The sequence below is a fragment of the Rhodoferax sp. OV413 genome, assembly GCF_900104385.1.
In the GTDB taxonomy this organism is placed as follows: domain Bacteria; phylum Pseudomonadota; class Gammaproteobacteria; order Burkholderiales; family Burkholderiaceae_C; genus Rhodoferax_B.
In genome coordinates, this window is record NZ_FNJA01000002.1 from 167,793 (window position 1) to 224,602 (window position 56,810).

50 protein-coding genes (1 of these 50 only partly in view) are annotated in these 56,810 nt (G+C 65.0%); 25 read left to right on the plus strand and 25 right to left on the minus strand.

Features of this window, described 5'->3' with window-relative positions; translation table 11 throughout:
- Positions 1–163: 163 nt before the first annotated feature.
- Genes BLT66_RS08210 through BLT66_RS08220 form a run of 3 tightly spaced genes read right to left on the minus strand, consistent with a single transcriptional unit; the run spans position 164 to position 1,867 of the window.
- Entirely contained in the window at positions 164–385 is a 222-nt protein-coding gene (locus tag BLT66_RS08210; protein ID WP_255406834.1) for a zf-HC2 domain-containing protein, read from the minus strand.
- Entirely contained in the window at positions 382–945 is a 564-nt protein-coding gene (locus BLT66_RS08215; RefSeq protein ID WP_092757206.1) for a sigma-70 family RNA polymerase sigma factor, read from the minus strand. Before BLT66_RS08215 ends, BLT66_RS08210 begins: the two co-directional genes overlap by 4 nt.
- Positions 935–1,867, minus strand: a complete 933-nt coding sequence (locus BLT66_RS08220; protein ID WP_092757207.1) for a LysR family transcriptional regulator — start codon at positions 1,865–1,867, stop codon at positions 935–937. The genes BLT66_RS08215 and BLT66_RS08220 overlap by 11 nt, the downstream gene beginning before the upstream one ends.
- A 140-nt stretch (positions 1,868–2,007) precedes the next feature.
- Between BLT66_RS08220 and BLT66_RS08225 the strand changes: the two genes are divergently transcribed.
- From BLT66_RS08225 to BLT66_RS08240, 4 genes are read left to right on the plus strand one after another with little or no spacing between them, the layout of a single operon-like run.
- Positions 2,008–2,940, plus strand: coding sequence for a dihydrodipicolinate synthase family protein (locus tag BLT66_RS08225; protein WP_092757208.1), 933 nt, complete (start codon positions 2,008–2,010; stop codon positions 2,938–2,940).
- A 25-nt stretch (positions 2,941–2,965) separates the two neighbouring features.
- Entirely contained in the window at positions 2,966–3,943 is a 978-nt protein-coding gene (locus BLT66_RS08230) for a Bug family tripartite tricarboxylate transporter substrate binding protein (RefSeq protein WP_092757209.1), read from the plus strand.
- The gene (locus BLT66_RS08235) at positions 3,930–4,625 is read left to right on the plus strand and encodes an SDR family NAD(P)-dependent oxidoreductase (RefSeq protein WP_092757210.1); all 696 of its coding nucleotides are present in this window, start codon (positions 3,930–3,932) and stop codon (positions 4,623–4,625) included. Before BLT66_RS08230 ends, BLT66_RS08235 begins: the two co-directional genes overlap by 14 nt.
- A gap of 28 nt (positions 4,626–4,653) precedes the next feature.
- Positions 4,654–5,820 carry a mandelate racemase/muconate lactonizing enzyme family protein gene (locus BLT66_RS08240; protein WP_092757211.1) on the plus strand — a complete coding sequence of 389 codons (1,167 nt, stop codon included), beginning with the start codon at positions 4,654–4,656 and terminating at the stop codon, positions 5,818–5,820.
- A gap of 131 nt (positions 5,821–5,951) precedes the next feature.
- Here the strand turns inward: BLT66_RS08240 and BLT66_RS08245 are convergent, their stop codons facing one another.
- The 5 genes from BLT66_RS08245 to BLT66_RS08265 all read right to left on the minus strand — a co-directional run bounded on the left by BLT66_RS08245 (position 5,952) and on the right by BLT66_RS08265 (position 12,637).
- Entirely contained in the window at positions 5,952–8,777 is a 2,826-nt protein-coding gene (locus BLT66_RS08245) for an ATP-binding protein (RefSeq protein WP_092757212.1), read from the minus strand.
- A gap of 4 nt (positions 8,778–8,781) precedes the next feature.
- On the minus strand, positions 8,782–9,438 hold the full coding sequence (locus BLT66_RS08250; RefSeq protein ID WP_092757213.1) for a hypothetical protein: 657 nt from the start codon (positions 9,436–9,438) through the stop codon (positions 8,782–8,784).
- Between the two features lie 3 nt (positions 9,439–9,441).
- The gene (locus BLT66_RS08255; RefSeq protein WP_092757214.1) at positions 9,442–10,761 is read right to left on the minus strand and encodes an efflux RND transporter periplasmic adaptor subunit; all 1,320 of its coding nucleotides are present in this window, start codon (positions 10,759–10,761) and stop codon (positions 9,442–9,444) included.
- Between the two features lie 2 nt (positions 10,762–10,763).
- Complete coding sequence (locus BLT66_RS08260; protein WP_092757215.1) at positions 10,764–11,471, minus strand: 16S rRNA (uracil(1498)-N(3))-methyltransferase; 708 nt, start codon at positions 11,469–11,471, stop codon at positions 10,764–10,766.
- A gap of 77 nt (positions 11,472–11,548) precedes the next feature.
- On the minus strand, positions 11,549–12,637 hold the full coding sequence (locus tag BLT66_RS08265) for an aminoglycoside phosphotransferase family protein (protein ID WP_092757216.1): 1,089 nt from the start codon (positions 12,635–12,637) through the stop codon (positions 11,549–11,551).
- 87 nt (positions 12,638–12,724) lie between these two features.
- Here BLT66_RS08265 and BLT66_RS08270 point away from each other — a divergent pair, with 87 nt between their 5' ends.
- The 3 genes from BLT66_RS08270 to rsmA are packed head-to-tail and all read left to right on the plus strand — an operon-like array spanning position 12,725 to position 17,290.
- Positions 12,725–15,082: an LPS-assembly protein LptD gene (locus BLT66_RS08270; RefSeq protein WP_092757217.1), complete on the plus strand. Its 2,358-nt coding sequence runs from the start codon at positions 12,725–12,727 to the stop codon at positions 15,080–15,082.
- Positions 15,083–15,116: 34 nt separating this feature from the next.
- Entirely contained in the window at positions 15,117–16,487 is a 1,371-nt protein-coding gene (locus BLT66_RS08275; RefSeq protein WP_092757218.1) for a peptidylprolyl isomerase, read from the plus strand.
- Positions 16,484–17,290 carry a 16S rRNA (adenine(1518)-N(6)/adenine(1519)-N(6))-dimethyltransferase RsmA gene (gene rsmA, locus BLT66_RS08280; protein ID WP_092757219.1) on the plus strand — a complete coding sequence of 269 codons (807 nt, stop codon included), beginning with the start codon at positions 16,484–16,486 and terminating at the stop codon, positions 17,288–17,290. Before BLT66_RS08275 ends, rsmA begins: the two co-directional genes overlap by 4 nt.
- 45 nt (positions 17,291–17,335) lie before the next feature.
- Here rsmA and BLT66_RS26415 read toward each other — a convergent pair whose 3' ends face one another.
- The 9 genes from BLT66_RS26415 to BLT66_RS08320 form a co-directional block, all read right to left on the minus strand.
- Positions 17,336–17,536: a hypothetical protein gene (locus BLT66_RS26415; protein ID WP_143029168.1), complete on the minus strand. Its 201-nt coding sequence runs from the start codon at positions 17,534–17,536 to the stop codon at positions 17,336–17,338.
- The gene (locus BLT66_RS08285; RefSeq protein WP_369821586.1) at positions 17,515–17,910 is read right to left on the minus strand and encodes a barstar family protein; all 396 of its coding nucleotides are present in this window, start codon (positions 17,908–17,910) and stop codon (positions 17,515–17,517) included. Before BLT66_RS08285 ends, BLT66_RS26415 begins: the two co-directional genes overlap by 22 nt.
- Before the next feature lie 74 nt (positions 17,911–17,984).
- Entirely contained in the window at positions 17,985–18,389 is a 405-nt protein-coding gene (locus BLT66_RS08290) for a guanyl-specific ribonuclease (RefSeq protein WP_092757221.1), read from the minus strand.
- 156 nt (positions 18,390–18,545) lie between these two features.
- The gene (locus BLT66_RS08295) at positions 18,546–20,879 is read right to left on the minus strand and encodes an NADP-dependent malic enzyme (protein WP_092757222.1); all 2,334 of its coding nucleotides are present in this window, start codon (positions 20,877–20,879) and stop codon (positions 18,546–18,548) included.
- Between the two features lie 123 nt (positions 20,880–21,002).
- The gene (infA, locus tag BLT66_RS08300; protein WP_092757223.1) at positions 21,003–21,254 is read right to left on the minus strand and encodes a translation initiation factor IF-1; all 252 of its coding nucleotides are present in this window, start codon (positions 21,252–21,254) and stop codon (positions 21,003–21,005) included.
- 50 nt (positions 21,255–21,304) lie between these two features.
- Positions 21,305–21,592 carry a hypothetical protein gene (locus BLT66_RS08305; RefSeq protein WP_255406835.1) on the minus strand — a complete coding sequence of 96 codons (288 nt, stop codon included), beginning with the start codon at positions 21,590–21,592 and terminating at the stop codon, positions 21,305–21,307.
- A gap of 246 nt (positions 21,593–21,838) precedes the next feature.
- A complete protein-coding gene (locus BLT66_RS08310) occupies positions 21,839–23,221 on the minus strand; it encodes an aminopeptidase P N-terminal domain-containing protein (RefSeq protein WP_092757225.1) in 1,383 nt (460 codons plus the stop codon).
- Between the two features lie 11 nt (positions 23,222–23,232).
- Positions 23,233–23,937, minus strand: coding sequence for an N-acetylmuramate alpha-1-phosphate uridylyltransferase MurU (gene murU / locus BLT66_RS08315; RefSeq protein ID WP_092757226.1), 705 nt, complete (start codon positions 23,935–23,937; stop codon positions 23,233–23,235).
- A gap of 94 nt (positions 23,938–24,031) precedes the next feature.
- Positions 24,032–24,406, minus strand: a complete 375-nt coding sequence (locus BLT66_RS08320) for a tautomerase family protein (RefSeq protein WP_092757227.1) — start codon at positions 24,404–24,406, stop codon at positions 24,032–24,034.
- Positions 24,407–24,649: 243 nt separating this feature from the next.
- Between BLT66_RS08320 and tkt the strand changes: the two genes are divergently transcribed.
- Positions 24,650–26,653 carry a transketolase gene (gene tkt / locus BLT66_RS08325; protein WP_092757835.1) on the plus strand — a complete coding sequence of 668 codons (2,004 nt, stop codon included), beginning with the start codon at positions 24,650–24,652 and terminating at the stop codon, positions 26,651–26,653.
- A gap of 64 nt (positions 26,654–26,717) precedes the next feature.
- Positions 26,718–27,716, plus strand: coding sequence for a type I glyceraldehyde-3-phosphate dehydrogenase (gap, locus tag BLT66_RS08330; protein ID WP_092757228.1), 999 nt, complete (start codon positions 26,718–26,720; stop codon positions 27,714–27,716).
- 56 nt (positions 27,717–27,772) lie between these two features.
- Here the strand turns inward: gap and BLT66_RS08335 are convergent, their stop codons facing one another.
- Positions 27,773–28,477, minus strand: coding sequence for a Crp/Fnr family transcriptional regulator (locus tag BLT66_RS08335; RefSeq protein WP_092757229.1), 705 nt, complete (start codon positions 28,475–28,477; stop codon positions 27,773–27,775).
- 106 nt (positions 28,478–28,583) lie between these two features.
- Here BLT66_RS08335 and BLT66_RS08340 point away from each other — a divergent pair, with 106 nt between their 5' ends.
- From BLT66_RS08340 to BLT66_RS08370, 7 genes are all read left to right on the plus strand, one after another.
- Entirely contained in the window at positions 28,584–29,108 is a 525-nt protein-coding gene (locus tag BLT66_RS08340; RefSeq protein ID WP_092757230.1) for an Mpo1 family 2-hydroxy fatty acid dioxygenase, read from the plus strand.
- Positions 29,109–29,185: 77 nt separating this feature from the next.
- Positions 29,186–30,082 (plus strand): EamA family transporter RarD, encoded by an 897-nt coding sequence (gene rarD / locus BLT66_RS08345; RefSeq protein WP_092757231.1) that lies wholly within the window; start codon positions 29,186–29,188, stop codon positions 30,080–30,082.
- A 139-nt stretch (positions 30,083–30,221) separates the two neighbouring features.
- A complete protein-coding gene (locus BLT66_RS08350) occupies positions 30,222–30,584 on the plus strand; it encodes an HPF/RaiA family ribosome-associated protein (RefSeq protein WP_092757232.1) in 363 nt (120 codons plus the stop codon).
- Between the two features lie 34 nt (positions 30,585–30,618).
- On the plus strand, positions 30,619–31,581 hold the full coding sequence (locus BLT66_RS08355; RefSeq protein ID WP_092757233.1) for a TerC family protein: 963 nt from the start codon (positions 30,619–30,621) through the stop codon (positions 31,579–31,581).
- A complete protein-coding gene (locus BLT66_RS08360) occupies positions 31,581–32,150 on the plus strand; it encodes a DUF2062 domain-containing protein (protein WP_092757234.1) in 570 nt (189 codons plus the stop codon). The genes BLT66_RS08355 and BLT66_RS08360 overlap by 1 nt, the downstream gene beginning before the upstream one ends.
- Positions 32,151–32,242: 92 nt before the next feature.
- On the plus strand, positions 32,243–33,547 hold the full coding sequence (gene yjjJ / locus BLT66_RS08365; protein WP_092757235.1) for a type II toxin-antitoxin system HipA family toxin YjjJ: 1,305 nt from the start codon (positions 32,243–32,245) through the stop codon (positions 33,545–33,547).
- 272 nt (positions 33,548–33,819) lie between these two features.
- Entirely contained in the window at positions 33,820–35,208 is a 1,389-nt protein-coding gene (locus tag BLT66_RS08370; RefSeq protein WP_092757236.1) for a reverse transcriptase family protein, read from the plus strand.
- A gap of 50 nt (positions 35,209–35,258) precedes the next feature.
- Here the strand turns inward: BLT66_RS08370 and BLT66_RS08375 are convergent, their stop codons facing one another.
- The 3 genes from BLT66_RS08375 to BLT66_RS08385 form a co-directional block, all read right to left on the minus strand.
- Positions 35,259–36,215, minus strand: a complete 957-nt coding sequence (locus BLT66_RS08375) for an SRPBCC family protein (protein WP_092757237.1) — start codon at positions 36,213–36,215, stop codon at positions 35,259–35,261.
- A gap of 100 nt (positions 36,216–36,315) precedes the next feature.
- Positions 36,316–39,159 carry a bifunctional diguanylate cyclase/phosphodiesterase gene (locus BLT66_RS08380; protein WP_176955015.1) on the minus strand — a complete coding sequence of 948 codons (2,844 nt, stop codon included), beginning with the start codon at positions 39,157–39,159 and terminating at the stop codon, positions 36,316–36,318.
- Complete coding sequence (locus tag BLT66_RS08385; RefSeq protein ID WP_092757239.1) at positions 39,146–40,165, minus strand: acrylyl-CoA reductase (NADPH); 1,020 nt, start codon at positions 40,163–40,165, stop codon at positions 39,146–39,148. The genes BLT66_RS08380 and BLT66_RS08385 overlap by 14 nt, the downstream gene beginning before the upstream one ends.
- 161 nt (positions 40,166–40,326) lie before the next feature.
- Between BLT66_RS08385 and BLT66_RS08390 the strand changes: the two genes are divergently transcribed.
- On the plus strand, positions 40,327–41,703 hold the full coding sequence (locus BLT66_RS08390; protein ID WP_092757240.1) for a tetratricopeptide repeat protein: 1,377 nt from the start codon (positions 40,327–40,329) through the stop codon (positions 41,701–41,703).
- 34 nt (positions 41,704–41,737) lie between these two features.
- On the opposite strand, the gene BLT66_RS08395 is transcribed toward BLT66_RS08390, so the two are convergent.
- Together BLT66_RS08395 and BLT66_RS08400 are read right to left on the minus strand one after the other, a co-directional pair.
- On the minus strand, positions 41,738–42,472 hold the full coding sequence (locus BLT66_RS08395) for a phosphonate utilization associated transcriptional regulator (protein ID WP_092757241.1): 735 nt from the start codon (positions 42,470–42,472) through the stop codon (positions 41,738–41,740).
- A 36-nt stretch (positions 42,473–42,508) separates the two neighbouring features.
- The gene (locus BLT66_RS08400) at positions 42,509–43,987 is read right to left on the minus strand and encodes an amino acid permease (RefSeq protein WP_092757242.1); all 1,479 of its coding nucleotides are present in this window, start codon (positions 43,985–43,987) and stop codon (positions 42,509–42,511) included.
- Between the two features lie 347 nt (positions 43,988–44,334).
- Between BLT66_RS08400 and BLT66_RS08405 the strand changes: the two genes are divergently transcribed.
- The 8 genes from BLT66_RS08405 to BLT66_RS08440 all read left to right on the plus strand — a co-directional run bounded on the left by BLT66_RS08405 (position 44,335) and on the right by BLT66_RS08440 (position 53,704).
- The gene (locus BLT66_RS08405; protein WP_092757243.1) at positions 44,335–45,720 is read left to right on the plus strand and encodes a glutamine synthetase family protein; all 1,386 of its coding nucleotides are present in this window, start codon (positions 44,335–44,337) and stop codon (positions 45,718–45,720) included.
- On the plus strand, positions 45,720–47,363 hold the full coding sequence (locus tag BLT66_RS08410; protein ID WP_176955016.1) for an iron-containing alcohol dehydrogenase: 1,644 nt from the start codon (positions 45,720–45,722) through the stop codon (positions 47,361–47,363). Before BLT66_RS08405 ends, BLT66_RS08410 begins: the two co-directional genes overlap by 1 nt.
- Positions 47,363–48,154 carry a gamma-glutamyl-gamma-aminobutyrate hydrolase family protein gene (locus tag BLT66_RS08415; RefSeq protein WP_092757245.1) on the plus strand — a complete coding sequence of 264 codons (792 nt, stop codon included), beginning with the start codon at positions 47,363–47,365 and terminating at the stop codon, positions 48,152–48,154. Before BLT66_RS08410 ends, BLT66_RS08415 begins: the two co-directional genes overlap by 1 nt.
- The gene (locus BLT66_RS08420) at positions 48,151–49,518 is read left to right on the plus strand and encodes an aldehyde dehydrogenase family protein (protein ID WP_092757246.1); all 1,368 of its coding nucleotides are present in this window, start codon (positions 48,151–48,153) and stop codon (positions 49,516–49,518) included. Before BLT66_RS08415 ends, BLT66_RS08420 begins: the two co-directional genes overlap by 4 nt.
- A gap of 198 nt (positions 49,519–49,716) precedes the next feature.
- Positions 49,717–51,090: an ethanolamine permease gene (gene eat, locus BLT66_RS08425; protein WP_092757247.1), complete on the plus strand. Its 1,374-nt coding sequence runs from the start codon at positions 49,717–49,719 to the stop codon at positions 51,088–51,090.
- Between the two features lie 18 nt (positions 51,091–51,108).
- The gene (locus BLT66_RS08430; protein WP_092757248.1) at positions 51,109–52,500 is read left to right on the plus strand and encodes an ethanolamine ammonia-lyase subunit EutB; all 1,392 of its coding nucleotides are present in this window, start codon (positions 51,109–51,111) and stop codon (positions 52,498–52,500) included.
- The gene (gene eutC / locus BLT66_RS08435; protein ID WP_092757249.1) at positions 52,497–53,294 is read left to right on the plus strand and encodes an ethanolamine ammonia-lyase subunit EutC; all 798 of its coding nucleotides are present in this window, start codon (positions 52,497–52,499) and stop codon (positions 53,292–53,294) included. The genes BLT66_RS08430 and eutC overlap by 4 nt, the downstream gene beginning before the upstream one ends.
- Positions 53,295–53,347: 53 nt before the next feature.
- Entirely contained in the window at positions 53,348–53,704 is a 357-nt protein-coding gene (locus tag BLT66_RS08440; protein ID WP_092757250.1) for a RidA family protein, read from the plus strand.
- 68 nt (positions 53,705–53,772) lie between these two features.
- Here BLT66_RS08440 and BLT66_RS08445 read toward each other — a convergent pair whose 3' ends face one another.
- Complete coding sequence (locus tag BLT66_RS08445) at positions 53,773–54,321, minus strand: hypothetical protein (protein ID WP_092757251.1); 549 nt, start codon at positions 54,319–54,321, stop codon at positions 53,773–53,775.
- 86 nt (positions 54,322–54,407) lie between these two features.
- Positions 54,408–56,810: the 3' portion of a DNA topoisomerase III gene (locus BLT66_RS08450; RefSeq protein WP_092757252.1), read on the minus strand. The gene runs 531 nt beyond the window's last position; the window shows 2,403 of its 2,934 coding nt (coding positions 532–2,934); the start codon falls outside the window, past its right edge; it ends in the stop codon at positions 54,408–54,410.

Below are 56,810 nucleotides of genomic sequence, written 5' to 3' on the forward strand. Positions count from 1 at the left end.
GATAACCGCAATCAACAAACCATTGAAGACTAAAGCAGACGCGAAACTGACCAATCACCGCAAACTAGCACTGCCATTGGATGACAGTACTTCGTGATTATGCTACATCTGGCCCGAAACCACAAAAAAGTTGTGCAGATGTTGCCTAGGGATGAACCCGCACCTAGCTTTGCTGTGGCCTCTCCGGCTCTTCATCATTGCGGTAATTGCGCCACTGCTGCATGGCGTTGCGCATGGTCAGCAGCTGGCGCTCGAAGCGCGGGCAGGCCTTGCAAGCCAACAAATGCAGGCGCAGCGCGACCGCATCCGACAGCGCGATGCGGCGGTCTTCTCGCGCAATCAGCAGTGCCGCGGCTTGTTTACAAGTGCGCCTGAGTGGGGTCACGAAGCCTCCTTGGCATGGCCAAACCAGTTGAGTTCCAGGCATTCGCGCAGCCGTAAACGGGCGCGGTGCAACTGGACGTAAAGATTGGTCGGCGTCAGTCCCAGTTCCTTACAAATATCTTCGCTGGACAGCTCCAGCCATTCGCGCATCAGGAACACCCGCCCCAGCATGGCGGGTAGTTTCTCGGTGCAGGCCTCCATGATCTGGAAGAACTGGCGCGAGTTCAAATCCTGCTCCGGATTGCCCCAGTCCGCCGGAGTTTGGGCGAAGTGGCCGTCGGCTTTGAACACCAGATTGTCCAGCTCGTCTGCCGATGCATCGTCGTTGTCCAGGCAGACCTCGCGGGCGTGGTGCCGGAACAGGTCCAGCACCTTGTGCTTGAGGATGCCGACCAGCCAGGTCTTGAGCTGCGAGCGGTTGCCAAACGACTGCGGCTTGCTCAGGGCGGCCAGCAGGGTTTCCGACACCGCGTCTTCGGCCCAGGCGTCGTTGCGCAGCTGCAGGCGCGCAAAGCGCAGCAGGTAGTTGCGGTGCCCGGCCAGTTCGTTTTCAAAGTCCATGGTGTACGCCGTTGTTTTTGTGTTGTGCGCCTGAGGCTACACGCCAGAACGCTTCGGCGGCCGCCGGCTCTGCGCTGCTGCGGCGGAACAGGTGGATTTCCACCTCGACCCACCAGCTGCGCTGGCTGGCATGCACCAGCCGACCCTCGCGCAATTCGTCTTCGATCAGGCTGAGCGGCAACCAGGCCACGCCCCGGCCCTCCAGCGCCATGGATTTCAGGAAAGTGGCCAGATGGGCGGTAAATACCGGCTCGGCATGGGCTTTGTCCAGGGCTTCGCCGCGCAAGGCCCGCACGATGCGGCCCAGGCCGGACTCCGCGCTGAAGGCGAGCAAAGGTACCGCGGTCTTGCCGGTGCTGGACAGCAGATAGCGCGGCTTGCCCGCGGCATCGGGTGCGCAGACCGGCAGCAAGGTGTCGGTGCCGACCTGCACCGAAGTGAAGTCTTCCGGGTCAAGTCGGCCAGGTACGTCGGCGTGCGCGTGGCACAGCAGAAACTGCGCACGCCCCTGCTGCATCAGGGCTTCGCAATGCAGCGCCACGTCCGACACCAGCTGTATCGGCCCGATGGGCGCGATTGATTCCAGACTGCGCAGCCAGGTCGGCAAAAACGTCAGTGACAGCGCATGGGTAGCGGCGAAGCGCAGGCTGGCGGCGCTGGCATCGGCGACCGCACGGGCTTCCTCAGGCACTCGGGCCACGCGCTGCAGGATGTCCTGCGCCACGCTGACGAACCACTGGCCGGTTTCCGTCAGGCTCACCGGATGGCCGCTGCGGTCGAACAGGCTGACCCCCAGCCACTCTTCCAGCGCTTTTATGCGGCGCCCGAAGGCCGGCTGCGTCATATGCCGCTGCTCGGCCGCGCGCGAGAAGTTGCCCGATGCGGCCAGGGCCTGGAAGTCTTCGAGCCAGGAGAGGTTCATATCCGCCAAATAAAGCAATGAAGAACAAGCAGTGCTTTGCCGGCACTGCAGAGGAGAAAAACGGCATTGGACAGCCCGGCGCGGCTGTTGGACCATCGCGGCTCTCGCACTCAGATCCACCGCACCCAGGAGACAAACACATGCCAACGATTCAAAACTACAAGGGGATTATTCCCGCGATTGCCTGCCCCTTCACGCCGGACTTCAAGATCGACGAGAAGGCCTTGCGCAGCCACGCGTCCTGGCTGGCCCAGCAGGCTGGCGTGGTCGCCATCATGACCAATGGCCATACCGGCGAAGTGTTTTCGCTGACGGCACGGGAACGCGCCCAGGTCACGCGCATCGTCGCCAGCGAACTCGAAGGCCGGCTGCCGGTGATTTCCTCCATCGTCTGCGAAGGCCTGGCCGAGGCCCGTGAACACGCCGCCATGGCGCGCGACGCTGGCGCCCGCGGGCTCGACGTGATGCCGCCGCACCATTGGCTGCGTTTCGGTTTCCGGCCCGACCACGTGACCCATTACTTCGATGCGATTGCCGAAGTCGGCCTGGACCTGGTAGCCCATGTCTACCCGGCCTGGACCCGGGCTTCGTATTCCTCGGCCACCCTGGCCGAGCTGGCCCGGCTGCCGGCGGTGCAGGCCTTCAAGGTGGGCCAGCGCGACATGAACAAATACGCGGCCGACATTGCCGCCATCCGCAAGGCCGATGCCTCCAAGGCCATCCTCACCTGCCACGACGAATACCTGCTGGCCAGTATGGTGCAGGGCGTGGATGGTGCGCTGGTCGGCTTTGCCACCTTCATCCCCAGCCTGATCAACGACCTGTGGGAGGCAGTGAAAGCCGGCGACCTGAAACGCGCGATGGCCGTGCAGGCCGTGATCACGCCGCTGAAGGACGCGGTGTATGGCGGCGGCGAACCCACGGGTGAAGCCCATGCGCGCATGAAGATGGGTATGTACCTGGCCGGCGTGCTGGACGCGCCCACCGTGCGCCCGCCCACCGAAGCGCCAAACGATGCCGAAATGGCCGCCCTGCGCGCCGCCGTGGCGAATGCCGGCCTGCTGAAGCGCTGATAACGGCACCCACTGGAGACAAGACATGCAACGCAAACAATTCCTCCATGCCGTGCTTGCCACGGCAGCCCTCTGTGGCAGCCTGGGTACGCCCGCCGCCTGGGCCCAGGCTTATCCGAACAAGCCGGTCAAGGTCATCATCCCGTTCCCGCCCGGCGGCACGTTGGACCTGGTCGGCCGCATGCTGGCGCAAAAGCTCAGCGAGCAGACCGGCCAGTCCTTCGTGGTGGACAACCGCGCGGGTGGCGGCGGCATCATCGGCGCGTCGGCCGTGGCCAAGTCGCCGGCCGACGGCTACACCCTGCTGTTCAACGCCTCCACCTTCACCACTACGCCTATGGTGCTGAAGTCGGCCAACTACGACGTGGTCAAGGACTTCACCGCCATCTCGCTGGTGGCCAAGGCCCCGCTGGCGATCGCCGTCAACAAGAACCTGCCGATCACCGATGTCAAAAGCCTGATCACCTACGCCAAGGCCAATCCCGGCAAGATGAGTTTCGCCATCGGCTCTACCGCCTCGGCCGGCCATTTGTCGACCGAACTGCTGAAGCGCGCCAGCGGCATGGAATACCTGGTCGTGCCCTACAAGGGCTCGTCGCCGGCCTACCAGGACCTGATCGGCGGCCAGATCGACGGCTTTATCGACCCGATCCTGGGCTCGTCCTCTTTCAACAAAAGCGGCTTGCTGCGCGTGGTGGCGGTGACTTCCAAGGAGCGGGTCTCCACCCTGCCGAATGTGCAGACCGTGGGCGAGACCGTGCCCGGCTACGAGTTCTACAGCTGGTACGGCCTGTGGGGCCCGGCCCAGTTGCCGGCCGAGGTCACCAAGCGCCTGAACGCCGAAGTCAACAAGGCCCTGGCCACCGACATGCGCGAGAAGCTGATGGAGCAAGGCCTGCTGCTGACCCCCGGCAGCAGCGAGGACTTCGAACACTTCGAGCGCGAGGACATGGCCCGCTCGGCCAAGATCATCAGTGAAGGGAAGATCCGTGCCGAACAATGAACACGCGCTGGTCACCGGTAGCAGCTCCGGCATAGGCAAGACGATTGCCGAATCCCTGCTGGCCCAGGGCTGGCAGGTCACCGGCTTCGACGTGGCCGCGCCCGCCATCGCGCACGCCCACTTCCAGCATGTGCAGGTCGACCTCAGCGACGGCACTGCCACCGAGGCCGCGGCCGAGGCCCTGCCCACGCTGCAAGCCCTGGTGCATGCGGCCGGCGTGCTGCGCGTAGCCCCGCTGGGCAGCCTGCAGCCGGCGGGCGGCGCGCTGATGTGGCAGCTGCATGTGGACGCCGTGACCCGCATCGCCAACAGCGTGCTGCCGCGCATGGCTGCCGCCGGCTGCGGCCGAGTGGTGCTGGTGGGCAGCCGGGTCGCCCAGGGCGTGGCCGGGCGCAGCCAGTACGCGGCCACCAAGGCAGCGTTGGTCGGCCTGGCGCGCAGCTGGGCGGCCGAGGTGGTGGCCCAGGGCGTGACGGTCAATGTGGTGTCGCCCGCCGCCACCCAGACTGCCATGCTGGCCGACCCCGCGCGCCAGACCGTGCCGCCCAAACTGCCGCCCATGGGCCGGTTGATCCAGCCCGAGGAAGTCGCGGCCCTGGTCGGCTACCTGCTGTCGCCGCCGGCGGCAGCGATTACCGGCCAAGAAATCCAGATCTGCGGCGGGTCCTCGCTGGCCCGCTGAACCTCAACCACCCACGTACTTTCTGACCATGAAAATCATCGACATCCGCGAATCCACGCGCCCCATCAAATCGAATATCCGCAACGCCTACATCGACTTCTCGAAGATGACGCTGAGCCTGGTGGCCGTGGTCACCGACGTGGTGCGCAACGGCAAGCCGGTCATAGGCTACGGCTTCAACTCCAACGGCCGCTACGGCCAGGGCGCGCTGATGCGCGAGCGCTTCATCCCGCGCCTGCTGGAGGCCGAGCCCGCCAGCCTGCTGGAAGACGACGGCAGCAACCTGGACCCGCACAAGATCTGGGCCACCATGATGTCCAACGAAAAGCCCGGAGGCCACGGCGAGCGCTCGGTGGCGGTGGGCACCATCGACATGGCGGTCTGGGACGCGGTCGCCAAGATCGCCGACAAGCCGCTGTACCAGCTGCTGGCCGAGCGCTACGGCAACGGCACGGCGAACCGCAAGGTCTTCGTCTACGCGGCCGGCGGCTACTACTGGCCGGGCCAGGGCATCGCCGGCCTGGAGCGCGAAATGCGCAGCTACCTGGACCGCGGCTACTCGGTGGTGAAGAAGAAAATTGGCGGCGCATCCTTGGCCGAAGACTGCCAGCGCATCGAAGCCGTGCTCAAGCTGCTCGGCCCGGGCCAGAAGCTGGCGGTGGACGCCAACGGCCGCTTTGACCTGAAAACCGCCGTCAGTTACGCCAAGGCCTTGTCGCAGTACGAGCTGTTCTGGTACGAGGAAGCCGGCGACCCGCTGGACTACGCCTTGCAGGCCGAGCTGGCCCCGCACTATGCCGGCTCCATGGCCACCGGCGAAAACCTGTTCTCCATGCAGGACGCGCGCAACCTGATCCGCTACGGTGGCATGCGGCCCGACCGCGACTGGCTGCAGTTCGACTGCGCGCTCAGCTACGGCCTGGTTGAATACCTGCGCACCCTGGACATGCTGAAAGAAAACGGCTGGTCGCCATCGCGCTGCATCCCGCACGGCGGCCACCAGATGTCGCTGATGATCGCCGCCGGCCTGGGCCTGGGCGGCAACGAGTCCTACCCCGACCTGTTCCAGCCCTACGGCGGCTTCCCCGACGGCGTGAAGGTCGACAACGGCTATGTGACCCTGCCCGAGCTGCCCGGCATAGGCTTCGAGGGCAAGGCCGACCTGTACCAGGAGATGCAGCAGCTGGCGGGTTGACGCTCACCCCCAGGCTACACACTGCGTGTTTTCGCCACCCCCCTTGCAGGGGGCGATACCGGTGGCCCGGCGGAGCCGGTTCCACGGTATCCCTGGGGCGCGCGTTCCGGCTGCAGAGCGGCGGGGTTAAATCACGCGGCCTTGTCCACCGGAGTGCGGCGCTTGGCCACCGCAATCGGCGGCGCCCAGCGCGCGTTCTTCGGCTTCTTGCTGGTGATCAGGGTGATCTCGGCGGGCTCGAAGACTTCCAGGTTGTGGGTGATCGGCGTGGTCAACACGTACTGGGCTTGGGTGGAACGCAGGAAGTGGCCGACCAGTTGGATGTTACGCACGTCCAGGTGCGCGAAGGGCTCGTCGATGAAGACAAAGCCGCCGGAGGCGGTTTCGTCGTCCTTCAGCAGTGCCACCAGCAGGATCAGCGACTTGATGACCTGCTGGCCGCCCGAGGCCTCGCCGTCGTTCAGGCCGATGCTGCCCTTGCCGTCGAAGTTGAAGTGCACCTTCAGCCCGGCCTGGGCCAGCACGCTGTCTTCGTTCTCCAGCACCGGCAGGTCGGCATTCACGGCCACGCCGGCCAGCTCGCCGAGCTCCTGGATGTTCTTGCGGTAGCGCCGCACCGTGCTGCGCAGCACCTCGATATAGCTTTCGCGGGCGTTGTGCACGGCGATGCCGGCCTGGGCATTCTTGGCCTGGTGGTCGCCCAGGCTGTAGCCCTGCTCGCGCACCAGCACCTCCATGCGGCGGTAGCGTTCTTCCACCGTCGCGTCTTTTTCCCAGGTGTCGAGTTGCAGTTCCTCATGCACCGACTGCAGGCGCAGCCGGGCCTGGGTGTCGTTCTGGTAGGTTTTGACCAGGCTTTGCAGCACCTCGGCCGTGCGCCATTTTTCGGGGATCTGGCGGCGCCGGTGGTTGGATGTGTCGATGTTCGCGGTCTGCTGCTTGCGGGTCTGCAGCAGTTCGGCCACCAGGCGGTCCGCGTCCTGGTTCTTCTGGCGCAAGGTTTGCTCCAGCTGGCGGTACTGGGTGTCTGTCTGCTGGTGCCGGGTCTTGGCGTCGCCATAGGCCTTGTCCAGCGTCTGCCAGTGCTGGGCCGCGGCAACGCGCGCCTGCTTGGCGCCGGGTAGGGCCTGGCGGGCGGCGCTGAATTCGTCGTTGCGGCGCGCCAACTCTTCGGCGGCGCTATGGCCTTCGAGTGATTTTTGGCAGTCCTTGATCTGCCGCTTCAGGGCCAGCAGCTCCTGCGTCAGCGGGCCGAGTTCGGCGTCCAGCTTGCGCAGGTCGCGCTCTACCGCGTCGCGCCGGGCGATCAGGGCAGCGGCGCCGAACTGGTGGTCGCGCGGCTCGACCCAGACCGAGCGCGCGCCGCGCCCATCGAAGCTATAGGCCTGGGGCGTGATCCAGCTGCCGCTGGTCTTGCGGCCTTCGCTCGGGTCGGCCACGCAGCGCAGGTTTTGCAGCTGCTGGATCAGCCAGCGCGGCAGCTTGGCGTCGAAGCGCACCTGGGCCAGCAGCGAGGCGGCATCGGCCTGCGGCACGTTGTCGCCGGGGGCGGTGATGTAGTGGCGGTAGCGGTCGGCCGAGGCGATGCTGTCGGCCTGGGCCACGTCGTCGGCTTTTTCCAGCAGCACCATCCAGCGCAGCGGGCGCAGCACGCCTTCGATGGCGGCGCGCCAATGCTCGTCGCGCACCTCGACCACTTCGGCCAGGAAGCGGTGGCCGATTTTCTGCGCTTGTAGGCGCTGGCGTAGGCGCCGCGCGTCTTCCGGATGCGGTGGAGTGTTTTTGCCCTCTAGCGCAGACAGCGCCTGCGCAGCCAGCTCTCTTTTTTGTAGTGTCGCGCTGTGCCGGGCCTGCAGCCCTTCTTCCTGGGTGTGCAGGGTTTGCAGATGGGCGGTCAGGGCTTCGGCGTCGCTTTCCTTGTCGACCAGGGCCAGCAGCTCGGTTTCGCGCTTGAACAGGTCTTCCAGCGGGCGCTCGAAGTCGCGCGTGCTGTCGCGCTGCACGGCGGCGGCATCGCGCTCCTGCAGCAGCTGGCTGGCGTGGGCATCGGCCTGGCTGCGCACTTCCAGCAGCTCCAGCAGCTGGGCGTTCTGCCGCGCGCGCTCGGCCAGGGCTTGGCGGTGGTGCTGGCGCTGGCGGCGCTGTTCGCGGCTGCGCTCGGTGAGCTTTTGCCGCTGGCCATGCCATTCGAGCACCGGCACCACCTCGGTGGCCAGGCGCTCCTGCTCCTGCACCTTGTGCTGCCAGTTCTGGTAGTTGCTGACCCGGCTTTGCAGCTCGGCCAGCTGGGCCTTGCTGTGGTCGAGCTCGTGCTCGGCCTGGGCCATTTCGCGGCCCAGCTGCTGCTGGTGTTCGCGGGCGGTGTCGTAGTGGTTCAGCACCTCCTGGTCGCCAAACACGTCGAACACCAGGCGCAGCAACTCGCGCGGGCTGAATTCACACAGGCGGTCGGTCTGGCCCTGCTCCAGCGACAGCACCTTGGCGATGGCGGGCGACAGGCCGGCGGCGGACAGCACACGGCCCCAGGCCTCGATGCCCATCAGGCCCAGGTCTTTGTCGGGCGTGGCGCTCAGTTGCTCGATGCTGGCGTCGCCCTCGACCACCATGTAACGGCGCTGCCAGTCGCCGCCGTTGCGTTCGATGCGGCAGGCCAGGGTCACCTGGTCGCTGTACAGCAGGCGCTTGGCGAACGGGCGGCTGCTGGTCTGCCGGGTTTGCGCCTGGTTGTCGACCACCGCGCGCAGCCAGGCGATGTTGGCGCCGGCATGCCGCGCATAGGTCTTGTAGTCGCGCGGGGACGAGCACTTGAGGCCCAGCAGGGTGCGCATCGCGTCCAGCAGCGTGGTCTTGCCCGAGCCGTTGGGGCCGGCGATGGTGATGATGGACGCGTCCAGCGGCAGGCTGACGCGTTGGCAGTAGTCCCAATGGACCAACTCCAGGCTTTGCAGGTGGAACATGGCTTCAGTTTTCGGAAGGTTTTTCGGCCTGGCGGGCGGCTTGCTCGCGCGCCAGCACGTCGGCCAAGGCGCCATCCAGGATGCGCGGGGCCAGGATGTCGTAGTCCAGCAGCACGTCGAGCAGCGGGCCCTCGGCGATGTCGTCCTGTTTGCGCAGGATGAAGCCGTGGCGCTCCAGCAGCTTGAGGTTGCCGTCCAGCCGGGTCTTCTTGCCCAGCTGTGGGCCGTAGTCTTCCAGCAAGGCTTTGTACGACAGCACGGGGCTGACGTCGCGCACCGGCGGCAGCGGCTTGCTGCTGGCGAACATCTCGTTCTGCGGCTCGGCCACCGGGGCACGGCTGGTCTGGCGCTCGCGCTTGGGCAGGATGATCAGCGACCACAGCACCACCAGCAGGGCCACGCCGTCGCGCGGCAGCTCCAGGTTGTTGTTGGCGTTCAGGCCGGCCTCGCCCATCACGCTGGTTTGCGCGGTGGGCAGCAGGGCCAGGCTCACATGCTCGGCATAGATGTTGTCCATCCAGCGCAGGCCGATGTCGGCCAGGCGCTGTTCGGTCTGGGCAAACAATTCGGCATTCACCAGCGCACGCTTCACACGCGGATGGGTGCGCGGCAGGCTGCGGCGGGCTAGCAGCTCGGCGACTAACAGGGCGGCTTCGTCCATGGCTTATTCGCTCTTTTCAGGGGTTGCGGTGGACAGCAGCTGGCCGGCGCTGACGCCGGCCAGGGTCGGGTGGTCGAGTGTCAGGAAGTCGGTGCTCCATTCGACGCGCCAGGGCTGGCGCGCCAGGTCGCCGGTAGCTCCTGGCAGCAGGCAGGCCTGGGCGTCGCCCAAGAGCGGCAGCAGCTGGGCCTTGTAGGCGACCTCGGCATAGGCCGCGTCTTGCGGTACCTCGCCCAGCAGCGCGTCGACCGCGGTACGTGGGCTCGGAGTGTCGGCATGCCAGGCTGCTAGCAGCTCGGACAGGTCGGCCAGCGCCTGCGGCAAGGCCACGGCGCTGAGTTCGCCGACCGGTGCGACCTGCGATTCAGGCAGGGCATCGGGCAGGCTGGCCGTGGGGCGGTCGCGTTCAAATTCGGCTTCGGTCACATCGAGCAATTCATGGGGGGCCAGCGCGACCAGTCCCACCGGGTGGGACAGCGCGTCTTGCAAAAGGTGTTCGGGGCTGGCCAGGGTTTGCAGCCAGCGTTTCACGTCGGTGCTGGTGATGCCGGTGGTGCCCAGCGTGACGCGCTCGCGGTCGACCTGCTGCAGCGCGCGGTTGAACTGGCTGGCCATGGCCAGCAGGCGGCTCTGCGCCTGGCCGAGGGCCCGGGCGGCCCGCTCCATGGTCACATGGCCGTGGGCGTGGCCGATGATTGCCGTGATGGCGGTCGAGGCCTTGTCGATCAGCCGGGCCGCGCGGTCGTAGCGCTTGCGGGCCTCGCGCAGGCGGAATTCGGAACCGCTGGCGATCGCGTCCTCGAACTCGGCATGCAGGCGGCCCAGCTGGGCCTGCAGCATCTGCACCTGGGCGGCGTCCAGCGTGCCGAGCTGGTCGGCACCGACCACCTGTCCGAGCAGGCTGGCCAGGTCGCCGTCTTCGCCGTCGCCGGGCGGCGCGGTGTTGAGCACGCCGAGCACGCCGGCCAGTTGCTGGGCCAGCGGCGTCAGGCTGGTGCGGCGCTGGGTTTCGTCCCACAGCAGCAGGCCGGTGTCGCGGAAGCGTTTGAACACGGTTTCCAGCGCTTCGGGGCGCACCGCGTGGAACAGCTCATTCAGTTCATCGCGGTTCAGGCTGGCTTCGCTCTGGCCGAGCAGGCCCATAAAGACCCACAGGCGCAGCCGCACCAGGCCCGACGGGCCGTGGAACAGGCCGCGCAGCGCGTCGACCAGTGCGCCCTGCGCGTCGATGCGCCAGGCGGTGATGGATTCGCTGGCGAAGTCGGCGTCGCGGAAGTAATCCGACAGCCGGGTGTCGCTGTCGGTTGGGAGTATGTCGTCCATGGCTAGAACTGCAGTTGGGCCAGGGCGGCCAGCGGCGCGGTTTCGGCCCGCAGCACGCGGTTGGCCAGGGTGACCGGGCGGAAGCCACGGGCGATGGCCGCGTCTTCCTCGGCCGGGCTGAGTCCGCCTTCGGGGCCACTCAAGAAATGCAGGGCGCCGCTGGCGGGGGCTATCGCCAGCAAGGGCTGGCTGCCGCTGCGCAGCGACAGCAAAAAGGCGTTCTCGGCCTGGGCCGAGGCCACCCAGTCGGCAAAGCTGCGCACCGCATGCACTTCAGGCACGCGGTTGCGGCCCGATTGCTCGCAGGCGGCGACGCCGACCGCATGCCAGTGGGCGCGCTTCTTGTCGGCACGTTCGCCGTTCAGGCGCAGCACGCTGCGTTCGGTGACCAGCGGCTGGATGCTGGCCACGCCGAGCTCGGCGGCTTTTTCGACCAGCCAGTCCATGCGGTCGTTGGCGGGCATGCCCAGCACCAGGTGCACGGCGCGCGCGGCTTCGCGCTCCACCGGATCGTGGCTGGCGACGGTCGCGGCCACATCGCTGCGGCCCATGCGGTCGATCACCGCTTCAAATTCGCCACCCTGGCCGTTGAACAGGGTGATGCTCTGGCCGGGCTGCATGCGCAGCACCTGCACATGGCGGGCAGCGCCGGCGGGCAAGTCCAGCGTGGCCCCAATGGCCAGAGGGGCGGGACAGTAAAAGCGCGGCATAAAAGTGGGTTGCTATTGTTTGTGTAGCTGCTGGTGCAGGTAGTACCTGCGCCAAAGCCGTATTTCTTTTAAATTCTTTACATCCGGCCGTAGGCGAAACCGGTGGCGGGGGCGGTGCCTTCGATCTTGTCGACCAGGTGCAGCAGCGGCTTCAGCTCGCGGTAGCGGCCGGCGGTGGCGCGGATGTAGGCGATGAAGCGCGGGGTGTCGGCCAGGTATTTGGGCTTGCCGTCGCGCAGTGTCAGGCGGGCGAAGATGCCGGCGACCTTCAGGTGGCGCTGCAGGCCCATCCATTCGACGCTGCGGTAGAAGGCGCCAAAGTCGTCGCCCACCGGCAGGCCGGCCTTGCGCGCGCGCTCCCAGTAGCGGATGGTGATGTCCAGCACAAAGTCTTCTTCCCAGCTGTGGAAGGCGTCGCGCAGCAGGCTGGCGATGTCATAGGTGATGGGGCCGTAGAGCGCATCTTGGAAGTCCAGCACGCCCAGTTTGTCGGTACCAACCATCAGGTTTCTAGGCATGAAGTCGCGGTGCACGTAGACGCTGGGGGCTTCCAGGTTGTTGGCGACGATCTGGGCGAACACCGATTCCAGCGTGGTGCGCTGGCTGTCGTCCAGGGTGATACCGCGGTGCTGGGCTACGTACCAGTCGGGGAACAAGGCCAGCTCGCGCTGCAGTACGGCCGCATCGTAGGCCGGCAGCACGCCAGGTTTTGACGCGCGTTGCCAGGTGATCAGCGTGTCCACCGCCTGGTGGAACAGGCCGGTGTTGGCCAGCGGTGTCTCGGGCTGCAGCACGTCGAGCATGGTTTGCGTGCCCAGGTCGGTGAGCAGCATGAAGCCGTTGGGTTCATCCCAGGCCAGCACTTCGGGGGCCCGCAGGCCGGCCTGGGCCATCAGCGTGGCGACCTGGGCGAAGGCCTGGCAGTTCTCTTTGTCGGGCGGCGCGTCCATGGCGATGCAGCTGCCGGTGGCGGTTTGCAAGCGGAAGTAACGTCGGAAACCGGCGTCGGCCGCCGCCAGGTGCAGGCTGTCCAGCTGCAGTTGGTGGGTGGCCGCGAGCGCGTTCAACCAGGCGTGGAAGGCCGCTGCGCGCTGGGCATCAGCCCAGACGATGGGGGCGGATGGGGAAGAAGTTGCCGCGGACGGCGAGGGGGAGTGAGGGCTCATGGATAATCCATTCTACAAATCCGGGTTGGCTGGATCACGGACCCGCCGCTTTGTACAACCCCTTCGCCTGACTGAGTCACCTCTTTGATGCCTGAATTCCAGCGCAGCTTTCGCCGTAGCCGCTTCACCCTGACGCCGGTGGCCTTTGTCGCCATCGCGCTGCTGCCGTTCGCCTTGCACGCCCAGGACGCCCCAGAACCGGACCCGCCGCTGGTGCTCAAGTCCAGCCCCTTGCTGCAGGAACAGATCCCGCAGGCCATGCGCGACCAGATGCCGACCTTCTTTTCGGGCGACCACACCCTGGGCCGGCCGGATCTGGACACGGTGATCGAGGGCAATGCGGTGATGCGCAAGGGCGATATGGTGATCAAGGCCGACCGGGTGGAGTACTACCAGCCCGACGACTTGCTCAAGGCCCGCGGCAATGTGCACATCAACAGCGCCGGCAATATCTACGAAGGCCCGACGCTGCAGCTCAAGGTGGATGCGTTCGAGGGCTTTTTCGACCAGCCGCGCTACCAGATACTGAAGAACGGGGCCTATGGCGAGGCCAGCCGCGCCGATTTCATCGACGACAAGCGGGTGGTGCTGCACAACGCTACCTACAGCACCTGCCGCCGCCAGCCCGGCCCGGACTGGCTGCCCGACTGGATTCTGAAGGCCACCTCGATCAGCATCGATACCGAAGAAGAGGTGGGCGTGGCCGATGGCGCAGTGCTGCGCTTCAAGGACGTGCCCATCATGGCCTTCCCGGCGATGGACTTCCCGCTGTCGGAGAAGCGTAAATCGGGCTTTCTGCCGCCGACTATCGGCCTGGACAGTGTCAATGGCGCTGAACTGACGGTGCCTTATTACTGGAACATCGCGCCGAACCGGGATGCGACCTTGTTTCCGACCTTGATGAGTAAGCGCGGCGTCGATTTCGGCGGTGAATTCCGCTACCTGGAGCCGGACTACCGGGGCACGCTGCGCGCCAATTTCATGCCCGACGACAAGCTGCGCGATAGCTCGCGCTGGGGCTACGCTTTTACGCATACCGGAACGATTGATTCCGGTTTGTCGGGCGTTGGCAAGCTGGGCCTGAACCTGAACCTGAACCGGGTCAGTGATAACAATTACTGGACCGACTTTACGCAAACTTCGTCGACGTTGACCCAGCGTTTGCTGTCCAACGATGCTTCTGTGTCGTGGAGCCGCGGCAACTTCACCACCAGCGTGCGCACCCTCAAATGGCAGACCATACAGAGCATCAGCTCGCCCATCGTCCCGCCATATGACCGCCTGCCCCAGCTGACGGCGCGCTACGCCCGCTACGACCTGCCGGGCGGCCTGGATGCCTCGGTGGACGGTGACTACACCGAGTTTTCTGCCGACCGCAGCCTGACTTTGCAGCCGAATGCCAAGCGGGCCTTTGTGCTGGGCCAGATCAGCCGTCCCTGGGTGGCCCCGGGCTGGTTCCTGACGCCCAAGGTGCAGCTGCACGCGACCAATTACACGTTTGACGAACCCTTGGCCAATGGCGCGACCAACGCCAGCCGCACGGTGCCGACCTTCAGCCTGGACAGCGGCCTGATCTTCGAACGCGACACCAGCTTCTGGGGCAAGGCGCTGCGCCAGACCCTGGAGCCGCGGGCCTTCTACGTCAACACCCCGTACCGTAACCAGAGCAATCTGCCGATCTACGACTCGGGCGCGAACGACTTCAACTTTGCCACCGTGTTCACCGAGAACGCGTTTGCCGGCAACGACCGGATTTCCGACAACAACCTGTTGACCCTGGGCCTGACCACCCGCTTCCTGGAGCCCGAAACCGGCGCCGAGCTGGCCCGCTTCGGCATTGCCCAGCGCTTGCGCTTCCAGGACCAGAACGTCACCCTGCCCGGCGGTACGCCGGTGTCCGACCGGCTCAGCGATGTGCTGGTCGGTGCACAGCTGAACTGGGACCCGCGCTGGAGCTTCGACTCCACGGTGCAATACAACCCCAAGACCGGCCGTTCTGAACGCTCGACCGTCGGCGGACGCTGGAACCCGGGCAACTACCGTGTGATCAGCGCCAACTACCGCTACCAGCGCGGCACCAGCGAACAGATCGACATCGGCTGGCAATGGCCGCTGAGCGCGCTCTGGGGCGACGCAGAACCGAGTGCCGGCCGCTGGTACAGCGTGGGCCGTATGAACTACAGCATGCAAGACCGCAAAATGGTCGATGCGGTGCTGGGTTTTGAATACGATGCGGGTTGCTGGCTGGGCCGGGTGGTTCTGAGCCGGACCCAAACCAGTACGTCCACGGCAAGCCAGAAAATCGCGTTCCAGCTGGAGTTTGTGGGCTTCACCCGCCTGGGTGTGGGCACCAACCCCTTGTCGGTCCTGAAAGAAAACATCCCCCGCTACCAGTACCTGCGCGAACAGATTTCCACCCCTAGCCGCTTCAGCCAGTACGACTAGCCTTTACGTTCTTCCTATGCACCCTACCCGTACCATGAGCCACCGAATTTCTCGCATGACGCTGCTGGGCTTGGCGGCGCTGACGGTCTTTACCGTTTCCGCCCAGGGCCTGCGCCCCACGTCTCCCTCCGGCACCGGCCTGGCGGGCATGGGGGCTCCGCGTGCGGCAGATCCCCAGCGCCAGGCGGACTTCATCGTAGCCGTGGTCAACTCCGAGCCCATCACCAACAACGAGGTGCGTACCCGGGTGGTGCGGGCAATGCAGCAAATGGCGCAGCAGGGCAACCCGTCCACCGACACCGGCGCGGTGGCGCGCCAGGTGCTGGAGCGCCTGATCATCGAAAAAGCCCAGCTCCAGCTGGCCCGCGAATCCGGCATCAAGGTGGACGACGCCACGGTAGACGGCGCCGAGCTGAATGTGGCGCGGCAGAACCAGATGGATGTGCCCGAACTGCGCAAGCGCATGGCCCAGGACGGCATGGTGCCCGCCCAGTTCCGTGAAGACCTGCGCAACCAGCTGCTGATCACCCGCTTGCGCGACCGCGAAATCGACGCCCGGCAGCGTATCAGCGATTCCGATGTCGACCAGTACTTGCGTGACCAGCAGGCGAACACCGATATGTCGGCACTGGAGATCAACCTGGGCATGGTGCTGGTCGCCGTACCCGAAAACGCCACCCCCGCGCAAGTCGCCACGCTGCAAGCCAAGGCCGAGAGCGTGCGCGCCAAGGCCGCGGCCGGCGCCGATTTCGCGGTGCTGGCGCGCGAGCAGTCCGATGCACCGGACCGCAGCAATCGCGGTACCCTGGGCCTGCGCTCGGCCGACCGCTACCCCGAACTGTTTATCGACGGCACCCGGGGCCTTGAGGTCGGTGGCGTCAGTGCCGTGCTGCGCTCTGGCGCCGGCTTCCACGTGCTCAAGGTGCTGGACAAGCGCCAGGGCGGCGTTGCCAGCACGGTGCAGCAGCAGCATGCGCGGCATATCCTGCTGCGTACCGGCCCGCGTTTGACCGAGGCCGCAGCTGTCGAGCGGCTGGCGGACTTCAAACGCCGGATCCAGAACAAGCAAGCCGACTTTGCCCAATTGGCCAAAGAGAACTCGGTGGACGGTAGCGCCAGCCAGGGCGGCGACCTGGGCTGGTCCAGCCCCGGCCAGTTCGTACCCGAGTTCGAAGAGGTCTTGAACGGCCTGGAGCCGGGCCAGATCGCCGACCCACTGGTGTCGCGCTTTGGCGTGCACCTGGTGCAGCTCCTGGAACGCCGCGAAGCCACGCTGACCGAGCGCGAGCGACGTGAGATTGCGCGCGGCATCGTGCGCGAGAAAAAGCTCGACGAAGCCTATGCGCGCTGGATCCAGGACCTGCGTTCGCGGGCCTACGTCGAATTCCGCGAAGCGCCCCAGTGAAACACATCCCGCGCAAGCGTTTCGGCCAGCATTTCCTGTCCGACCGCGGCATCATCGATGCCATCGTCGACGCCATCAATCCCCAGCCGGGCGACCGCATGCTGGAGATTGGCCCGGGCCTGGCCGCCCTGACCCAGCCGCTGGTCGAGCGCCTGGGCCACCTCACCGTGGTCGAGCTGGACCGCGATCTGGCGCAGCGTCTGCGCCAGCATCCCCAGCTGACGGTGGTCGAATCCGATGTGTTAAAAGTGGACTTTGCGCAGCTGCAGATTGCGCAAGAAGCTACGGATTTCATAGCATCTGCACCGAAGAAACTGCGTGTGGTGGGCAACCTGCCGTACAACATCTCCACGCCCATCCTGTTCCACCTGCTGGATGCTGTGGCGGTAGTGGAAGACCAGCATTTCATGCTGCAAAAAGAAGTCATAGACCGCATGGTGGCGCGCCCGTCCACCGCCGCCTATGGCCGTTTGAGCGTCATGCTGCAATGGCGTTACGCGATGGAAAACGTGCTGTTCGTACCGCCCGAGTCCTTCGATCCGCCACCGCGCGTAGACAGCGCCGTGGTGCGCATGCTGCCGCGTACCGATCCGGCCGCGGTGGATGTGAAGCTGCTGAGCGAAATCGTTCAGGTGGCGTTCAGCCAGCGCCGTAAGATCATGCGCCACACCCTGGGAAAATGGCTGACCGACAAGGGCTTTGCCGGCAGCTTCGACGTGCAGCGCCGGGCGGAGGAAGTGCCGGTGGACGAGTACATCGCCCTGGCGCTGGCAGTGACCGCCTTGACTGCCGCCCAAATGTAAAAAAGCCCGTCCAAGGACGGGCTTTTTGTTGGGATCGGCGCAGCTTTACGCGGCGGCCAACCAGTATCCCGCATTGAAGGGGCTGCTCATGCGCAGCGCCAACGGAGATACATCTACCAATTTGTCGGTTGGCATCTTTTCACCAGATTCCAACTCAATGCCCGAGACGGCATCGCTGCCTGCCTCGTTCGCCCGTTCTGCTTGGCTGTTTTGTGCAGAACGGGCTACAGAAAAGAATAGAAGCATCGGAACGGAATCTTCCTGTCCCCCCAATAGTCGGCGGCTTCGCGGAAGATGTCGAGCAGCTGCTCGCGGGCTTCCTTGTCGAACTTGGCGTGCGCAGGAATCTGCTCCAGCACCACTACAAAACCAGGCTGCGGGCCCGATTTGTGCAATGGATCTGTCATGCAGTCGTACAGCGCGTCAAAGTTCTTGCCGAAGTGGGTCGGAAAGGTGAACTGCTGGGCGATCATGTCCAGCACGTCCTGCTTGCTCTGGGCGTTGGCCAGGTTGGCGTACAGGAAATGCTGGCCCAGGCCCAGCGCGGCGTCTTGCAGATCCTGCACCCGGAAGGCGCGTATGGACTGCACGATATTGGTTCTAACGTTGCGAAGAGGCATATCCGTCTCCGCTTTCTTTTCAATCATCTAATTTACCCCGGCTTCAAAATTCTGTGGAACCAGACCTTTACAACTTATTCGACGATCTGGCGAAAACTAGCGTAGTGGTCACTGGTATAAAAACAAGCATCTGGCGTTTTGGGACGTCCACCGCAAACAATTCTTTGGGCGCCCCGGTGGCGTACACCCACCGTCTTCACGGTGTATTCGCGGTAGTAGCCGCGCTGCTGGGAAGGCAAAATACGTTCACGGTTGCCAAACACCGTGCCATCCTTATCAAAAGGAAATGGCCCGCCTTGCTGGATCAGCAAGTAGGTGGCACGCCCTTGTACAGGTAGCTCGGCAACCCGGATGGCCTGCAAATTGCTTGGCTCTGTGGATTGACGCGCATACCCCAAAGGGGTGCACAGTACCGATGCGGCCCATACCAGCGATGCAATAACTTGCCTGCGGGTAGTGGAGTGTGCGTTCGGGAACATGGTGAATGCGGCTTCTGCGAACTTCGGGTTAACCCGAAAATTTCAAGGCGCTAGTGTGCCGCATGTACCCTGAAAAAGCAAGAGGCTGCCCAAAAAATGAGCAGCCTCTGCAGGGTTTTGGCGCCAATAAGTTAGTACTTGCTGGCGAATTTGGGCTTATCGCACCACGTTGGCGTCGGCCACGGTCAAAGCCGTCATGTTTACAATTCTTCGCACCGTGGCGCTGGCGGTCAGAATGTGTACAGGTTTGGCGGCGCCGAGCAGCACCGGGCCGATGGCGATGTTGCCGCCGGCTGCTGTCTTCAGCAGGTTGTAGGAAATATTCGCCGCATCGATATTCGGAAACACCAGCAAATTGGCGCTGCCGGTCAGCGGGCTGTGCGGCATAGCGGTGGCGCGCGCGGCGGCATCCAACGCCATGTCGCCATGGATTTCGCCGTCCACTTCCAGCCACGGGGCCTCGGTTTTCAGCAGCTCCAGTACCCGGCGCATCTTCACCGCGGTCGGTTGGTTGCTTTGGCCATAGTTGCTGTGGGACAGCAATGCGGCCTTGGGCTTGAGGCCGAAGCGCATCATCTCCTCGGCCGCCATGACGGTGATTTCCGTCAATTCTTCGGCCGTGGGATCGTAGTTCACGTGGGTGTCCACCAGGAACACCTGGCGGCCCGGCAGCATCAGGCCGTTCATGCAGGCATACACCGGCACGTCTTGCGGCGTGCTGTCACAGCCGCCCGCACGCTTGCCGATCACCTGGTCGATGTAATGCAGGTGGATCGAGGTGTGGCCCCAGGTACCACAGATCATGCCGTCGACTTCGCCCTTGTGCAGCAGCATGCTGCCAATCAGGGTCAGCCGGCGGCGCATTTCGATCTTGGCCATCTGCGCCGTCACGCCCTTGCGTTCGGTCATGCGGTGGTAGGTCTGCCAGAAATCGCGGTAGCGATGGTCTTGCTCGACGTTCACCACGTCGTAGTCCAACTCTTCGCGCAGACGCAGGCCGAATTTCTTGATGCGCTCGGCGATCACAGCCGGGCGGCCGATCAAGGTAGGGCGTGCCAGGCCTTCGTCGACCACGATCTGGGTAGCACGCAGCACGCGTTCTTCTTCGCCTTCGGCGTAGCAGACGCGCTTCTTGGCTGCATTCTTGGCTGCGTCGTAGATCGGCTTCATCGTCGTGCCAGAGGCGTAGACGAAGTTTTGCAGGCGGTCGCGGTAGGCATCCATGTCAAGGATGGGGCGCAACGCCACGCCGCTGTCGGCAGCCGCCTGGGCTACCGCTGGAGCGATCTTGATCATCAGGCGCGGGTCAAACGGCTTGGGGATCAAGTATTCGGGGCCGAAAGCCAGCTGCTCACCCGCATAGGCGGCAGCCACCACCTCGCTCTGCTCGGCCTGGGCCAGCTCGGCAATCGCGTGCACTGCGGCGATTTCCATCTCCAGCGTGATGGTGGATGCACCTGCGTCCAGCGCACCGCGGAAGATGTAGGGGAAGCACAGGACGTTGTTGACCTGGTTCGGATAGTCGGTACGGCCGGTGGCGATGATGGCGTCACTGCGCACCGACTTTACGTCTTCGGGCGAGATTTCGGGATTCGGGTTGGCGAGTGCCAGAATCAGCGGCTTGGCGGCCATCTTGGCCACCATGTCCTTCTTCAACACGCCGCCGGCCGACAGGCCGAGGAACACGTCGGCGCCTTCGATGATCTCGCCCAGGGTACGGGCCGAAGTCTTCTGGGCGTAGACGATCTTGTCTTCGTCCATCAGCTCGGTGCGGCCTTCATAGACCACGCCGGCCAGATCGGTGACATAGATGTTTTCGCGCGGAATGCCCAGCTTGACCAGCAGGCCCAGGCAGGCCAGTGCCGCAGCGCCGGCACCGGATGTGACCAGCTTGACGTCTTTCGGGTCTTTGCCTACGACCTTCAGGCCGTTCAGAATCGCCGCGCCCACGCAGATGGCGGTGCCATGCTGGTCGTCGTGGAACACCGGAATCTTCATGCGCTCGCGCAGTTTGCGCTCGACGTAGAAGCAGTCGGGGGCCTTGATGTCTTCGAGGTTGATGCCACCGAAGGTGGGTTCCAGCGAGGCAATGATGTCGACCAGTTTGTCGAGATCGTGCTTCTCGTCGATCTCCAGATCGAACACGTCGATGCCGGCGAACTTCTTGAACAACACGCCCTTGCCCTCCATCACCGGCTTGGACGCCAGCGGGCCAATATCACCCAGACCGAGCACGGCCGTGCCGTTGGTGATCACGGCGACCAGGTTGCCCCGGCTGGTGTACTTGAAGGCGTTGTTCGGGTCTTTGACAATCTCTTCGCATGGCGCAGCCACACCAGGCGAGTACGCCAGGGCCAGGTCATGCTGGTTGACCAGCTGTTTGGTCGCCGCGATGGCGATCTTGCCCGGCGTGGGGAACTCGTGGTATTCGAGGGCAGCGCGACGCAGCTCGGCGCGTTTTTCTTCGGCGTTAGCCGTGGGGTTGCTCATCTGGCGTGTCTCCTGCCATGGCCGCCGACCGGAAACGCGCCGGGCAGCCACTGTGTCAAAGGGACTGCGATTGTAGGGGCCGCCCAAAGACGGTACCCGTAGGGGGTTTTGCTTACGCCAGAATTACGCGAAGCGCGTAGAGGTGGGCGCGCGGCCGGCGATGTGGCGGAAGGTAATGCGGCCCTTGGACAAATCGTAAGGCGACAGTTCCAGCGACACATGGTCGCCGGCCAGGATGCGGATGTGGTTCTTGCGCATCTTGCCAGCGGTATAGGCAATCAGGACGTGGCCGTTTTCCAGCGTCACGCGAAAGCGCGAGTCGGGCAGCACTTCGGACACAAGGCCCTTCATTTCGATCAGTTCTTCTTTTGCCATAGATAAATTCCTTGAGAATTGGACAGTATGTAAGTAACTTTTAGGCGTTTTTAGGCGTGCGCGGCGCTCGGATTGGCGTGGCGCGCGCGCACCCACTGCAAACCTTGCTCAACTGCGTATTGTGTCGCGGTTGTGGCATCGTCGAACAGGGCCACGAAACGCATCACACGGTCGTGCGAGCCATTACGGATCGACACGGAGGAGCCAAATCGGCCATCGGCCTGTTCACGGGTCAGCGGCGAGAGCAAATATTTGCCGGCGGCAATCGAATTATTTTTATTCATTATGGAAAACAAGGCGGCCTTACTAATGGGCGCGCCAGAAATACGTGTTGTCACACTGCGGGATTTAGACACGCTTCCGATGAAATTGCACTGGAGGCAGGTCTTGCGCAACACCCGGTGGGGAGGGGTTTTGCGCGCAAAGCACTTGGAGCCCTGGGTCCGCACAGCATGACAGGGTGCGGACAAACTCGGGGGTGCAGGCTCGGCGTGGTGGTGCGATGTGTTGGGTTGCATCGCGGAGCTCCATGGCGAAGCCCATCTACCGAGATCCCGATTATAGCGTAGAGCCAGAAAATCTGCTTAGTCCCGCATCAGGGCCTCGATGGCGTCCGGATCCACTGGCACTCCACGGCTGATCAGTTCGCAGCCGGTGGCGGTGACGATGGCGTCGTCTTCGATGCGGATGCCGATGTTGTGAAAGGCCTCGGGAACGCCTGGGCCGGGACGCACATAGATGCCAGGCTCGATGGTCAGGGCCATGCCGGGTTGCAGGATGCGGCTGGGCCGGTTGGTGATGGTCTCGCCGCTCAGCGGGTCCTTGCGTTGGCTGCTGGCGCCGACCTCCGCCTGCTCCACATAGCTGCCGCAGTCGTGCACATCCATGCCGATCCAGTGGCCGGTGCGGTGCATGTAGTAGGCAAAGTAGGCGCGGCTGGCGATCACGTCGTCCACGGTGCCGACCTTGTTCTTGTCCAGCAGGCCTACGTCCAGCATGCCTTGGGCCAGCACCTTGACCGTGGCGTCGTGCGGATCGGTGAAGCGGGCACCTGGCTTGGTAGCGGCAATCGCGGCGACCTGGCTGGCCAGCACCAGCTCGTACAGCGTGCGCTGCGGGCCGCTGAACTTGCCATTCGCCGGGAAGGTGCGGGTGATGTCGCTGGCGTAGCCATCCAGCTCGCAGCCGGCGTCGATCAGCACCAGCTCGCCGTCGCGCACCGGGGCTTTGTCGGCGCGGTAGTGCAGCACGCAGGCATTGGCGCCAGCGGCGACGATGGAGCCGTAGGCCGGGTACTGCGAGCCCTGGCGGCGGAACTCGTGCAGCAGTTCGGCGTCCAGGTGGTACTCAAACACTTCCTGGCCGGCGCGCAGCATGCGGGCCGACAGCTGCATCGCGCGGATGTGGGCGCCGGCGCTGATCTGCGCGGCGCGGCGCATGGTGTCCTGCTCGCCGTCATCCTTGAACATGCGCATCTCGTCCAGCACGCTGCACAGGTCGCGCTGGGTGTCAGGGCACAGGGCGCCGTAGCGGACGCGGGCGCGCACCTTGTTCAGCCAGCCATCGACACGGCCTTCGAGGCCTTTGTGGGTGGCGAACGGGGTCCAGACGGCGCTGCGGTTTTCCAGCAGGCGTGGCAGCTGGGTGTCCAGGTCTGCTACGGAATATGCGGCATCCAGTGCAAGTGCGGCGGGCGCTGCGTCCGGTCCGAGTCGGAAACCGTCCCAGATTTCACGCTCCAGGTCCTTGGGTGCGCAGAACAGCGTGGACTGGCCTTCGCCGGTCACCACCAGCCAGGCATTCGGTTCGGTGAAGCCGGTCAGGTAGTAGAAATAGCTGTCGGCGCGGAACAGGAAATCGCTGTCGCGGTTGCGCTGCTGCTCGGGTGCGGTGGGGATGATGGCGATGCCGCCGGGGCCGATTTCACGGGCCAGCTGGGCGCGACGTTGGGCGTAGGGTGTGGTCATGGTGTGGGGTTTCAGTGGAGTTCAGCCAGTTGTTCGGGGGTGCCAACGTTGTGCCAGGGGCCGTCAAAACGCGACACACTGATGCGTTGCTGCCGGATGCCGTCAAACAGCAGCGGGCCGAGCGCAGCCTTTTGGCCCACGGGCACGGCGCGGCACAGTTCGGCGCGCACCAGCGCCAGGCTGCTATAGGTCCAGCGCTGGCCGTCGGGGCCGGGGCCGTCCAGCCCCAGGCCGTTAGCGGCGATGCCGAAGTCGCCCTGCGGGTGGTAGGGCGGATTCGGCACCAGCCACAGGTGGGCCAGGGCGTCGCTGCGCGCAAAGTCTGCGGCGGCGCTGGCATCAAAGCGGAAGCTGGGCGCGTAAATGTCGCCGGCCACCAGCCAGAAAGCCTCGCCCAGCAGCGGCAAGGCCTTGGCAATGCCGCCGGCGGTTTCCAGCGCGCCGCCGTGGTCGCGGCCTTCCATCGAATAGGTGATCTGCAGGCCCCAGCGCGAGCCGTCGCCTAGCGCGGCGGGGATGGTGTCCTCCAGCCAGGCGGTGTTGATGACGACCTGACGCACGCCGGCCGCCGCCAGCGCTTCCAGGTGCCAGACGATCAGCGGCTTGCCGCGCACTGGCAGCAGCGGCTTGGGCGTGTGGTCGGTCAGCGGGCGCATGCGTTCGCCGCGTCCGGCGGCCAGGACCAGGGCGTGGGTGGTGGGCGTGTGGGCGGGCATGGGCAGGATTATCCAGGGGGCAGGGCTTGCGTGGTTTGCTAGCAAATAAATAGCTGCTTGCGCTGGTGGGAATTGCGCCAGCGGCCTAAAAAGCTTAAATCTTGGGCGGAATCTCCGACGCCGGCAGGCCCAGCAGCCCCCAGCTTTCTTTGGGCGGCTCGGTCAGCACAACCATCACGTCGATGGGCGCGATGCCGAGCGCGCCGAAGCGCTGGGTGATGCCCTGGTACAGCGTGCGCTTGGCGTCCATGCTGCGGCCCGGAAACATCAGCACCTCGACCAGGGTGTAGTTTTCGGACTTGCCGGGCGCCACCCAGAAGTGCTCGGGCCGGTGTTCGATGTAGCGGATCTGCCGGTCGTCTTCGGGCACTTTCAGGGCCTCGCGCATGGCCAGGTAGACGGCCTCCATCAGTGCGGTGACTTCGCTGGCGGGGCGGCTGCGGCGGACTTCGATTTTGGCGAGCGGCATGGTGTTTCTCGGGGGACGGGAGACAAGCGGGTGATTGTGATGGGCTTCGGTATGCAGTGCGGGTTACGGAGCCAGTACACCGGCCCCCGTGGCGGCCCCTTAAAATACCGGGCTCACCCCCACCTTCACCCTGCATTCTCACCGGAGCTGATCCCGATGGCCGACACCCCCTTGAACCTGAACACTGCCGACGTTGCGGTTCTTCCCGAAGCGCCTGCCGCCGAGGCGAAGCCCACCACCGCTATGGCCAATGCCATCCGCGCGCTGGCGATGGACGCGGTGCAACAGGCCAATTCGGGCCACCCCGGTGCGCCCATGGGCATGGCCGACATGGCCGTCGCCCTGTGGGACCAGCATCTGCAGCACAACCCCAAGAACCCAAATTGGTTGAACCGCGACCGCTTCATCCTGTCCAACGGCCACGGTTCCATGCTGCTGTACGCGCTGCTGCACCTGACCGGCTACAAGCTGCCCATGAGCGAGCTGAAGAACTTCCGCCAGCTGCACAGCAAGACCCCTGGTCACCCCGAATACGGCTACACGCCCGGCGTGGAAACCACCACCGGCCCGCTGGGCCAGGGCATCACCAACGCCGTCGGCTTTGCACTGGCTGAAAAGCTGCTGGCGCAAGAGTTCAACCGCGAAGGCCATGCCATCGTCGACCACCACACCTACGCCTTCATGGGCGATGGCTGCTTGATGGAAGGCATCAGCCACGAAGCCGCCGCCCTGGCCGGCGCCTGGAAGCTGAACAAGCTGGTGGCCCTGTACGACGACAACGGCATCTCCATCGACGGCCAGGTCGCGCCCTGGTTCATCGACAACACCGCCCTGCGCTTTGTGGCCTATGGCTGGAACGTGCTGGGCCCGATCGACGGCCATGACGCCGCCGTGGTGTCGCAAGCCATTGCCGATGCCAAGAAGTCGGCCGACAAGCCTACGCTGATCATCTGCAAGACGCATATCGGCAAGGGTAGCCCGAACCGCGCCAACACCTCCAAGGCCCACGGCGAACCGCTGGGCGCCGAAGAAATTAAGCTGACCCGCGAAGCGCTGAACTGGCCGTACGCCCCGTTCACCATCCCCAAGGACATCGCTGCCGCCTGGGACGCCAAGAGCGCCGGCGCTGCCCGCGAAGCCGCCTGGAACACCCAGTTCGCCGCCTACAAGGCTGCCTTCCCCGCGGAAGCCAAAGAGCTGCTGCGCCGCATGAAGGGCGATCTGCCGAAGAACTTCGCCCAGACCGCTGTGGACACCGTGATTGGCGCCCACACCAAAGGCGAAACCGTGGCATCCCGCAAGGCCTCGCAACTGGCGCTGGAAGCCTTCACCGCGGCCCTGCCCGAAATGCTGGGCGGCTCGGCCGACCTGACCGGCTCGAACCTGACCAACACCAAGTCCACGCCCAACCTGCGTTTTGATAGCCACACCGGCGTCGGCAACGGCGGCCGCCACATCAACTACGGCGTGCGTGAATTCGGCATGGCCGCGATCATGAACGGCGTGGCCCTGCATGGCGGCTTCATCCCCTACGGCGGCACCTTCCTGACCTTCAGCGACTACAGCCGCAATGCCATCCGCATGGCCGCGCTGATGAAGCTGCGCGTGGTCCACGTGTTCACCCACGACTCCATCGGTCTGGGCGAAGACGGCCCGACCCACCAGTCGGTCGAGCACGCGGCCAGCCTGCGCCTGATCCCGAACTTGGACGTCTGGCGTCCGGGCGACACGGCCGAGACCGCCGTGGCCTGGGCCGTGGCCCTGGAAAACAAGACCCGTCCTTCGGCCCTGCTGCTGAGCCGCCAGAACATTGCCTATGCCGCCAAGGCCGACCTGGGCGAGATCAGCCGCGGTGCCTATGTGTTGTCCGAACCGGCTGCCGTCGGCATCAAGAAGAAGGCCCAGGCCGTCATCATCGCTACCGGCTCCGAAGTGCAGCTGGCGCTGGCCGCACAAGCGTTGTTAGCTACTAAAAAGATAGCTATCCGCGTCGTCTCCATGCCCAGCAACAGCGTGTTTGACCGCCAATCCGAAGCCTACAAGACCGAAGTGTTGCCCAAGGGCCTGCCGCGCATCGCGGTCGAAATGGGCGTCACCGACGGCTGGTGGAAGTACGGTTGCGCGGCTGTCGTTGGCCTCGACACCTACGGCGAATCGGCGCCCGCACCGGTGCTGTTCAAGCTGTTCGGCTTCACGCCCGAGAACGTGGCGATGACGGTCGAAAAAGTTCTGCGTAAGAAGAAGTAAATGGCGTGGGCCTGGCGGGAGCCGGGCCTACGATGGCTGGTTTTAACTACTGGAGATACAAGCAATGGCAATCAAGATTGGTATCAACGGCTTCGGCCGTATCGGGCGCATGGTGTTCCGTGCCGCCATCCAAAACTTCAAGGACGTGGAAATCGTCGGCATCAACGACCTGTTGGAGCCCGACTACCTGGCCTACATGCTGCAGTACGACTCGGTGCACGGCCGCTTCCAAGGTGAAGTTTCGGTCGACAACGGCGTGCTCATCGTCAACGGCAAAAAGATCCGCCTGACGCAAGAGCGCGACCCCGCGAACTTGAAGTGGGCTGATGTCGGCGCCGAGGTGGTGGTCGAATCCACCGGCTTGTTCCTGACCAAGGAAACCGCCCAGAAGCACATCGACGCAGGCGCCAAGAAGGTCATCCTGTCCGCTCCTTCCAAGGACGACACCCCGATGTTCGTCTACGGCGTGAACGACAAGAGCTACGCTGGCCAAGCCATCATCTCCAACGCATCGTGCACCACCAACTGCCTGGCCCCGCTGGCCAAGGTGATCAACGACAAGTTCGGCATCAAGCGCGGCCTGATGACCACCGTGCACGCTGCCACCGCCACGCAAAAGACGGTTGACGGCCCCAGCAACAAAGACTGGCGCGGCGGCCGCGGCATTCTGGAAAACATCATTCCTTCCAGCACGGGCGCAGCCAAAGCCGTGGGCGTGGTGATTCCTGAGCTGAACAAGAAGCTGACCGGCATGGCCTTCCGCGTGCCGACCAGCGACGTGTCCGTGGTTGACTTGACGGTGGAGCTGAACACTTCCGCCACCTTGGCTGAAATCAACGCCGAGTTGAAGGCCCAGTCCGAAGGCGCCCTGAAGGGCATCCTCGGCTACACCGAAGACAAGGTCGTCGCGACCGACTTCCGTGGCGACAGCCGCACCTCGATCTATGACGCAGAAGCCTCCATCGCCCTGGACGGCACCTTCGTCAAGCTGGTGAGCTGGTACGACAACGAATGGGGTTACTCCAACAAGGTGTTGGAAATGGCCCGCGTGATCGCCAAGTAAGCTCTGCTACAGACCCCGGTCTGTGAAGCCCGCACCCTACCCGGTGCGGGCTTTTTTTATGGGCACAGCGCGCGCAGTGCTTGGAGGTCCAGAATCTCCAGCGCCCCGCGCTGGATGCGCAGGATGTGGCGGTCCTTGAGGTCGTTGAGGATCTGGTTGGTGGTTTGGCGTGACACACCCACCATCAGCGCCAGTTCTTCTTGCGTGATGGCCAGCACGCGGCGTGTGCTGCCGTCGTCGGTGCGCTGGCCGTAGCCCTGGGCCATGTCCACCAGGCGACGGGCCAGGCGCAGGGGGGCGCTCAGCACGGTTTGCTCTTCCATGTTCACAAAGGCCATGCGCAGCTTGTCGGCCATCAGTACCGCCAGGTCGCGCCAGTGCTGCGGGTGGGCTTGCAGCCAGGCCAGCAGCTCCTCGTGGGGTACCTGCAGCAGCGTGCTGGGCTCGGCGGCGTGGGCGTGGTGGGTGCGGGCCGATCCATCAAACACCGAAATCTCGCCGAACCATTGCGGCGGGGTCAGCACCACCAGCAAGGCCTCGCGCGCGTCATTGCTCTGGCCGCTTTGACCCGAGATGCGAATGGCCCCCGCTACCAGCGCATACAGGCCGCAGGGCGCGCTGTCACGCAAAAACAGCGCATCGCCCATCTGCAGCGTGCGTAGCTTGGCCATGCGCAGCAGGGCCTGGGCAAATTCCGCGGGCAGTTGGGCAAACCAGCGCCCGGAATTCAATATCGGTAAATAGCGGGAAGGGTCGGACATAGGGTTTGTGCGGCTGCGGTGGTTTGTGTCGGGTAGCCGACAGACGGCATGCCAAAGCTAAGCCGATCATGGCGCGTCGTCAAGATCCCACCAGAACAAGACCCGTATGAAAACCCTCACCGACCACCTCACGCAATATGCGGCCTACCACCAGGACCCGCGCAATGTCGCCACCCACTTTGTGGGCATTCCCATGATCGTGCTGGCCGTCACTATTTTGTTGTCGCGCCCCGGCTGGATGCTGGCCGGTGTGGTCCTCACTCCCGCCATCGTGGTGGCCGTGCTGTCGGTGCTGTTTTACCTTCGGCTGGATCTGCGCTTCGGTGTGGCGATGGCCGTACAACTGGCGCTCAGTATCTGGGCCAGCCAGTGGTTTGCTGCACAGGCCACCGCCGTGTGGTGGGGCTGGGGCCTGGGGCTGTTTGTTGCGGGCTGGGTGATCCAGTTTGTAGGGCATTACTTCGAGGGCCGAAAACCCGCTTTTGTCGATGACATCGTCGGCCTGTTGGTGGGGCCGTTGTTTCTCACCGCGGAAGCGGCTTTCGCCCTGCACTTGCGCCTGGAGGTGAAAGCCGAGATGCAGCGCCGCCTGGGCCTGGCGCAACGCGTGGCAACAGGGGCTGCCACCTAAGACTGCCGTCTTGCGGGCAAGGTGGCTCCAGGTGGGCGGGTAAGCTATACGCTGTCTCGTTTCACTTCCTCCTCCCCATGCATCTTGGCGTTTTGTACGCGGTCCTGGCCTACGCGGCCTGGGGCCTGTTCCCCCTGTATTTTCATCAATTAGTCGGCATACCCGCGCTGGAGGTAGTACTGCACCGCACGCTGTGGTCGCTGGTGTTTTTGCTGGTCGTGTTGGCCGTGCTCAGGCGCTGGGCCTGGATACCGGCCCTGCTGCGCCAGCCCCGGGTGCTAGGGGCTTTTGCGCTGTCGGCGCTGCTGCTGTCGGCCAACTGGGTGGTCTACGTGTGGGCGGTGCAGCACCAGCATGTGGTGGATGCCAGCCTCGGCTATTTCATTTTGCCGCTGGTGAACGTGGCACTTGGCTATGTGTTTTTGCACGAGCGGCCCCGCCCCGGCCAGTGGCTGGCGGTGGCCGTGGCAGCGGCCGGTGTGCTGTGGCTGACCGTGCAGACCGGGCGCCTGCCGTGGATCGCGTTGGTGCTGGCTTTGACCTTTGGCTTCTACGGCCTGCTGCGCAAGGTGGCCTCGTTGGGCGCACTGGAAGGTCTGGCGCTGGAGACCATGCTGCTGGCGCCGGTGACCATAGGCGTGCTCGGCTACTGGGCCTGGCAGGGCCAGGGCGTGCTACTGCACGGCGATGCAGCGTCCATCGGCTGGCTGCTGCTGGCCGGGCCTTTGACGGCCATCCCCTTGCTGCTGTTCGCCGCGGGCGCCCGGCGCATTCCGCTGGCCACCATGGGCATACTGCAATACATTTCGCCGACCCTGCAGTTTGCGCTGGGGGTCTGGATCTTCAACGAGCCGTTCCATGCATCGCGCTTGCTGGGCTTTGGGCTGATCTGGGCGGCGCTGCTGGTCTACAGCCTGGAGAGCTGGTGGACCAGTCGCCGGGTCGCCCAGGATCTGGAAATACTTCGTAAATAACGAAGTATTGTTATGAATTAAGCATGTTTTTTGCGAAGGGATGGGTTTTTAGAATTGCGCTTGTTCGCCAGCCTGTCATGGCCAGTCGACACATTCAAGGTCTGATGGACCCGTTTTTTCACCTGAACAAGGAGTCACCATGCACATCATTGTGGAAACCCAAGGCGCAGATACCCAGCAACTGAGTACGGCCAGCGAACAGCGGCTGCGTTTTGCCTTGCGCCGCCTGGCCGTGTTCGTTGACACGGTGCGGGTCAGCTACCGCGACGCCAACGGCCCACGCGGCGGTGTGGACAAGCAATGCCAGGTGCAGTTGCACCTGCGCGGCCGTGGCAACATCGTCGTCAAGACCACCGCCAGCGACTGGTATGCGGCGCTGCAAGCCGCCATTCGGCGCGCCGTCGGCCGCGTGGTCAAGCACCTGCAGCAGTCCCGTCCACCCCATGCCCAGCCGCTGAAGCGCCTGGAACTGGCCCCGGTGGACCTGGGTACATCCTCTTAAACATTTTTGCCTCAGCGCAGCGGAGAACCAGAGCATGGAAACAATCGGAACCTGGTGGATGTGGGTGGGCTTTGCCATCTTTGTGGTGGTGGCCATCGGTATCGACCTGTGGGTGATGGAGCGCCAGGGCGCGCACCAGGTCACCATGAAAGAGGCCGCCGGTTGGAGCGTGCTGTGGTTTTCGCTGGCCTTCGTCTTCGTGGCCCTGCTCTGGGCCTACCTGGACTCCAGCCAGGGGCGCACGGTGGCCAACACCGTGTCCATGCAGTTCATCACCGGCTACCTGGTGGAGAAAAGCCTGTCGGTGGACAACATCTTTGTGTTCCTGATGATCTTCAGCTACTTTGGCGTGCCGCCCCAGTACCAGAAGCGCGCGCTGATCACCGGCATCATCGGCGCCATCGTGCTGCGCGCCATCCTGATTCTGGCCGGCGCCTGGCTGCTGGCTACTTTCCACTGGCTGCTGTATGTGTTTGGCGCGTTCCTGGTGTTCACCGGCGCCAAGATGTGGCTGGCGGCCGGCAAGGAGCCCGACATTGCGCAAAACCCGGTGCTGCGCTTCTTGCGCGGCCGCATGAAGATCAGCAACGAGTTTGACGGCGAAAAGCTGTCGACCCAGATCAATGGCGTCAAGTACTACACGCCGCTGTTTGTGGTGCTGGTGCTGATCGGTACCACCGACGTGATTTTCGCGGTGGACAGCATCCCGGCCATCTTCGCCATCACCAGCGACCCGTTCATCGTACTGACCGCCAACATCTTCGCCATCCTGGGCCTGCGCGCGCTGTACTTTCTGCTGGCCGACCTGGCGGACCGCTTCCACCTGCTGGCCTACGGCTTGGCGCTGGTGCTGATCTTCATCGGCGGCAAGATGCTGTTGATCGACCTGGTGAAGATCCCGATCGGCTACGCCCTGCTGGTGACCGCGGCGCTGATCGCAGCCTCCATCGTGGCCTCGCTCGCCACCTCGCGCAAACCTGGCCCGCCCGCCCACTGATGGCCAGCTATTCACGCCAAGTGCGCCACTGGCTGCGCGGCCTGGAGCCCAAGGTGCTCAGCCATCTGCACGGCCCGATGCTGGAGCGCGCCCGACCGTGGCTGGACCGGCACGATGTGTTCGACTTCAACCGCCGCCCGTTGGCCTTGGGCGTGGCCATAGGCATGTTCTGCGGCCTGATCCCCGGGCCGCTGCAGGTGCCAGCTACCTTCTTGTTGTGTGCCTGGCTGCGCGGGAATGCGATTGCCGGCGCGCTGGCTACCTGCTACACCAATCCGCTGACTATCGTGCCCTTGTACATGCTGGCCTTCCAGTTGGGCCAGTGGGTGCTACCGGGCGCCTATGCGCTGCCGCCCATGCCGACCATGGGGTCCGGTGCTGCCGACTGGATGGCGGGCCTGATGGACTGGGTGCAGGCCATGGGTTGGCCGCTGCTGGTCGGTTTGCCGCTGATGGGCGCTGGCTTCGCCGTCATCGCCTATGCGGCCATGCAAGCCCTGTGGCTGAGCCCGGCGATCAAACGCGCCTGGCAGCTGGCCGTGCGGGCCCGGCGGCATCGACAGGCTTAATTTTATCTAAAGTATCTATTCACTAAGCAAGTTAACTTATTGAATAAATTGAGAATACTTTAAAATTTATCTATTCATCCATAGATAAAACCATGCCTTCTCTCGCCCCCCAGATCCTGCAAGCGCTGCGCCAGCGCGGCGGTGTGGTGTCGGCGGCCGAGCTGCAGGCCGCGCTGGGCGTTAGCCAGCCCACGGTGTCGCGGGCGCTGGCACCACTGTTGCAGGCCGGTGAGCTGCTCAAGGTCGGCGCGGCGCGGTCGCAGCGCTATGTGCTGCCGCGCACGGTGCGCGATGTGGGCCGCAGCATTCCGGTGGTGCGCATCGACGCCCAGGGCCGGCCCAGCCCGTTTGCCCGCCTGGTGCCGTTGGCCAGTGGCGCGGTCTGGGTCGACGAAGAAGACGGCCTGAGCAAACGCTTCGACAGCCTGCCCTGGTTTCTGGACGACATGCGGCCGCAGGGCTTCATGGGCCGCACCTTCGCCCATGCGCACCCGGACCTGCAGCTGGGCAACGACCCGCGCTACTGGAGCGACGACGACGTGCTGCGCGCGCTGGCGCTGTTTGGCGACGACCTGCCGGGCAATCTGGTGGTCGGCGAGGCCGCGTTCCAACGCTTCCACAGCCTGCCCCAGCGCGCCTCGCGCGTGGCATCGGCCGACGACTATCCCCGGCTGGCCGAGCAGGCGATGCAGGGCACGCTGTCGGGCTCGTCGGCCGGCGGCGAGCAGCCCAAGTTCTGCACCAACAACGCCGGCCGGCATGTGATCGTCAAGTTCTCGCCGGCTGGCGACGCGCCTACCGACCAGCGCACCCGCGACCTACTGGTCTGCGAACACCTGGCGCTGCAGACGCTGGCCCAGGCCGGCGTGCCGGCTGCCAAGACGCAGATCCACAGCGGCGCGGGCCGGGTGTTTCTGGAAGCCGAACGCTTCGACCGCACGGCCAACGGTCGTATCGGCATGGTCTCGCTGATGGTCTACGACGCCGAATACGTAGGCGCGATGGACAACTGGGCCGCCACCGCCGAACGCATGCAGGCCCGCGGCCTGCTCACCGCCGCCGACGCCGAGCACTTGCGCTTCCTAGAAGCCTTCGGCGTGCTGATCGCCAACACCGACCGGCATTACGGCAACATCTCGCTGCTGCTGGACAACGACGACTGGACCCTGTCGCCCACCTACGACATGCTGCCCATGCTCTACGCCCCGGTCGGCGGCGAGCTGGTACCGCGCGACTTTGCGACTGGCCGCCTGCAGCCGACCACCGCAACCCTGCCGGCCTGGGAGCGCGCCAAAGCGCTGGCCCGGGTGTTCTGGAGTGCGGTGGCCAGCGACGCACGCATCTCCGCAGAATTCCGGGCGATCGCCGCTGAAAATTTAGAAAAAATCGGCCTCTAGCGCAGATGCCACCTGCGCTAGCAGCTATATATTCGATAGCTTGGCATCGGTTGTATTGCCGTGTTGACCGCCCCGTAGAATGGCCTCGGCGCCAGCGCGCCAAGTGTCGTGAGCCCAGGGCAATACGTTGTTCTGACTCGCACTGTGGGGTACCCCCACGGTTGTTTTATTACCGAGCCATCTCGGTGCGTGCGCCACACGCGCATGCTGCGCGGACTGCCCACGCCGGACCTGCTGGTTGACGCGCTGGTCGCCACCTATTTTTGGGGTGTATGCGCGACATTTCCTACCGAACCTGGATTGCCCGCAGCCTGGCGCGCGCGATGCTGGCCGATTCCGATCAGCCGGGCGGCACCAGTGCAGCCGCCCTGCAGGCGCGGGCTGCTGCCACGCTGGGTGACAACCCGGCATGGCTCCACACCGTTGTTGCGCCGCTGGCCCAGCTGCCCGCCGTCAGCTGGCAAAAAATGGACCTTGATTCCCTGACGCAGCGCATTCTGGCGCCTGCACCAAGGCAGCCCACCGTAGTGGACGACGAAAACGACGACGAAGAAATACAAGCCGAGAGCCCGTTCGATGCAGCCTTTGCCAACGGCGCACGGCCGCACATCCGGCGCTTGATACTGCGCCCGGCGAGCATGCAGCCGCGGCCTCTGGGCCTGGAAGGCTGCGAATTGCCCGATCTGCCGACCGTGCACGATCTGGCCGAGTGGCTGAAGATGCCGCTGGACCGCTTGGCCTGGTTGGGCCCCGAAACTCCCTTGGGGGCCGAGCACTACCGCTACAAGCTGCTGCCCAAGCGTACCGGCGGTTTGCGCCTGCTGGAGATTCCCAAGGTAGACCTGAAACAGGTACAGCGCGCCGTCTACTCCGGCTTGCTGCAGCACGTTCCCGTGCACGAGGCAGCACACGGCTTTGTCCCCGGCCGCTCGGTCGCCACCCATGCGGCGATGCATGCAGGCCAGGCGGTGGTGATCCGGTTTGATCTGCGCGACTTCTTTGGTGGCATCGGCGCGGCCCGCGTTATGGCGCTGTGGCGCACCCTGGGCTATCCCATCGGTGTGGCGCGTTGCCTGACTGCGCTGTGCACCCACCGGACTGCCAGGATGGTGGTGGATCGATTGCGCGACGATGGAGGCCTGGATTGGCTGGGCGCCAAGCGCCTGCGGTCGGCCCATTTGCCCCAGGGTGCGCCGACGTCGCCGACCCTGGCGAACCTGTGCGCCTTTGGGCTGGATCTGCGCCTGGACGGCCTGGCCTGGGCGTTTGGCGCCCGCTACACCCGCTATGCGGATGACCTGGTGTTCTCCGGGCCGGCAGCCTTGCGACCGCAGTTTCGGGCGTTGCAGGCCTGGGTGGCGGCAATTGCCGAAGACGAAGGTTTTGCCCTGCATCCGGCCAAAAACCGCTGCCTGCCGCAGCACCGGCAGCAACGCATTACCGGCGTGGTGGTGAACGCGCAGCCGAATACGCCGCGGCAGGATTTCGACCGGCTGAAAGCTTGTTTGCACCAGTGCGTGCACCAAGGGCCGGCATCGCAGAACCATGCCAACCTGGTGGATTTCCGCGGACATTTGCAGGGCCGCATCGGCTGGGTCGGGCAGTTCAATGCGGCCCGGGCCGCCAAGCTGATGGGTTTGTTCGAGCAGATCCGTTGGTGATGGATTCAAACAAAATCGGCCTCTAGCGCAGGTACTACCTGCGTAACCAGCTATTTTTTCCGTAGCAAATACGCTTCCAGCTGGGCAAACGTGCCGCCAAAGCCCTGGGTCATGGAATCGAAATGCCCGGCGAAGCGGCTGCGTTCGGCCTCGGTCGCCTGGATCGGGCCACCGCGCAGGCTGATGGTGGTCTGGCCGGCTTGCTCGCTGAAGGTTACGGTGTTGAAAACCCGCAGCGGCCAGTCGTCGAAGAAGGGGGCGCGGGTGATGTCGCCGGCTTCGTTGGAGAAGGAATTGATGAACTCTATGCTTTGCTGCGGCACGATCTGGCCGTAGACGAACTTGCCCCACATCGGCGGTACGCCGGGCCAGACCATGGCGTAATGGGTTTCGCCGCCCGAGCGGAAGTCCATCTTCTTGACTTCCACGGCGCTGCCGGCCGGTCCCCACCACTGGGCGAAGCGCTCGGACTCGCTCCAGGCCTGCCAGACCTGGGCCAGCGGGGCCTGGAAGCTGTGGCCGATGGCAAAGCACTGTGCGTCGGGCGTGGCCGATACATAGGCGTCCAGCCGCGCCAGGGTTTGCTCGCCGCCCTGCACCGCGCCAAATTCGACCAGCTGGGCGCGCTGCTCGGCGCTGGCCAGCAGCAGGCGCAAGGTGACCTGGGTCGTGCTGTCGCCCAGGTCTTGCAGCGTGACCTCGGCATGGAATTCGGCGTGCTCGGGGTCGTCGCCACCGTGGGCGTAGGCCATGCGCGCCGGCGCTTCCAGTTCGGCGTAGCGGATCCAGTTGGTGTAGTCGGTGCCCGGACTACCGTCCGCCCCCGCTGGGCCGTGCATCACATAGCGCCACAGGCCGCCGACGCGCACATCCATTTCGCTGATGGTGTTGGTGAAGCCGTTGGGTCCCCACCAGTGCTGGATGTGCTCGGCCTGGGTGAACATGTCCCAGACCCCTTGGCGCGGCGCGTGGACGGTGCGGGTGATGGTGATTTCAGGGCTTTCCATGGGGCTTCTCCTGGGGGTTGATGGCTGGCGCACCCAGTCTATTGCATCCTTCGGCGGCGGCCTGGGCCCGCAGCCGGTTGCAGAAGATGCCAGCAGTGCGTTATTCGGCGGGTTGCCTGGGAGCTATGCCGCGGGGTACCAGGCAGGCACCGGGAAAAGCCAGCAACTGCTCCAGCGGTACTGCCTCGCTGAACAGGAAGCCCTGGGCCAGCTGGCAGCCTTCGGCGGCCAGGAACTCTGCCTGTTCCCGCGTTTCCACGCCTTCGGCCACCACGACCTGGTTCAGGCAGCGTGCAATCGACAGAATGGCCCGCACCAGCTCGGCCCGGAAATGGTCGGTGGTGGCCGAGTGGATGAAGGATTTATCGATTTTGAGCGTGTCGATAGGAAACCGGGCCAGATAGGACAAGGCCGAATAGCCGGTGCCAAAGTCGTCAATCGCGATGGTGATGCCCATGTCGCGCAGCGCCTGCAAGGCACCGACCACCATGCTGTCTTCGCCCAGCAGCAGGCTTTCGGTGATCTCGAATTCGAGCCACTGGGCCTGGCAGCCGGTCTCGGACAGAATGCCCAGCACCTGCGGTACCAGGCCCGGCGCCTGTATCTGGCGGACCGACAGGTTGACCGCCACTTTGCGCGGCAGGGCTGCAGCAGCATTCCACGCGACGGCGGTCCGGCAGGATTCGCGCAGCACCCAGGCGCCCAGCTCGTTGATCAAGCCGGAGTCTTCTGCCACCGGGATGAACTGCTCTGGTGACACCATGCCCAAGCGGGGGTGCGTCCAGCGCAACAGCGCCTCGCAGCCGACCATCGCGCCAGATTCCAGCAGCACCTTGGGCTGGTAGTGCAGCGCCAGCTCGCCGCGTTCCAGTGCGCGGCGCAGGTCGGACTCCAGCGTCAGCCGCTCCTGGGCGTGCACCGTCAGGTCCTTGGAGTAAAACCGGAAGTTGTTGCGCCCGAAGCGCTTGGCCGAGTACATCGCGGAGTCCGCGTACTTGAGCAACTCTTCGGCTGTCTCGCTGTCCGACGGGTACACCGCAATACCGACGCTGCAGGACACGAAAATCTCCCGCCCCTCCAGCCAAAAACTCTGGTTGAAGGCCGCCAGCACCTTGCCCGCCACGCGCGCCAGATGGGCGCCGGCCCGGATCTGCGGCAACAGAATGCCGAACTCGTCGCCACCCAGCCGGGCCACGGTGTCATAGCTGCGCACACTGGCACGCAGGCGCACGGCCACTTCTTTCAGCAAGGCGTCGCCCGCCGCATGGCCCATGGTGTCGTTGATCTGCTTGAAGCGGTCCAGGTCCACCACCATCACCCCGGCCTGGTAGTGGTGGTAGGCCGCGTCCTTCAGCATTTGCGCCAGCCGGTCATTGAACAGCACGCGGTTGGGCATGCCCGTCAGCGGGTCGTAAAAGGCCATCTGGTGGATCTTGTCCTGGTAGGCCTTGAGTTGGCTGATATCGCGCCCCACCATCAACACGCTGCTGACGTTGGCAGCGTCGCCGACTTCAGGCGTCAAACTGACCAAGCTGCAGATGCTGCGGTCCAGGGCATCGGCCCAGTGCAGCTCAAACTCAACCGATTCCCGGTTGTCCATCACGTAGGCCAAGTGCTGCGTCAGCACCGCTCCGGGCTGTGCACCTAACAGCGCCTCGGGCGAACATCCGAGCACCCGGGTGCTGGACCGCCCCAAGGCCTGCAGCAGCACCGGATTGGCATAGCGGCAGCCAAATTGCACGTCAAAACGCGCAATCACATCCGGTGAGTTTTCGACCAGGGTGCGGTATTCGTGCTCCCGGTTGGTCAGCTCCTGCTGCAGCTCCAGCCGTTGTGTCACATCGCGTGAAACGGTTATGAAATGCGGCCCCTGGTCTCCGATGGCACGCATTTGCGATACCGACAACTCAAACTGGCGCAGGCCCACAGGGGTCATGACCGAGATCACATGGCCCAAGGACACCCCCGTCTGTTCCGCCTCTACGTAGGCGATCTCGGCAATCGCCACGCTCTCGGGCGACAGCACTTCTTGCAGCGTGCGCCCCAGCAAAGCCTCCCGGTTGGCTGCCAGTAACTCGGGGTTGCGCGTCCATACGTTCAGGTAGCGGCCGGCCCGGTCGGTTTCGAACAACAGGTCCGGGAAGGCATCAATGACCCCCTGCGTAAAGGCCAAGGCCTTCTGGAGTTCACTCTCCGTATGCTTGCGGTCCGTGATGTCGCGGGAATAGCCGACCGTGCCGACCACCTTGCCGTGCTCGTGCAGCGGGGACTTCCACACCTCCATCCAGCGCCGTTGGTCATGCTCATCGACATACAGCTCCTCCACGTAGTGGGCCACGCCCGCCGCCATGACGGCCTGGTCGTCGGCCACGTACATCTCTGCCAGATCCTTCGGAAAGAACTCGAATTCGGTCCGACCTTCCAGCTCCGCGGTGGAAGCCACCCGCGCCACCCTGGCGTAGGCGGTGTTGGCCGCCAGCAGGCGGCTGTGTTCGTCCTTGAGCCAGACAAAAAAGGGAAACTCGTCGAGCAAGGTGCGCCAATACTGCTGGCGCTGCTGCAGGGCTTGCTGCATCCGCTGGGCTTCCGTCATATCGCGGACGATGGACACGGCAAACAACCGCCCCTCCCGTCGCAGAGTCACGCCATGCACTTGCACGGCAATCCGTTTGCCGCTGTGCGTCTGGTGCACCGTGTCGATGACGAAGGCCTGACCCTGGGGGCTCTGCAGTATTTCCAGGCACCGCTCCCTGGAGATATTCGGGTCTATGTCCGGCGGCCCCATGGTCAGCAGCGCTTCGCGGCTGTATTCCAAGGCGCGGGTGGCGGCATCGTTCACATAGACGAAGCGCCCCTCCGCGCCGGTGATGAACACGCCATCCTGGTAGAGGTCGAGCCCCTTGCCCAGCAGTACCCAGGCCAGGTTGGGGTCATCGACCGGCATGCAGCCCGCTCCCCGCTGCCAGGCCGCGCTGCACATCCACCACCACCCGCCCGCGCACCGATCCTTGGAGCAGTGCGGTGCCCACGGCAATCGCTTCCGACAGGCCAATCTCCTGCGTGATCGCCTCCAGCTTGGCCACGTCCAGGTCGCTGGCCAGCCGCTGCCAGGCCTGCTGGCGCAGTGCCAGCGGGGCCATCACGCTGTCGATGCCATACAGGGTGATGCCGCGCAGAATGAAGGGCGCCACGCTGGCTGGGAAATCCATGCCGCCGGCCAGCCCGCAGGCGGCAACCGCGCCGCGGTACTTGGTCGTCGCGCAGGCATTGGCCAGGGTGTGGCTGCCGACCGCATCGACCACGCCGGCCCAGCGCTCCTTGCCCAGCGGCTTGCCGGGGGCACCGAGCTCGGCCCGGTCGATGATGCGGGCGGCACCCAGCGACTGCAGGTAGTCGGCTTCCGAGGCCCGGCCTGTAGACGCCACCACCGTGTAGCCCAGCCCGGCCAGCAAGGCGATGGCCACGCTGCCCACGCCGCCGTTGGCGCCGGTCACCAGGATCTCGCCGTCCGCCGGGCGGATGCCGTGCTTTTCCAGCGCCAGCACGCAAAGCATGGCGGTATAGCCGGCCGTGCCTATGGCCATGGCCTGGCGGGTGCTGAACACCGGCGGCAGGTCGACCAGCCAGTCGCCGTGCACCCGCGCCATCTGGGCCAGGCCGCCGCTATGGCTTTCGCCCACGCCCCAGCCGTTCAGGATGGCCTGGTCGCCGGGGCGCCAGGCCGGGTGGCTGCTGTGCACCACCGTGCCCGCAAAGTCGATGCCCGGCACCAGCGGGAAGCGCCGCACCACCGGCGATTGGCCGGTGATGGCCAGCCCGTCCTTGTAGTTCAGCGTAGACCATTCGACGCGCAGCGTGACATCGCCCTCGCCGAGCAGGCCATCGTCGATGTCCTGCAGCGTGGCGCGGTGGCCCGCGTCGTCCTTGGTCACCAGAATTCCTGTGAACATCGTGTCTCCTTGCGTGGATGGCTGATCCTAAGGCTTGGCCGTGCTTGCGGTGTAAATTTAGATAAAACAGGGCTGCAGCGCTTATTCTGCCTGCGCAAGCTGCTATGTTTTTAGGATGAAATCGGTACCGCGTACCATGCGCGACAGAGGAGTTTTACCCGATGGCAGACACAGCTTCCAGCGCCGAGGCGCTGTTCTTCGACGGCACGCGGCGCCTGGCGGCCGGCGATGCCGCGGGTGCCGAGGCCAGCCTGCGCCAGGCCCTGGCCTTGGCGCCGACCCTGGCCGAAGCCCATGCCAACCTGGGCCTGGCGCTGGAGGCCCGCGGCGCGCTCGACCAGGCGGTGGCCAGCTACCGCCAGTCCATCGCCCACAACCCCACGTTGGCGCCCACCTACCTCAATCTGGCCGGCGTGCTGATCCTGCAGCGCCAGCTGGACGATGCCGAGGTGGCCTGCGCCCAGGCGCTGCGGCTGCGCCGCGACGACCCCGACACCTGGTGCAACCTGGCGGTGGTCTACGCCCGCATGGGCCTGGAGCAGGAGTCCGAAGACTGCTGCCTCGAAGCCCTGGCGCTGGACCCCCAGCACGCCAAGACCCGCTTCAACCTGGCCTATTTGCTGCTGCGCCAGGGCCGGCTGGAGGAAGGCTGGGCGCACTTCGAGTCGCGCGACTGGTATGCGGCCCTGGCCGCGCACATGGACTGCCCGCGCTGGCAGGGCGAGCCGCTGGCCGGCCAGTCGGTGCTGATTGGCTACGAGGCCGGGCATGGCGACATGCTGCAGTTTGGCCGCTATACCGCCGAGCTGAAGGTGCGCGGCGCCGGCCACGTGACCCTGCTGTGCCACCCGCCGCTGAAACGCCTGCTGGCGACGCTGCCCGGCGTGGACGCGCTGCTGGGCTTTGACGAAGACCTGCCCACCGGCCGCTGGGACTACTGGACCCCGCTGCTCAGCCTGCCCTACTACTGCCAGACGCGGCTGGACAGCATTCCGGCCGCGCTGCCCTATCTGCGCGCCGAACCAGCGTTGCGCGCCGAATGGGCGCCCCGGCTGCCGGCCGGGCGCTTGCGCGTCGGCCTGGTCTGGAAGGGCAACCCAAAGTTTGAAAACGATGCCGAGCGTTCGCTGCCCAGCCTGGCCACGCTGCAACCTGTGCTGGCGCTGGCCGAGCGGGCGGGGGTGTGCTTCATCAGCCTGCAAAAAGGCGCGGGAGAAGCCGAATCCGCCCCTGGGCTGGCCACCGCGCTAGGCCCGCAGATCCGCGACTTTGCCGACACCGCCGCCATCCTCGACCAGCTGGACCTGCTGATCACGGTGGACACCGCTGTCGCCCACCTGGCCGGCGCTCTGGGCAAACCGGTGTGGTTGCTGCTGCCCGACTATTTGACCGACTGGCGCTGGCTGACCGAGCGCAGCGACTCGCCCTGGTACCCGGGGGTGTTGCGGCTGTTCCGCCAACCGGCTGGGGGGGGCTGGGATGCGGTCATTTCCCAATTGGCCGCAGCCCTGCAAGCGCGGGTGGACGAGAAAGCCTGACCAAGGCCTGGCCAGGCCTTGGGTCCGGCGAGATTCAGGCTGCGCTTTTTCGGCGCTTGGGCACCGGCGCGGTCTCGGCTTCTGTAGCGGCGCGGCTCAGGTCGTGGGTGACCGTGCGGGCCTTGCTCTCCATGGCGTGGTCGAACATCGCGCGGCCGGCGGCTTCGGGGTCGCGGGAGGCGATGGCGTCGACGATGGGGCGGTGTTCGCTGGCGGTGATAGGCATCAGCCAGCCATCGGCCAGGTTCAGCCGGCGGAACAGCGACAGTTCCTTGATCAGCTTGCGGTAAATCTCGGTGAGCTTGCGGTTGCCGGCCAGCTCCACCAGCCGGTCGTGGAATTGCAGGTTCAGCAGGTGGTAGTTGTAGGCATCCTTGGACTTCACCTTGCGCTCCATGGCGGTGACCATGGCCTTGATTTCCTTCAGCTCGGCCGGCGTGATGCGCAGTGCCAGCTGGCGGCCCACCAGCTCGTCCAGCTGGGCGCGCAGGTCAAAGATTTCTACCGCCTCGTCGGTGTGGATGTCGCGCACAAACACGCCGCGGTTCTTCTCCACCCGCACCAGGCCGCCTTCTTCGAGCATGCGAAAGGCCTCGCGCACCGGGCCGCGCGAAACGCCGAGTTTCAGCGCCAGCGTGGCCTCGATCAGCTTGGTGCCGGGGCTGTATTCACCGGCCAGGATGGCACGCTCAATCTCTTGCTGCACCACACTGGTCAGCGAGCTGCTTTGCAGCAGGGCAATGGTCTGGTGGGGAGCGGCGGCTTGCATGGCCCGAATTGGATCACAGATTGCGGCGGTTTCGCCTTAGCGCCGGCCCAGGCTGGTGACCGGCGGGCCCTTGAAACGGCGGCGTTCGAAGCCGAACCAGACCACCGCCGTCAGCGCCAGAAACACCAGCGTGATCTTCAACGCCGCGTCGTTCGGCGGCTGCACGCCCAGGAACAGAATCAGCGCCACACTGGCCACCACCAGCAGCGCTACCAGCCGGTACGCCGGTCCCATGTCCCAGGGGCCCATCTTGGTCCAGCTGCGGCCATAGGCGATGCCGCCGAGTGCCACTGGCAGCCCGTATGAGATGAAGATGAAGATCACCGTCACCGACACGATGGTGGTGTAGGCCGGGGTGTACAGCGTAAACAGCACCGCGATGGTGGCCGCGGTCCAGATCGCCGCCACCGGCGAGCGCAGCGTGCTGTGCACCCGTTTCAGTGCGCTGGACGCAGGCAGGCCGCCGTCGCGGGCAAAGGCAAAAATCATCCGCGAGGCCGAGGTCACCGTAGCCAGCCCGCACAGAAACTGTGACGCGGTGATGGCCACGTACAAAGCGGTCTTCAGCGGCATCGGCAGCACGGCTTCCATCGTCGCAAAAAACACATTGCCGCCGCTGGCCGCGGCCTTGTCCATGTCCGGAATGGCGATGACAAATGCGCACAGCATCAGGTAGCCGAACAGCGACGAATACAGCACCGAGGTGACGATGCCCTTGGGCACGGCGCGCGAGGCGCCCACGGTTTCCTCGGCGGTATGGGCGGATGCGTCAAAGCCGGTGATGGTGTAGATCGGCAGCAGCAGGCCCAAGCCGAACAGCATCCACAGGCTGTCGGTCGCGGGCCAGACGTCGCCGCCGGCCGGCCCGCTGTAGTTTTTGAAGGTGACCAGCCGGGCGAAGTCGTAGCTGGGCGCAAAGGCCAGCAGCGCAATGGTCAGTGCGATCGCGGTGGCAAAGATCAGGTAGCCGCTGATGTCGGTCAGGAAGGCAGTGAGTTTGATGCCCACGTGGTTGGCCAGCGCCTGCAGCGCGGTGATGCCGATCACAAAGCTGGCTTGCGTGGTAAACGTAGGCTCCCAGCCTAGTGCCGGGCCAAAGGCGCCGATGAAAAAGTAGAAGGTGCCCACGTTGATCGCACCCAGCACGGTTACCAGGCCCAGCAGGTTCAGCCAGGCGGTCAGCCAGCCCCAGCCGCGCCCACCCAGGATGGAACTCCAGTGGTACAAGCCCCCGGCGGTGGGATAGGCCGAACCGATCTGCGCCATGCCCAGCGCAAACACAAAACTGATCGCGCTGCCAATCAGCCAGCCGATGCCAATGGCTGCGCCACCGACGCCCGAGATACCCTGCGACAGCGAATTGATGCCGCCGGACAGGATGCAGATGATGGAAAACGAGATCGCGAAATTGGAGAACGGCTTCATGCTGCGCGACAGTTCCTGGGTGTAACCCATGCCCTGCAAGATGCGTGCGTCGTCACTCAGCTCGGCCACCTTGGCGGTTGGAATATTCATCAGATGTAGCTCCCGAATAAGGGGTTGAAATGTGTATGTGTCTGACCATCCAAGCCCATCGGGCGGCAGGGTGTGCCGCGCATGCCCGGATGTTCCGGCGGTGCCTTGCTGCGCTCTGCGCCGACCGCAAAGGTCGGCGTGCACATGCGCACCGCCGCTGCACGGTGTAACCGCGAAGCTGGCGCAGTGCAAGAAAAAATGCAGATTGTTAACAATCTGCATTCCCCGATTGACATCCATCGGTACACGCGTTTCAATAGAACGGCCTCGACACAAGACCACAAAGCTGGGTGGGCACGCATGCGGCACCATGCGCCTGCCCTCGGCTTACAACCACAAGAGACAAGATGGCATCCAAATCCAAAACCGTTTCCCACCATCCTGCGCTGGCCGCGTTGCAGAAATCCGGCGCCGCCAAGGTCAAGGTCGCCGTGACCGACATCGACGGCGTGCTGCGCGGCAAATACCTGCACATCGACAAGTTCCTCGGCGCGGCCGAGCCCTACCCGGCGGGCGGCTTCGGCTTCTGCGACGTGGTGCTGGGCTGGGACATGACCGACACCTGCTACGACAACACCAGCGTCACCGGCTGGCAGCACGGCTTCCCCGATGCGCTGGCCCGGCTCGACCTGGGCACTGCGCGCCATGTGCCCTGGGACAGCCAGGTGCCGTTCTTCCTGGGCGAATTCGTGCTGGCCGATGGCACGCCGCACCCGCTGTGCCCGCGCCAGACGTTGAAGCGTGTGCTCCAGCGGGCCGAGAAAATGGGCTTGCAGGTGATGACCGGCATGGAATTCGAGTGGTACAACTTTCTGGAAACCCCGCACAGCTGGGCCGAGAAGAAGGGCGTGGGCGCAACCCCGCTGACCCCGGGCATGTTTGGCTATTCGCTGCTGCGCATGAACCAGAACCGGCCGTTCTTCAACGCCTTGATGGACGAGATGCGCGATTTCGGCGTGCCCATCGAAGGCCTGCACACCGAGACCGGGCCGGGCGTGTTCGAAGTCGCCATCGGTTTCAGCGAAGCCCTGGCCCAGGCCGACCGGGCCGTGCTGTTCAAGACCGGGGCCAAGGAGATCGGCGCGCGCTTCGGCATCATGCCCAGCTTCATGGCCAAGCCGCACCAACAGCTGCCGGGCTGCAGCGGCCACATCCACCAAAGTTTGAGCGACGGTAAAAACAACCTGTTCTTCGACGCCAAGAACCCGCGCAAGATGAGCAAGCTGTTCGAGAGCTACCTGGCCGGCCAGTTGGCCTGCATGGTGGACTTCGGCCCGATGATCTGGCCCACCATCAACAGCTACAAGCGCCTGGTCGACGGCTGCTGGGCGCCGGTCAAGCCCACCTGGGGCGTGGACAACCGTACCGCCAGCTTCCGCGTGATTGCCGGCAGCCCCAAGGCCACGCGGCTGGAAACCCGCTGCCCCGGCGCCGACGTGAACCCCTATCTGGCCATGGCCGCCGTCATCGCCGCCGGGCTCGACGGGGTGGAAAAGGGCTTGAAGTTGACCACCCCGCCCATCACCGGCACCAACGGCGGCGCCGAGCACATCGCCCGCGCACCGCGCACCCTGATCGAAACCACCCGGCTGTTTCAAAAATCTGCGGTCGCACGCGACTGGTTGGGCGATACTTTTGTCGACCACTTCGCCGCCACCCGCGAATGGGAATGGCGTCAGTGGCTGGATGCCGTGACCGATTGGGAAATGAAACGCTACTTCGAGATTATTTAATGGACATACGCCGCCTGCAGCTCGCCGACACCCTGTCTTACCGGGCTCTGCGCCTGCGGGCGCTGCGCGAGCATGCGGATGCGTTTACTTCCAGCTTCGAAGAAGAAAACCTGCGCCCGCTGGCCGACACCGAAAAGCGCCTGGCCGGCAGCGACAAGCTTTGGGGCGCATTCATCGACAACACCCTGGTGGGCATGGTCGGCCTGAGCTTCGAGTCGCGCCTGAAGAACCGCCACAAGGCCAACCTGGTCAGCATGTATGTGGCGCCCGAAGTAGCCGGCCGCGGCATCGGTCGCGCGCTGGTGGCCACGGTGCTGCAGGACGCGCGGGCCTCCGGCGTCAGCCGCGTCGTGCTCACCGTCACCGAGGGCAACCAGGCGGCTACCGCGCTGTACCAGCAGGCCGGCTTCCGCGCCTTTGGCACCGAACCCGATGCAATCCGTGTCCAGGGCCGCAGCTTTGGCAAAACCCATATGGCGATTACCGTCCAACCCGAACCCAGCACCACCATGAGCATCAACTCCTTCGCCTTTCCCACACCGATCAAATTTGGCGCCGGCGCGCGCAAGCTCGTCGCCCAGCACCTGATAGACCAGGGCTTGCAGCGTCCCCTGATCGTGACCGACCGGGCCCTGGCCGCCCTGCCGGTGATGGCCGAGTTCGTCAGCCATCTGAACGGCCTGGTGGTGGCCGTGTACAGCGGCGTGCACGGCAACCCGACTTGCAGCCAGGTGATGGAAGGCGCCGAGGCCTTCAAGGCGCACAACGCCGACTGCGTGATCGGCTTTGGCGGCGGTGCGGCGCTGGATGTGGCCAAGGTGGTCGGCATCCCGGCTACCCATCCCGGCGACATTCTGGAATACGTGTGGGACCACCCGCAGGTGCGGCCCATCAGCCAGCCCCTGCCGTACTTTGTGGCCGTGCCCACCACCTCGGGCACCGGCTCGGAAGTCGGCCGCTCCAGCGTGGTCAGCGAGAACGACACGCATCTCAAGCGCGTGGTCTTCAGCGCCCACATTTTGGCCAAGACCGTGTTTGCCGACCCCGAGCTCACCCTGGGCCTGCCCGCCCATGTGACCGCCGCCACCGGCATGGACGCGCTGACCCACAACATCGAAAGCTACCTCTCGCCGGCCTACCACCCGCTATGCGACGGCATCGCGCTGGAGGGCGTGCGCATCGCCGCCGCTGCGCTGCGCACCGCGGTGCACGAGCCCAGCAACCTGCAGGCCAGATCCGACATGATGATGGCCTCGATGATGGGTGCGATCGCCTTCCAGAAGGACCTGGGCGCGGTGCATTCCTGCGCCCATGCGCTGGGCGCGGTCTGCGACCTGCACCACGGCCTGGCCAACGCGCTGATGATCGACACCGTGCTGGTCTGGAACCAGGTGGCCGTGCCGCACAAGTTCGACGAACTGGCCCATGTGTGCAAACTGGAGGGCGGTGGCAAGGCCTTTGTGCCCTGGCTGCGCGAGCTCAAGCAGGACATCGGCATCAGCGGCCGGCTGGCCGACCACGGCGTGCATTCCGAACACCTGCCGCGCCTGGTGGAGATCGCCACCGCCGACATGTGCCACCAGACCAACCCGCGTCCCTGCACGGCGGAGGACTTCGAGAATCTTTTCAAGGCAGCTTTGTGATGGTGAAAGACCGTTTGAAGATTGGCATCAGCGCCTGCTTTCTGCACCCCGACCCGGCGCGCGCAGCGTTTGCCAAGAAGACCCTGCAGTACGTCGAGCAGTCGATGGCGCACTGGATCATGTCGGGCGGCGCGCTGCCGGTGATGGTGCCGTCGCCGGTGGGCGATACCGCGCGCGGCGAGGTGCATTTCGACGACTATGCGCAGTGGCTGGACGGCCTGGTGCTGCACGGTGGCGCCGATGTCTGGCCCGGCAGCTATGGCGAAACCCCGTTGCAGGAACGCTGGAGCGGCGACCGCATCCGCGACGGCTACGAGCAGGCCCTGGTGCATGCCTTTGTGGCGGCCGGCAAGCCGGTGTTCGGCGTGTGCCGGGGGCTGCAGCTGATCAACGTGGCCTTTGGCGGCACGCTCTACCAGGACATTGCCACCCAGCGTCCCGAGGCGGTGCTGCACCGCGACGCCGATACCTACGACCAGCATTTCCACCAGCTGGAAATCGTAGAGAAAACCCGGCTCGGTGCACTATTGGCGGGCGCAAGCAGCTACAAAATAAATAGTATCCACCACCAGGGCATCAAGGACCTGGCGCCGGGCTTTGTGGTCGAGGCGCGCTGCCCCGAGGACGGCATGGTCGAAGCCATCCGCGGCACAGGCCCCGCCTATGTGGCGGCCGTGCAGTGGCACCCTGAGTTCCACCAACCCGCGCTCGGCACCCTGGACGACACGCCGCTGCTTACCGACTTTCTGCAAGCCGCCCAGGCGGCCAAAAACCAACTGCGCACGCTATGAAAACCTTGAGCATCCACAACCCCGCCACCGGCACGCTGATCCGCGAGTTGCCCTGCGACGACGCCGCTTCCATCTCGGCCAAGGCCCTGGCCGCCCGCAGCGCGCAACCGGCCTGGGCGGCGCTGCCGCTGGCCCAGCGCAAAGATTGCATAGTCCGCTTCCGCGCCGCCGTGGTGGACGAGCTGCAGGCCCTGGCCGCCACCATGACGGCCGAGACCGGCAAGCCCATCAGCATGTCGCGCAACGAGTTGAACGGGCTGCTGGGCCGCATCGACTTCTTTCTGGCCGAGGTCGACGCCAGCACCGCCACCCAAACCGTGTTCCATGAAGGCGGCATGACCGAGCAGATCGAGCACGTCCCGCTGGGCGTGGTGGCGAATATCTCGGCCTGGAACTACCCCTGGTTCGTGGGCTGCAACGTCATCATCCCGGCGCTGCTGACCGGCAACAGCGTGCTCTACAAGCCCTCGGAATACGCCACGCTGACCGGCCTGGCGATCGCCCGCCTGCTGCACGCGGCCGGCGTGCCGCTGGATGTGTTTGTGCTCTGCGTGGGCGGCGCGGCTGTGGGCACGGCCTTGCAGGCGCAGCGCATCGACGGCCTGTTTTTCACCGGCTCGTATGCCACCGGCGCCAAGATCGCCCAGACCTTGGGTCCGCGCATGGTCAAGCTGCAGCTGGAGCTGGGCGGCAAGGACCCGACCTATGTGTGCGACGACGCCGACCCGGCCATCGCCGCCGCCTCGCTGGCCGACGGCGCCATGTACAACACCGGCCAGAGCTGCTGCTCGGTGGAGCGCATCTATGTGCACGAAAAAATCTTCGACGCCTTTGTGGCGGCCTTTCTGGACACGGTGCGCGGCTTCCGGGTGGGCGACCCGATGGATGACGCCACCTACATCGGCGCACTCACCCGCAGCGCCCAGCTGGACGTGCTGGACGCCCAAGTGGCTGACGCCATCGCCAAGGGCGCGACCCTGCTGACTGGCGGCCAGCGCCTGCCCGGCAACAGCTATGCGCCCACGGTGTTTACCGGTGTGGACCACACCATGGACCTAATGGTCGAGGAAAGCTTCGGCCCGGTCATCGGCATCCAGAAGGTGGCCAGCGACGCCGAGGCCGTGGCGCTGATGAACGACACCCGCTACGGCCTGACGGCCGGCGTCTTCACCCCCGACGAGGCTCGCGCCCGCGCCGTGCTGGCCCAGGTGCGCGCCGGCAGCGTCTACTGGAACTGCTGCGACCGCGTGAGCCCGCGCCTGCCCTGGAGCGGCTATGGCGATTCGGGCATGGGCCTGACCCTGTCGACCTACGGCATCCAGACCTTCACCCGGCCCAAAGCCTGGCATCTGCGCCAGGCGTGATGGCTTTCATAGATAAAAACCGGGTTTGCGTAGACAGAATATGCGCGTGCAGCTACAAATAAAGTAGCACTGTCGCCACCGCGACAGAATTCTGATGGTGGCATCAAAGTTGCAATACCCCCATGGCGCAAAGGCCTATGCACCACAGGGGGCATAGGTTTCCTTTGCGCAAACACCAACCCAGTGCAAGGAACCCGTATGGCCACTCCCTCTAAATCACCCGCGCTGCAGCAAACCCTGGGCACCGTCCAGCTATGGGGCATCGCCGTCGGCTTGGTGATCTCCGGCGAATACTTTGGCTGGAGCTTCGGCTGGGCCTCGGCGGGCACGCTGGGCTTTACCGTCACCTCGTTGTTCATCGCCGCGATGTACACCTGCTTCATCTTCAGCTTCACCGAGCTGACCACCTCGATCCCGCATGCGGGCGGCCCGTTTGCCTACAGTAAGCGCGCGTTCGGCCCCATAGGCGGCTATTTCGCCGGGGCGGCCACGCTGATCGAATTCGTGTTTGCCCCGCCGGCGATTGCGCTGGCGATTGGCGCCTACCTGAACGTGCAGTTCCCCTCGCTCGACCCCAAGGTGGCCGCCGTTGGCGCCTACCTGGTGTTCATGACGCTGAACATTGTGGGCGTGCAGATCGCCGCCACCTTCGAGTTGGCCGTGACCCTGTTGGCCATTTTTGAGCTGCTGGTGTTCATGGGCGTGGTCTCGCCTAGCTTCTCGCTGGCCAACTTCACCAAGGGCGGCTGGTCGGGTGCCGACGGCTTCAGCATGGCGGCGATTCCTGGCATGTTTGCGGCGATTCCGTTTGCCATCTGGTTCTTCCTGGCGATCGAAGGCGTGGCCATGGCCGCCGAAGAAGCCAAGGACCCGAAACGCTCTATCCCCATCGCCTACATCGCCGGCATCCTGACCCTGGTGCTGCTGGCGATTGGCGTGATGGTGTTTGCCGGTGGCGCCGGCGACTGGACCAAGCTGGCCAATATCAATGACCCGCTGCCCCAGGCCATGAAGCTGATCGTCGGTGAAAACAGCAACTGGCTGCACATGCTGGTCTGGCTCGGCCTGTTCGGCCTGATCGCCTCGTTCCACGGCATCATCCTCGGCTATTCGCGGCAGATTTTTGCGCTGGCGCGGGAGGCTTATCTGCCCTCGTACTTCGCCAAGATCCACCCGCGCTTCAACACCCCGCACCGGGCGATTCTGGCCGGCGGCGTGATCGGCATTGCGGCCATCTTCAGCGACGAGCTGATCAAGATCGGCGGCCAGACCCTGACCGCCAACATCGTCACCATGTCGGTGTTCGGCGCCATCCTGATGTACATCATCAGCATGCTCAGCCTGTTCAAGCTGCGCCGCACCGAGCCGAACATGGTGCGTCCGTTCCGGGCGCCGTTCTACCCCATCCTGCCGGCGTTTGCCTTGCTGGGCGCCTGCGTTTGCATGGTCACCATGATCTACTTCAACCCACTGGTGTTCGGTCTGTTCATCGGCTTCCTGGCGGTGGGCCTGGTCTACTTTTTGTTGACCAAGGGCCAGCGCCAGGCTGCGCTGCCCGGCGTCGCCGCCTAAGCCACTGCAAAGGCCCGCATGCCCCAGTTTGCCCATACGGTAGGCGCCCACACCTACCGCTTCCGCGATCTGCGTGAGCTGCTGGCCAAAGCCACGCCCTTGCGCTCCGGCGATGTGCTGGCCGGCGTGGCCGCCGGCAATGCGCAGGAGCGCGTGGCCGCGCAAATGGCGCTGGCCGATCTGCCGCTGGCCACCTTTCTGCAGCAGCCGGTCGTGCCCTACGAGAGCGACGAGGTCACCCGCCTGATCATCGACAGCCACCAGGCGGCGGCCTTCGCCCCCATCCAGCATCTGACGGTGGGCGACTTCCGCAACTGGCTGCTCAGCGACCCGGTGGACAGCGCCACCCTGGCCGCGGTATCGCCGGGCATCACGCCCGAAATGGCGGCGGCGGTCAGCAAGATCATGCGCAACCAGGATCTGATTCTGGTGGCCAAGAAGTGCCGTGTCATCACCGCCTTCCGCAACACCATAGGCCTGGAGCGGCGCCTGTCGACCCGGCTGCAGCCCAACCACCCGACCGACGACACCAGCGGCATCGCCGCCAGCGTGCTCGACGGCCTGCTCTACGGCAGCGGCGACGCGGTGATCGGCATCAATCCGGCCACCGACAACGTGCCCCAGGTGGTGAAGATCGTCACCATGCTGGACGCCATCATCCAGCGCTACGAGATCCCCACGCAAAGCTGCGTGCTCACCCATGTGACCAACACCATCCAGGCGATCGAGCGCGGCGCGCCGGTGGACCTGGTGTTCCAGTCGATTGCCGGCACCGAGGCGGCCAACCGCAGCTTCGGCATCAACCTGGCCTTGCTGGCCGAGTCGCGCAGCGCCGCCCTGTCGCTGAACCGCGGCACGGTGGGTGACAACGTGATGTACTTCGAAACCGGCCAGGGCAGCGCGCTGTCGGCCAACGCCCACCATGGCATGGACCAGCAGACCTGCGAGGCCCGCGCCTACGCCGTGGCCCGCGCCTTCAAGCCGCTGCTGGTGAACACCGTGGTCGGCTTCATCGGGCCCGAATACCTGTTCGACGGCAAGCAGATCATCCGCGCCGGCCTGGAAGACCATTTCTGCGCCAAGCTGCTGGGTCTGCCCATGGGCTGCGACGTCTGCTACACCAACCACGCCGAGGCCGACCAGAACGACATGGACGTGCTGCTGACCCTGTTGGGCGCGGCCGGCTGCAGCTTTGTGATGGGCATTCCCGGCTCGGACGACATCATGCTGAACTACCAGACCACCTCGTTCCACGACGCGCTGTATGTGCGCCGCCTGCTCGGTCTGCGCCCCGCGCCCGAGTTCGAGGCCTGGCTGCAGCGCATGCAGATTTTTGAAAGCGATGGCATGGCCCAGCTCGGCAGCGCCATGCCCGAGCCCTTTGCCCACGCTTTACTGGCCCTGACATGAATGTGATCTCCAACCCCTGGCAGGCCTTGCGCAGCCTGACCGCCGCGCGCATCGCCCTGGGCCGCACCGGCATCAGCCTGCCGACCCAGCCGCAGCTCGACTTCCAGCTGGCCCATGCGCGAGCCCGTGACGCCGTGCACCTGCCGCTGGACACCGCCCAGCTCGCGCAGGACCTGGGTGCCGTCCTGCCCGGCCACCCCGATGCCTTGCAGCTGGCCAGCGCTGCGCCCGACCGCAGCACCTATCTGCAGCGCCCCGACCTGGGCCGCCGGCTCGACGCCGCATCGCACGACAAGCTGGCCGAGCGCTACCTGCCGGTCGTGCCGTTCGATCTGGCGCTGGTGGTGGTCGATGGCCTGTCGGCGCTGGCGATTGCGCAGAACGCCGCGCCCTTCATCCACGCCCTGCTGCAGCGCCTGGGCACCGAGGACTGGTCACTGGCCCCCACCACCATCGTCACCCAGGGCCGGGTGGCGGTGGGCGACGAGGTCGGCCAGCTGCTGGGCGCCAAGGCCGTGGTGGTGCTGGTCGGCGAGCGCCCAGGCCTGAGCGCGCCCGACAGCATGGGCCTGTACCTCACCTGGGGGCCGCGGGTCGGCCTGACCGATGCGGCGCGCAACTGTATCTCGAACGTGCGGCCCGAAGGTCTGTCCTACTTCGACGCTGCCTACAAACTGCACATGCTGCTGCGCGAGTCGCGCCGGCGCCAGCTGTCGGGCGTGGACCTGAAGGACGAAACCGTGGATGCGCTGGAGCCCGGCAGCGGCGCGATGCGCAACTTCCTGCTGCCCTGAGCGCGCTACGATCAGGGGTTGTATTTCCACCCCTGTTCAAGAAAGCGCAAGCCATGACCATCCAACGCATCAACCCCGGCAACCGACTCTGCGACGCCACCATCCACAACGGCGTGGCCTACCTGGCCGGTCAGGTGCCGGAAGACAACAGCCTGCCGATTGCGGCCCAAACCCAGAGCGTGCTGGACCAGATCGACACCGTGCTGGCCCAAGCCGGCAGCGACAAGTCGCGCATCCTGACCGCCACCATCTACCTGGCCGCGATGGCCGACTTTGCCGCCATGAACGCGGTGTGGGACGCCTGGCTGGGCACGGCCGGCATCGGCCCCGCCCGCGCCACGGTAGAAGCCCGCCTGGCCCGCCCTGAGATCAAGGTCGAGATCATGGTGACGGCCGCACTGAAGTCCTGAATTTATGCAAAATAGGCCGCTAGCGCACAGAACACCTGCGCTAGCAGCTATGTTTTCAATAGCATGGCCTATTTGCGGCCGGTCAGGCCCTGGAACAGTGCGCTGAACTTGTTGACCACGTAGGGCGCAAACAGCGTCATGCCGGCCACCAGGAAGTTGACCACGCGGTCCATGTGCTCCGGCACCTGGCCGGTGCTGCCCAGGCCAAACAAGGCCAGCGCCCCGAAGCCGATGAACAAAAACAGAATCGCCACCATGCCCATCAGCGCGATCACGCGGCTGCTGCTGGCGCGCATCTGCGGCGCCAGCAGGGGGCGGCCGTCGGCGCCTAGCTGCAGGCTGCGGGTCACATTGCCCGCGGCATCGGTGGTTTCGGTATAGACCGGCAGGTCGGTCGGCTCGGACAAGGCATCGGCCAGCGACCAGTTCGGCGCCTGCAGCAGTGCCGAGCGGATGATCCAGATCGCGATGACCGCACCGACCAGCGCTACCACCGGCACGCAGTACAGCAGCCAGTTGGCGGGCGGTGTCCAGGTGATGGGCTGGGCCTGAGCGGCCGTGGCCGCGCAAGCCGCTAGGCTTGTGCACAGGCGCGGCAGACGGTTGGTCAAAGGCATGGCTCCTCCTGGCGGTGGTGGCGGGTCCACCACTATGCGCCCGGCGCGCACCGGGTGGAAGCGGGCCACCCCGCAGCAGTTCCGCTTCAGGCCAGGTGCTTGCCGATCAGGCCGGTCAGCTCAAACATCGTCACCTGCGGCTTGCCGAATACCGGTGCCAGCAAGGCGTCGGCGTTGATGTTGCGCTTGTTGGTGGCGTCTTGCAGGTTGTTGGCCTTGATGTAGTCCCACATTTTCTTGACCATCTGCGGACGCGAAGCGGCCTCGCTGCCGACCACCGCGGCCAGGGCCGGGCTGGGCGTCAGGCCGCCGGTGCTGGCGGTTTTGCGCGGGGTTTTGGCCGCGGCGGTTTTCTTGGCTGCGGCCTTTTTGGCGGGGGCGGCCTTCTTGGCCGGAACCGCTTTCTTTGCGGCTGCAGACTTGGCTGCGGCACCGGGCCGTGGCGGGAACTTGCTGGGCGCGAACTCGAAGTTCACTTTGCCGGCTTCCGCGTCCCAGGCCAAAAAGGCCTTGAAGTTGCGGCGCGTGCGCATGGAGACGAACTTGTCCAGCAGATCGGTTTTGCCGGTGGCCAGCAGCTTGCGCATCTGCTCGGGCTCCACCGGCTGTTGCAGGATGATCTTGCCGCTCTTGAAGTCGCAGCTGGGCGTCGGATGGGCCAGGGTCGGCACGGTTTTTTCGCAGACGTAGTTGGCGCCGTGCTCGTGCACCGGGCTGCCGCACTTGGGGCAGTTGCCCAGGCTGGGCGCGTCGCCAAAGTCGACCAGCTCACCGGTTTCCTCGGCCTTTTTGTCGTCGCCGAAGTCGAATTCCAGCTTGTAGTTCTTGGTTTCTTCGTCGAACTTGATGGTCATCTCGGCGGTGAACGGCCAGCCGGCCTTGGAGCGGAAGCCGTCCAGCGGGCCGATCCGGCGGTCGCGCATGAACTGCTCGACCTCGGCCTGCTCAAACGTGCGGCCGGCCGGCGATTTGCCGAACGAAAAGCCGCAGCCGTCGCTGTGACCATCGGCGCCGGTACAGGTGTAGCGGCGGTAGTTTTCTTTCACGATGCCGCCGCAGTTCGGGCAGGGCGTGGACAGCGTGGCGTAGTCGCCGGGAATGGTGTCGCGGTCGTATTCCTTGGCCTTTTTGACCAGGCGTTCGGTCATGGCGGCGATCTCGGCCATGAAGCTGGCGCGGCTGATCTGGCCGCGCTCCATTTGCGCGAGTTTGTATTCCCATTCGCCGGTGAGCTCGGCCTTGGAAAGTTCTTCCACGCCCAGGCCGCGTAAGAGCGTCATCAGCTGGAAAGCCTTGGCCGTGGGAATCAGCTCGCGGCCTTCGCGCAGCATGTATTTTTCGGCGATCAAGCCTTCGATGATGCTGGAGCGGGTGGCTGGCGTGCCCAGGCCTTTTTCCTGCATGGCTTCGCGCAGCTCGTCGTCGTCTATGGTCTTGCCTGCGCCTTCCATGGCGCCGAGCAAGGTGGCTTCGGAGTAGCGGGCCGGCGGCCGGGTCTTCAGCGCCTTGGGGTCCACGGCGACGGCCTGGACGGTTTCGCCGGGCTTCACCAGCACCAGGTTCTTGCCGTCTTTTTCATCGTCGTCGCTGACGGCTTCCTTGCCGTAAATGGCCAGCCAGCCCGGCTTGACCAGCACCTTGCCGTCACTGCGGAAAGCGTACTTTTTGCCTTCGGTCGCCACCGTGCTGATGCGGGTGGTGACCTGGTATTCGGCGCTGGGGAAGAACACCGACATAAAGCGGCGCACCACGAAGTCGTACAGCCGTTGCTCGGCCTCGCTGAGGCCGCTGGGGGCTTGCAGGGTCGGGATGATCGCAAAGTGATCGCTGACCTTGCTGTTGTCGAACACGCGCTTGGTCGGCTTCACGTAGTTGCCGTCCACCGCCTGCTTGGCAAACGGCGCCAGGTGCTTCATGCCGCTGTTGGCCAGCATGCCCATGGTTTCCTTGACTACCGGCAGGTAGTCTTCGGGCAGCGCGCGCGAATCGGTACGCGGGTAGGTCAGGGCCTTGTGGCGTTCGTACAGGCTTTGCGCCAGGGCCAGTGTGGTCTTTGCGCTGAAGCCGAAGCGGCTGTTGGCCTCGCGCTGCAACGATGTCAGGTCGAACAGGGCGGGCGACGCCTGCGTGGTGGGCTTGCTTTCTTCCGTCACCGTGGCGGGCTTGCCGCGGGCGGCGCTGGCAATGGCTTGCGCCTCGGCTGCGTTCCACACGCGGTCGGCACGCTGCTCTGCGTCGGGCTGGCCGTCCGGGCCGGGCGGCGGTTTCTTCCAGTCGGGGTTGAACCATTTGCCCGGGTAGTTGCCGGCTTCGGCATCGAAGCTGCCGTGGATTTCCCAGTAGTCGCGGCTGACGAACTTGCGGATTTTTTCTTCGCGCTCCACCACCACCGACAGCGTGGGCGTCTGCACCCTGCCCACGGTGGTCAAAAAGAAGCCGCCATCGCGCGAGTTGAAGGCGGTCATGGCGCGGGTGCCGTTGATGCCGAC

Bases quoted from the DNA above. Each gene is read 5' to 3' on its own strand.
- BLT66_RS08375 (WP_092757237.1), bottom strand. From the start codon at position 36,215: ATGGAAAGCCCTGAAATCACCATCACCCGCACCGTCCACGCGCCGCGC.
- gap (WP_092757228.1), top strand. From the start codon at position 26,718: ATGGCAATCAAGATTGGTATCAACGGCTTCGGCCGTATCGGGCGCATG.
- BLT66_RS08355 (WP_092757233.1), top strand. From the start codon at position 30,619: ATGGAAACAATCGGAACCTGGTGGATGTGGGTGGGCTTTGCCATCTTT.
- BLT66_RS08415 (WP_092757245.1), top strand. From the start codon at position 47,363: ATGGTGAAAGACCGTTTGAAGATTGGCATCAGCGCCTGCTTTCTGCAC.
- BLT66_RS08390 (WP_092757240.1), top strand. From the start codon at position 40,327: ATGGCAGACACAGCTTCCAGCGCCGAGGCGCTGTTCTTCGACGGCACG.
- BLT66_RS08340 (WP_092757230.1), top strand. From the start codon at position 28,584: ATGAAAACCCTCACCGACCACCTCACGCAATATGCGGCCTACCACCAG.
- BLT66_RS08260 (WP_092757215.1), bottom strand. From the start codon at position 11,471: ATGCCGCGCTTTTACTGTCCCGCCCCTCTGGCCATTGGGGCCACGCTG.
- BLT66_RS08275 (WP_092757218.1), top strand. From the start codon at position 15,117: ATGAGCCACCGAATTTCTCGCATGACGCTGCTGGGCTTGGCGGCGCTG.
- BLT66_RS08380 (WP_176955015.1), bottom strand. From the start codon at position 39,159: ATGCCGGTCGATGACCCCAACCTGGCCTGGGTACTGCTGGGCAAGGGG.
- BLT66_RS08360 (WP_092757234.1), top strand. From the start codon at position 31,581: ATGGCCAGCTATTCACGCCAAGTGCGCCACTGGCTGCGCGGCCTGGAG.
- BLT66_RS08255 (WP_092757214.1), bottom strand. From the start codon at position 10,761: ATGGACGACATACTCCCAACCGACAGCGACACCCGGCTGTCGGATTAC.
- BLT66_RS08220 (WP_092757207.1), bottom strand. From the start codon at position 1,867: ATGAACCTCTCCTGGCTCGAAGACTTCCAGGCCCTGGCCGCATCGGGC.
- BLT66_RS08405 (WP_092757243.1), top strand. From the start codon at position 44,335: ATGGCATCCAAATCCAAAACCGTTTCCCACCATCCTGCGCTGGCCGCG.
- rarD (WP_092757231.1), top strand. From the start codon at position 29,186: ATGCATCTTGGCGTTTTGTACGCGGTCCTGGCCTACGCGGCCTGGGGC.
- yjjJ (WP_092757235.1), top strand. From the start codon at position 32,243: ATGCCTTCTCTCGCCCCCCAGATCCTGCAAGCGCTGCGCCAGCGCGGC.
- BLT66_RS08270 (WP_092757217.1), top strand. From the start codon at position 12,725: ATGCCTGAATTCCAGCGCAGCTTTCGCCGTAGCCGCTTCACCCTGACG.
- BLT66_RS08395 (WP_092757241.1), bottom strand. From the start codon at position 42,472: ATGCAAGCCGCCGCTCCCCACCAGACCATTGCCCTGCTGCAAAGCAGC.
- BLT66_RS08335 (WP_092757229.1), bottom strand. From the start codon at position 28,477: ATGTCCGACCCTTCCCGCTATTTACCGATATTGAATTCCGGGCGCTGG.
- eutC (WP_092757249.1), top strand. From the start codon at position 52,497: ATGAATGTGATCTCCAACCCCTGGCAGGCCTTGCGCAGCCTGACCGCC.
- BLT66_RS08240 (WP_092757211.1), top strand. From the start codon at position 4,654: ATGAAAATCATCGACATCCGCGAATCCACGCGCCCCATCAAATCGAAT.
- BLT66_RS08420 (WP_092757246.1), top strand. From the start codon at position 48,151: ATGAAAACCTTGAGCATCCACAACCCCGCCACCGGCACGCTGATCCGC.
- BLT66_RS08370 (WP_092757236.1), top strand. From the start codon at position 33,820: ATGCGCGACATTTCCTACCGAACCTGGATTGCCCGCAGCCTGGCGCGC.
- infA (WP_092757223.1), bottom strand. From the start codon at position 21,254: ATGGCAAAAGAAGAACTGATCGAAATGAAGGGCCTTGTGTCCGAAGTG.
- BLT66_RS26415 (WP_143029168.1), bottom strand. From the start codon at position 17,536: ATGCTTCTATTCTTTTCTGTAGCCCGTTCTGCACAAAACAGCCAAGCA.
- BLT66_RS08430 (WP_092757248.1), top strand. From the start codon at position 51,109: ATGCCCCAGTTTGCCCATACGGTAGGCGCCCACACCTACCGCTTCCGC.
- tkt (WP_092757835.1), top strand. From the start codon at position 24,650: ATGGCCAATGCCATCCGCGCGCTGGCGATGGACGCGGTGCAACAGGCC.
- BLT66_RS08290 (WP_092757221.1), bottom strand. From the start codon at position 18,389: ATGTTCCCGAACGCACACTCCACTACCCGCAGGCAAGTTATTGCATCG.
- BLT66_RS08385 (WP_092757239.1), bottom strand. From the start codon at position 40,165: ATGTTCACAGGAATTCTGGTGACCAAGGACGACGCGGGCCACCGCGCC.
- BLT66_RS08295 (WP_092757222.1), bottom strand. From the start codon at position 20,879: ATGAGCAACCCCACGGCTAACGCCGAAGAAAAACGCGCCGAGCTGCGT.
- murU (WP_092757226.1), bottom strand. From the start codon at position 23,937: ATGCCCGCCCACACGCCCACCACCCACGCCCTGGTCCTGGCCGCCGGA.
- BLT66_RS08445 (WP_092757251.1), bottom strand. From the start codon at position 54,321: ATGCCTTTGACCAACCGTCTGCCGCGCCTGTGCACAAGCCTAGCGGCT.
- BLT66_RS08400 (WP_092757242.1), bottom strand. From the start codon at position 43,987: ATGAATATTCCAACCGCCAAGGTGGCCGAGCTGAGTGACGACGCACGC.
- BLT66_RS08230 (WP_092757209.1), top strand. From the start codon at position 2,966: ATGCAACGCAAACAATTCCTCCATGCCGTGCTTGCCACGGCAGCCCTC.
- BLT66_RS08225 (WP_092757208.1), top strand. From the start codon at position 2,008: ATGCCAACGATTCAAAACTACAAGGGGATTATTCCCGCGATTGCCTGC.
- BLT66_RS08265 (WP_092757216.1), bottom strand. From the start codon at position 12,637: ATGAGCCCTCACTCCCCCTCGCCGTCCGCGGCAACTTCTTCCCCATCC.
- BLT66_RS08250 (WP_092757213.1), bottom strand. From the start codon at position 9,438: ATGGACGAAGCCGCCCTGTTAGTCGCCGAGCTGCTAGCCCGCCGCAGC.
- BLT66_RS08440 (WP_092757250.1), top strand. From the start codon at position 53,348: ATGACCATCCAACGCATCAACCCCGGCAACCGACTCTGCGACGCCACC.
- BLT66_RS08285 (WP_369821586.1), bottom strand. From the start codon at position 17,910: ATGCCTCTTCGCAACGTTAGAACCAATATCGTGCAGTCCATACGCGCC.
- BLT66_RS08350 (WP_092757232.1), top strand. From the start codon at position 30,222: ATGCACATCATTGTGGAAACCCAAGGCGCAGATACCCAGCAACTGAGT.
- BLT66_RS08310 (WP_092757225.1), bottom strand. From the start codon at position 23,221: ATGACCACACCCTACGCCCAACGTCGCGCCCAGCTGGCCCGTGAAATC.
- BLT66_RS08245 (WP_092757212.1), bottom strand. From the start codon at position 8,777: ATGTTCCACCTGCAAAGCCTGGAGTTGGTCCATTGGGACTACTGCCAA.
- BLT66_RS08215 (WP_092757206.1), bottom strand. From the start codon at position 945: ATGGACTTTGAAAACGAACTGGCCGGGCACCGCAACTACCTGCTGCGC.
- BLT66_RS08320 (WP_092757227.1), bottom strand. From the start codon at position 24,406: ATGCCGCTCGCCAAAATCGAAGTCCGCCGCAGCCGCCCCGCCAGCGAA.
- BLT66_RS08410 (WP_176955016.1), top strand. From the start codon at position 45,720: ATGGACATACGCCGCCTGCAGCTCGCCGACACCCTGTCTTACCGGGCT.
- eat (WP_092757247.1), top strand. From the start codon at position 49,717: ATGGCCACTCCCTCTAAATCACCCGCGCTGCAGCAAACCCTGGGCACC.